Here is a 57671-nt window from a genome sequence, read left to right as displayed (position 1 = left end):
AGATTATCCGTAATACGAGACTCGCATATTACAACCTGGTTTTCAGTATGAATACCTTAAAAGTATTGCAAACTCAGGATAGCATTTACCGTAATTTCATTACTAAATCCGAACTTAGGTATAAAGTTGGCGAAACATCTAATCTGGAGCTGATTACTGCTAGAAATAAATATCAGGAAGTACAGGCTTTAAAAAAGGCTGCAGAAACAGAGTTAGCTATCCAACAGCTCAATCTGCAACAACTTCTGAATTTGAAAACAAATATCATCCCAGAAGAAAAAACACTTCCAATTCTACCTTTAACTGAAACAGGTACTGAAAATAGTCCTTTGATGGATGTTTATCAGCAGCAAATTGCAGTATCAAAAGCTAAAATTGACCTGGAGCGCTCCAGAGCCATGCCAGATCTGACCTTGGGTTATGCACAGCAGTTTGTAATTAAATCCTTTGATCCCGCAAACATTGGCCGTACCTATACGCCAGGAACGCGGATTGCAGGTCTTCAGTTAGGTATTGCTGTACCTATTTTTAATGGAGCAGGAAGAGCAAGAGTAAATAACGAAAAGCTTGCTGTTCAAATTGCTGAAACTGATTACCAGCGTATGCAAAATCAATTAAATATACAGTACCAACAAGAACTACAAAACTATGCACAGCATAAAAGCATGACAGATTATTTTACGTCTGCCGGGCTTAAACAGGCTGATGAGCAATTGCGTATTGCACAAGTATCGTATGATCTGGGAGAAATAGGATATATTGAATTTATTCAAAATATGGCTTTAGCTGTTCAGAGCAAGCTGGATTACCTGCAAAATGTTAATCAGCTCAACCAATCCGTTATTCAATTACAATTTTTAAAAGGAAAATAATATAATGAAGGCAACATCATATATCAAAAGAAACCTAGCTGTTCTGATCTGTTCAGCTTTTATCATAACAGTTATTAGTTCATGTGGCAATACATCCAAGAAAACTGAGGCTAATACTGAAGCTACAGATGACCATGCTGGCCACAATCATGGTGCAGAAGGCCATGAGGAACATAGCGAGGCACTTGAATTGAGTCAGGAACAAATGAATGCTGTAGGAATTGAAATCGGGAAGATCGAACAAAAAAATCTTACCGATGTGATTAAAGCAAGTGGTCAATTAGCTGTACCGCCTCAAAATGCAGCACAAATTAATGTGTTGACGGGTGGCATCATCAGAAAGATAAATGTAATTGAAGGTCAACGGGTAAATAAAGGCCAGGTATTGGTTACCATAGAAAATCAGGATTTAATTAGACTTCAGCAAGACTATCTTACTGCAAAAGGTGGTTTCAGTTATATAGAATCCGAGTATAATCGTCAGCAGCAACTTAAAGCAGCCAATGCTGGAACTGGTAAAGCTCATCAGCTAGCTGAAGCTAATTATAATGCTGAACGTGCTAGAATAAAGGCTTTAGAACGTCAACTTCAACAATATGGCATTTCAGTGAGTCGCATTGCATCTGGTAACATTACTTCCCAGGTACCTGTTACTGCTCCTATCAGTGGAACAATTGGAAAGATTACTGCAGAAACTGGTTCATACGCTCAACCTGGGGTATCAATTATGGATATTGTCGATAATTCAAAAATCCATGCAGACCTGATTGTATTTGAGAAAGATCTTGCAAAGATTAAAGTCGGACAAAATGTAGAGTTCCAGCTCACTAACCAAAAGAACGAACGTATTGACGGACATATTTACGGTATTAACAAATCCTTTGAAAATGACAGCAAAGGTGTTATTGTCCATGCAATAATTAAGAAGCCAGGTGCTAATCTTATTCCAGGAATGTATGTAACAGGGCTGATTGGTGTAGGCTCCGAAACAACCACTGCCGTTCCTATTGATGCAGTAGTACGTGCAGACGGAAAAGCTTATATTTTCATTGTTGACCCAAAAGCGAAGGTAGCACACGAAGAGGAACATGGACATAAACATGAAGGTGAAGCATCAGAAAAACATAAAGAAGAGGATGCAAAAGATGCGAATTCTGTACATTTTAAAAAGGTTGAAGTAATTACTGGTGTATCAGAATTGGGTTATATTAAAATCAATCCTTTAGAAAAATTACCAACAGATGTTCAAGTGGTTACTAAAGGGGCCTTTTATTTGCAGTCTAAAGCTGCAGGGCCTGCTGAACACAGTCACTAAAGGCTTTTCATTAAACATTTAGCATTAAGTACATGACACGGGATATTGAAAATACACTTAAAAGTAAGCAGGTTAACCCTACTGCCATGCGATTACTGGTATTGGATTTTTTAACAAAACAAACTGCAGCTATCAGTTTAAATGATCTTGAAAAAGGAATGGCTCCCTCCGACCGAATTACGCTATACAGAACTTTAAAAACTTTTGAGGAAAAAGGACTTGTACATAGCATTGAAGATGGTACAGGTGCTACCAAATATGCATTATGCGAACAAGATTGTGATGGTGAAAACCATCATGATCTTCATGTTCACTTTTACTGTAATACCTGTAAGGAAACTTTTTGTCTGCCAAACACTCGCATTCCTGAAATGTCACTACCAAATGGGTTTAAGCAACAAGAAATGAATCTTATTGTTAAAGGCATTTGCCAACACTGCGGTTAGGTTTGCAATAGCATTGCATCAGTTCATACCTTAACTTTGTTATATAATTTAAGGCTAATGAAAGTATCAAATATACATAAAGACTGCTGCGCGATCGATGAGACACATAACCACACTCATCAAGTACATAGTGATGATGATGGACATAACCATGGTTCGGAAGAACCTTCAAATTGGTTAAGTCATTGGCCCTTGCTTACATCATTAGCTGTTGTAGTGGTAATGATGGTGTTGGAATATGGTTTTCATATCACTTTCAACACACTAACACAACTGATTATTTTCATTCCAGCTTATCTCCTTGCGGGTTATAATGTACTTAACCTCGCATTTAGAAAGGCTTTAAGGCTTGACTTTTTTAACGAGTTCTTTTTAATGAGTGTTGCCACCCTTGGTGCTTTTGCTATTGGTTCTTTTAGTGAGGGTGTAGCCGTAATGGTCTTTTATTCTATTGGTGAATGGTTCCAGGATTCGGCTGTGAACAATGCAAAAAGAAGTATTAAAGCCTTATTAGATATCAGACCCGATGCTGTTGATGTAATCAGGGATGGAAAGGTGCTTACATTAGCTCCTGCTGATGTAGCAATTGACGAAACAATACAAATCAAACCTGGGGAAAAAGTCGCTCTAGATGGGATTTTATTATCTGATAAAGCCACTTTTAATACCGCTGCACTTACAGGCGAGAGTAAACCAGATAATAAGACTAAGGGTGAAAATGTTTTGGCTGGCATGATTAATCTGAATCAGGTCACTGAGGTTCAGGTAAAGGCCGCTTTTAAAGACAGCAAGCTGAGTAAGATCCTGGAAATGGTACAAGATGCTACAGCCCGTAAATCACAAACGCAATTATTCATTTCAAGATTTGCTAAAGTATATACTCCAATAGTATTTTTACTGGCAGTATTACTGGTCGCTTTACCTTGGTTCTTTGTATCTGATTATGTATTCAGAGATTGGTTGTACAGAGGCCTGGTATTTTTAGTAATCAGTTGCCCTTGTGCGCTTGTCGTTTCAATTCCTTTAGGCTACTTCGGTGGAATTGGTCTGGCTTCTAAAAAGGGTATATTATTTAAAGGGTCAAATTTCCTTGACGTGATGACCAAGGTTAATACCATTGTAATGGATAAAACCGGCACATTGACAAAGGGCGTTTTTGAGGTCCAAAAAGTAGTAACCAATAATTTTGATGAAAAGGAATTTGTTCTTCTGGCAGCTGCTATCGAGAGCAAATCGACCCACCCTATTGGTCTTGCTGTTGTAAATTACGCTGGTGGTGATTTCCATAATGCTACTATTACCAATGTTGAAGAAGTGGCTGGTCATGGCCTCACGGGGATAGTAAATGGCAAACTTGTACTTGCGGGAAATACTAAATTGCTTAAAAAATTTAATATAGATTATGATAAGGCCATTGATAGCGAAGCTGATACTATTGTCGTACTTGCCGTAGACAGCAAATATGCTGGTTACATTACTATTGCCGATGAGATTAAGGAGGATGCAAAACAAGCTATTTCAGATATGCATAAACTAAATATCAAGACTGTTATGCTGAGTGGTGATAAGCAAAGTGTGGTAGTCAAAGTTGCTGGTATTTTAGGCATTGATCATGCTTATGGGGACCTTTTACCAGAACATAAAGTGGAAAAAGTTGAACAACTTAAAAAAGAGGGTAAACATATTGCTTTTGTAGGCGATGGTGTAAATGATGCACCAGTGGTTGCTCTTGCAGATGCAGGTATAGCTATGGGTGGCCTGGGCAGTGATGCTACTATTGAAACAGCTGATATCGTGATTCAAAATGACCAACCTTCTAAGATTGTTACAGCCATAAAAATTGGTAAACTAACTAAAAATATTGTATGGCAGAATATTGGTTTAGCGATGGGTGTTAAAATTATTGTTTTACTACTTGGTGCTGGTGGAGTGGCAACTTTATGGGAGGCTGTTATTGCCGATGTAGGTGTTGCATTATTAGCTATTTTAAATGCAGTTAGAATTCAAAGAATGAACGTTTAACACTTATTTTCAATAGTTTATTGCCAATTGAATTGATAAGAGTGCTAATTATATTTATTAAATATTGGGTTTTTATTACGCTATTGCAGTAACAATATTTAATCAAATGAAAACCAAATCAATCTTAACTATCTGTATCATCCTGACAGGCTTAATAACTTTGTCTTTCATTAATAAGAAATTATGGACATCTAAGTTTCTTGTCGTAAATAAAAATGGTACCATCACCTATTTCCCGGATGAACAAGGTAACACTATTCCTGATTTTAGTCTCGTAGGTTATCATCATGGTTTAAAAGAAATTCCATTAGTAAAAGTTGTAAAAACGATTTCACCTGTTAAGGGAGATGCTGGAAGTGCTATTCAGGATGCTATTGATCAGGTTTCTGCTTTACCGATTGGACATGATGGTTTCAGAGGAGCTATTCTTTTAAAGAAAGGGGATTATCTTATTGCTGGTTCTTTAGATATTAAAGCTGATGGAATAGTGCTGAAAGGTGAAGGGAACTCTGCTCAGGGCACCCGCCTTATTGCTGCCGGTAAAGGATTACGCTCACTCCTTAAAATCAGTGGTAAAGGGAAGATTACCGAAGCAGGAAGCAGGGTAAAAATTACTGATAATTATGTACCTGCAGGAGCAAAATCATTTAATGTTACATCCGCAAAAGATTTTAAAACTGGTGATAAGATCATTGTTTACAGACCAGGAACTGATAACTGGATTCATGATATTCAAATGGACAATATTGTTGAGCGACAAGGTACAAAGCAATGGAAGGGTTCTGAGTATGATCTTAGTTACGAAAGGGAAATTGTAGCCATTAATGGTAACAAAATCACAATAGATAATCCTATAGTGATGTCAATGGAACAAAAGTATGGTGGTGGAGAGATTTATAAATATGAATACAAAGGTCGATTAAAAGAAGTTGGTATTGAAAATATATTGTTTGAGTCTGAATTCGCTAGTGATACAGATGAAGATCATGGTTGGATTGCTGTCGACTTTAACCATATTGAGAATGGCTGGGTTACTGATGTTACTTCTCGTTTTTTCGGCTATTCATGTGTAAGTTTAAGTTATGGCGCCAAGAATATTACAGTTAAAAATTCCAAATGTTTAGATGCAAAATCAGTGATTACCGGGGGCAAGAGATATTCATTTAATAATAATGGTCAGCAGAATCTTTTTATGAACCTTGAAACTACTGAAGGTAGACATGATTATGTGACTGGTGCAAAAGTATGTGGTCCCAACGTGTTTTACAATTGTAAATCCAGAAATACGCATGCTGATATCGGGCCTCATCATCGCTGGGCTTCTGGAACTTTATACGACAATATAGATACTGATGGTGAGATTAATGTTCAGGATCGTGGCAATTGGGGTAGCGGACATGGCTGGGCCGGTGTGACACAGGTTCTATGGAATTGTAAGGTTAGAGGTGCTGCTGTGCAGAATCCATGGACCTCAGGAAAAAATTACGCGGTTGGCGTTCAGGGTAAAAAGTTAAAAGGTCGTTTAGATGGTAAGCCTGATGGCGAGTGGGATGGGTTGAATAAGGATGGAATACAGCCGGCTTCATTGTACGAGGCGCAAGTTGCTGCGAGGAAAGCTAAGTAAAGGTTAACATAAAAAAGTGTGATTTACAGAGTGTTGATAAATAGCAAAATAGAGATTCTCTTCTGAGTCTGCATTTCTTTGACGCTGAAAAAGCGCAAAGAACGCGAAGGCCTCATAAGAGAATCCCTATTTTGCTCAAAAACCACTGGCTTGTTTTATCGGTTAGCTAAAGCTGCATTATACGAGATTAAACTACGCTAATGCTTTTCTTACAGCAGGTGCTACCTTATTACCAAATATTTCAATAGACTTCATCATTTCTGCATGAGATGGATCACCAATATCCATATGTGCGATGAAACGAGTAATACCAAATAATTCATGCATATAAAGGATTTTATCTGTTACTTCAGCTGCTTCGCCAATAAATAACGCTCCCTCTTTTGAACGACCACCATCATATTGTTCTTTAGTATATGGTGCCCAGCCTCTTGAAGCTCCAATCCTATCCATTTGAGCAGCATATTTACTGAAATAACCATCAGCACCAGCTTCATTATCACTTACAAATGAATGCGAATGTATACCTATCTGCATTTTATTGATATCGTGACCGTACTTTACGTATTGTTCTTTATAGTATTCAATTAATGGCTGAAACTGCCTGGGCATTCCTCCAATAATAGCAACTACCAATGGCAGTCCCAATACCGCAGCACGTAATACAGATTGTGGTGTTCCACCAACAGCAATCCAGATAGGTAGTTGTCCGTTGTTAGTAGCCCTTGGCAATACCATTTGATTAACAAGTGGTGCACGAAGTTCCCCAGTCCAATTTACAACTTCATTAGTATTGATGTTGAGAAGTAAATCCAGTTTCTCTTCAAATAGCTTATCATAGTTTTTAAGGTCATATCCAAAAAGAGGGAATGATTCGATAAAACTTCCTCGTCCAACTCCAATTTCAGCGCGTCCGTTCGAGATCAGATCAATAGTGGAAAAGTCCTGGTACACTTTAACAGGCTCAGAAGAACTCAACACAGTTACTGTACTCATTAATTTTATGTTCTTTGTAATACTTGCAGCGGCAGCCAATACAATTTCAGGTGATGAAACTGCGTAATCCGGACGATGGTGTTCCCCCATTCCGAATACATCTAAACCTACCTCATCAGCCAGTTTAATCTGTTCCAAAATCTCTTGAAGTTTTAATTTCGCAGATCTCGGTTTTCCTGTCTGCGGGTCGATTGCTAAATCGCCAAACATGCCTATACCTAATTCCATATCTTTATAATTTTATAATAATTATCTATTTTTATACAACAAAGTTACCTGGTTAAATAAATATAGACATTGATATAGGATAAGTAATAGCAATAATCTGCCAGCTACCTCGATAAAATCTCGTCAATCATTCCAAATTCCTTAGCCTCTGCGGATGACATCCAGTAATCCCGGCTTGCTGCCTCATTTATTCGATCATAAGTCTGTCCGCTATGTCGGGCAATAACCTGGTAAAGTTCTTTTTGCACTTGCAATACCTGCTTAATTGATATGTCCATATCAGTTGCAGTTCCCTGCGTTCCACCAGAAGTTTGATGAATCATTATCCGTGAATGTTGCAAGGCAGACCGTTTTCCGGCGGCGCCGGCACAAAGTAACACAGAGCCCATAGAAAGCGCTATTCCCGTACATATCGTGGCCACATCCGGTGCGACAAACTGCATAGTATCATATATGCCCAAACCAGCATACACTGATCCTCCAGGTGAATTGACATATAGCTGAATATCTTTTTCCGCGTTGGTCGACTGCAAAAAGAGCAATTGTGCCTGTATAACATTGGCATTCCTCTCATCTATAGCCTCTCCCATAAAGATGATACGATCCATCATTAAGCGGGAAAAAACATCCATCTGCGCAACGTTCAATTGCCGCTCTTCTGTAATATAAGGTGTCATAGCTACCGGACCTGCCATAGCTGAAGTTCTGGAAATGTATTTGTCTACATACAAACTATTGATGCGGTGATGTTTTACAGCATAGCTGCGAAATTCCTTGTTGTTCATATTCTGTTTTTTTAGATTAAATCGGGCATAGCATTACCCTTGCCCATTATCTGGACATTAAATTTGTAATTAGATTAAGATGATTTACTTACTGAAGAATCGCTTAATACGTTCGCTGAAGGAGAAATGCTCTGGTGTTGTAAACAGTTTTTGATGTACCTGTCTGATTTCTTTACGTAGTTGTTCCCTACCGTAGGTTTCAACAAACAGATAGGTTTTTTGCTGCCAGTACACACTTTCCTTAAGACCTGGCTGTAGTATCTGCTGGGCCTGCATCAATACCTTATCTTCTGCATTGGTATTTACCAAAAGAAAATCTTCAATTAACTGTAGTTCATTCAAGGACGTCTTCATAGCTTATTGATTTTTCTCTTACTGTTTCTTTGACTTTTTCCAAGCATTTGAATTTCTGAACTGTAGCGGAGTGTGGACCAGAAAAGCCAAAGCGTTCTGCGATATTTTCCATCTTCAGTTTTTCATAATAAAATGCACTAAGCAGTTGCATACATCTTTGCCCTGCAGTTTGCAATAGCTGGAACAATCGGGATGTAGATATCTCCTGATCATCTGTGTTGAACAAACCTGCTTGTTCATCAAAATCATTCCCGAGTTCATCAATAGATATCTGCTTTTCACCTTCTTTGAATCGCTTATTCCATAGGTGACGGGCTATGCCGAAGAGGTAGGATTTATCGCTATATTCCAGGTTCAACTCAGCACGCACTATTTTCTCATAATAAATAATCAGGGCATCCTGAAAAATATCCCGGGCTTCATCCAATGAACCGCCCATCCTACTGATATATTTTGCTACCAGTGGAAAGGTACTCTTATACAATGTCGTAAGCCATGCTTCACGATCATTGAGTGATGTATTTTCCTTTAATTGTGTGGCCATAATTACTATGTTTTAATAGTATGTGGACATTTAAACTCAAATATCACCAAAATTTAATACTTTTTTTATCTGGCTTTTAGAATAAAGTCGACTATAGCCTGTGGATTAGGAAAACCAGGTTATTTTCTCCCCTTTAACCTCAGCTCCAATTGCGCTTCAAACAATGACTTAGGCAACACTGATTCACCTTTCATTTCCACTATTCCAGCATTCTCAAATGTCACTTTCCTGTCCGACTGAAAACCCACCAATACCGGTGCTGCAATTGTATAATTCCTTCTCCTGCTCATGTCCCAAAAATTATATTGCTGATCTTTTGCTGATTTATGATAAAAATTCCAAAGCACTAAATCTTTCCCATGATGTGGATGTCCTGGTTCAGGTCCACCTAAATTATAAAAAACACCACCGTCAATATCATCATAAAGCGTAGCGTAAGGCTGTCCGGAATGAATATCAAAATTCTGATCAGTACCTAATGAACACTGAGTAACGACAGTACCGACCGCACTATATCCAGTTCCAGCGCCATGGTGCTGGGCACCATTGAACGTACATTTCTTAACCAATACACCATATCCAGTTCTTGCGTGAACGGAAGCATGTCCTTTTTTACCTCTAAAATGAGTGTTCTCTATTGTGATCTGGTAACCAGACCTTAGGTAAATACCCTCATTCCAGTCATGAAACTCACAATTCCGAACCCAACTGTTTTTGAGATACTCCATACCTATCGCCTCATAAGCATAGTCATGGATTTCATTTTTATGGTGTATGAACTCTTCAGGATAATTTTTCCAATTGCTGGTAAACAAAATATCCTCTACGCCACATTGATCAATAGAATTATAAGATTCTATAGTCCAATTGGCGGACTTAACCATTTTAATATCGATGTGAATAGGATTCTTAAGGCTCACCTTATCCCCCTCAATTTTAGTGATCGTGTGGATTTCATAGATCAACATTCCTCCTTTATCACCAAACAACCTTGACCATTGTGGTTTCAACTCTAAAGGAGAAAAATAAAGCTTTGTGAATTCTTCACTTCTGTGACGAATAACTACATCCTGACCAACTTTAAGTTTTGAGACATCTTTTACGACAACCGAAAAAGTTTCGCGTTCTGCGTCCTTTACTATAGTTGTTAATCTTTCAACTTTATTATCTTCTGGTTTAAACAAAAATTGTCTACCATTGATTCTCATATTGGCCTGATAGATTTCTGTTCCGCCCTTTCCGCTTCCATTACCTTTTAAAACGATGTTACTTTTAGTTATTCTGATTTGCCTGGTCGCATCTTCATCTGGTGCTATTAAGTATTTCCCTGAAGAGAAGAATACTATGCCACCTCCAGGATTTGATTCCGCTGCATTTATAGCCATTTGGATAGCCTCATCATCAAACTGATTATCATTTGGCTTTGCTCCAAAATCATCTACCTTAAAAATCTTTTTCCCAATTAACGAAGGAATTGGGATTTCAGAAAAGCCATATCCGGCATATGAAAAATCAGGAAGTACTGGTGTACCTCCTGATTTTTTAGCTTTTACAAAATCCTCCCATAATGGTGCTGTTTTTTGCGCCTGAACGCTCAGGTTGATCAAACAAATATTAAAACAAATCAGGATGCAATTAAATCTCCTCATAATTATAATTCAAATAGGTCCTGGTGATTAGTCGAGTGCACCTGTTTTCATTTCCTTTTTAGGCTTAACATTCAACTGAGGTTCTACTTTACCTTCAAATTCAACCTTAATAACGCTAGCAACTTTATCAGGGGCTTCCGACGGTATTGCAATCGTTAGCTCATTACCTTTCATTTCAGTTTTCAATTTACCTTTTGTCGCCAATAAAGTAGCTGATAAAACCTTATTCTTTATACCTGGAACAATTAACTTACCATCTGATGGCCAATTGAATACAGTAAAATAAAGTATCGTACCTTTAGGAGCATCTTTTCGTGTACACCTGCCCCAGGTTAAAGTTTCAAGCGGATTAGACCTTGTGCCGTAGATAGATTCACTATTTACCTTCATCCATGTTCCAATAGCTTTCAAACGATCTATACTTTCCTGAGGGAAAGTACCATCAGGTTTAGGGCCGACATTTAAAAGATAGTTGCCTCCTTTTGATGCAATATCAGCAAGGTTTCGGATTAGTGTTTCTGAGGATTTCCATTTCTGGTCTGAAGTTCTAAAACCCCATGTACCATTCATGGTCATACATGTTTCCCAATCCATACCATCCAATTCTGCCTGACTAGGTATTTTCTGTTCAGGTGTTTTCGTGTCACCAGGAAAGTTCGGACGTTTCAAACGGTCATTTGTAATGATATGTGGTTGCGATTTCAATGCATTCTGCAACTTAACCGCAGCTTCGTCAGTCATATTTGTTGGGGTATCCCACCAAAGAACAGCAATATCGCCATAATTGGTCATCAATTCTTTAACCTGTGGTACAGCCACATCGTCAATATACTGATCAAATGATTTGGTCATCTGTGCTGGATCCCAATGGCCTTTATTAGCTAAAGTATAAGCATCAACTTTTGCAGAATCAGGATTTAACCATCCCTCGTTCATCACTTTTCTGGCAGCAGAACCACCCGGATTATTCCAATCCTGTGCCTGAGAATAATAGAACCCTAATTTTATTCCATACTTTTTACATGCCTCTGCTAATGGCTTTAACAAATCCTTACCGTAAGGAGTAGCATCTGTAATGTCCCATTTGCTTGCTTTAGAATTAAACAAAGCAAAGCCATCATGGTGTTTAGCGGTAATGATCAAATATTTCATTCCCGCATCCTTTGCCATCCTTACCCAGTCGTCCGGATTATATTTCACTGGATTAAAGCTTTTTGCCATTTCCTGATATTCCGAAACGGGGATTTTCGATCTGTTCATGATCCACTCCGCACCACCCCTACGTTGTTCATGGCCTTTATATACCCCACCAAACTGTGCATATACCCCCCAGTGAATAAACATGCCAAATTTAGCATCTCTCCACCAAGCCATGCGCTCATCTTTAGTTAATGTTTTCTGACTAAAGACAGGTTGTGCCAATATTAAAATGGCTGTTATTGCTAAAAGTATTTTCCGTTTAAACATAATTTAGTTCTATTTGGTAGATGGCTAATTTAAAGAATTAGAAAGAGCCAATTGTCAGTAAATTTGGCTCTTTCCTATACGATATTGTTTACCTTTTCAATGCTTTGTATCTCAATAGCGCTTCAAGGTAATAATAATCAGCATAGGACAGTGGCACATCTACTTCACTTTCTGATGGTTTGGAACCAGTGCTGCTTAGCAATATAAAACCCTTATTTTTTCCAACTGGAGATGCATATTTTGTAGCCATGCTATTTAACATGATATCTGCTTTTTGATAAAATATGTTCTTCTTTTTGCTATAGCCTCCTAATTCATATAATGCAGATGCAGTTACAGCAGCAGCAGATACGTCTCTAGGTTCGTTAGGAATATTTGGAGCATCAAAATCATAATATGGAACTAAGTCTGTCGGCATATTCTTGTGATTGAGCATAAAAGCAGCAATGTGTTCTGCTTGATTTAAATAAGACGGATCTTTGGTAAAACGGTAACACATTGTATAGCCATAAAGTGCCCATGCCTGCCCTCTTGACCATGCAGACTCATGGCTATATCCCTGATGAGTTTGCTTTTTTAACACTGCACCGGTATTCGGATCGTAATCAACTACATGATAAGAACTATAGTCAGGACGGAAATGGTTCTTCATCGTTGTATTGGCATGACTTACTGCAATTTTATAAAATGAAGAATCACCTGTAAGTGCTGTAGCTTCAAATAACAATTCAAGGTTCATCATATTATCAATGATTACTGGATTTACCCATTTATCCCTACTATGATCCCAGGAAAGAATTACTCCTGTCTTAGGATTAAACCGGGTAGCAAGTGTTTTAGCTGATTGTATAATTACATCGCGATAATGCTTGTCTTTTGTAATACGGTATCCAGTTCCAACACTACAATAGACTTTAAAGCCCATATCATGAGTTTTACCATTAAACTGTTCCGGTTCAATAAGTTTAGTAAATGCTTTTGCCTGATCAAGCCAGATCTGTTTACCGGTATATTGATATAAAAACCAAAGTTCACCTGGAAAAAAACCACTTGTCCAATCTTTTGAGGCAACCATTTTCAGATGACCATTTTCTAAAGTCCGCGGAGTTACCAGATCCTTTTTTGTAGCAGAGGTTTTAGTTTTTTCTATTTCTTTCAGCATGACCAAGGTCTGTTGATCAGCATGTTTAAATGCCTTTTTAATATCTACTTTCTGACTAAAAGATGATCCTGCAGCAAGTAATAATGTACATATTGTTAAAGAGAATGATTTCATAAATTCTTTTATTATTGTTTTCAATTATTTTATTGGTATCAACTGTATTTCCAGTAACTTCATTAACTCCGAGCCCTTAATATCAATCACTTTAACACTTAATTGTTGTAAGCCTTTACTTAACTCAGCTACACCAATTTCCTGAGCAACAACAGCTCCTTTTTTTGACTGCATTACCTGTATTTTTTTAGAGAACCCTCCAATTTTAACTTCATATGATGAACCACCTTCCTCAGCAATATATTTTGCTATTATTTTATACTTATCGGGTACAAGAGTTTTTAGGTCCCAGGTTAGATAACTGTCTTTCGATTTCCAATTCGTCACGAAATAGCGATCGGTTTTACCATCTCCATAGCCAAGCTTTTGTCCGTGTTGGATAGCATCAAATACCAATAACCGGTTTTTATCAATATTAGATTCCAATAGCCTTACTGGATCTATATCAATCTTCCCTTTTAGTTCAAGTGTAATCACCACAACAGGTTCTCCTGTAGATTTGATAGGAATACTAACATTTATAGCTGATGGATCCAGACGTTTAATTTCCAGCTTCTTTTTGTTTTTATCTGCTAAAAACCAGGCTGCTTTAACCTCATTTTTTAACCCACCTACAACAAGATTTCCATCACTTGGCCAGTTAAATACATGCAAATAAACATATTGCCCTTTCTGAGTAGTTACACCCCATGCAGGGATGGGTAATTTCCCCTTTTCGGTTCCATAAATAGCTGCTCCATTTTTACTTAACCAGGCACCCACACTATCTAAGATGTTCTTATCTTTCTGATCAAAGGTTCCATCTCCTTTAGGTCCTAAATTCATTAAGAGGTTTGCGCCTCTGGATGCTGAATTAGCGAGAAGTTTTATAAAAAAACTGGCTGATTTATGACTGTTATCGTGTTTAGAATATCCATAAGATTCGTTGGTAGTTGGAATTGCCTCTGCATCTCCCTCTACCGTCATTAATTCTGCTGGTCTATCCGCAGTATTCATATAATCACCAAAGTTTCCGCCCGCACTTCTAACCAAACGTCCGTTGACTACAATATTTGGATCCGTTTCACGAATAGCCTTCAGTATTCTCATATTTTCTGATAATGGTAATTTATGAGGTGTATCGAACCATAGGATATCAGGATGATACTTATTGATCAATTCTTTAATTTGAGGTATAGCTTTTTCATCTACATACTTAGCTGCTTTTGGTAGCCATTCAGGATGGTTATCATACCAGTTTGCACCACCAAGTAATTTATCGCCTCCTGGATTGTTGTATTCCCAGTCATTCCCAGGAGCATCAGGATGCTCCCAATCAAAAGCATGAGAATAGTAAAAACCAAATTTCATCCCATACTTTTTTGCTGCTGCAGCAAGCTCGGCCATTGGATCACGCTTAAATGGAGTCTGTTTCAAAACATTAAAATCTGAAACTGAAGAATTATACATAGCAAATCCATCGTGGTGTTTCGCCGTAATGATAAAATACCTCATGCCTGACTTCTTTGCTTCCAGAATCCATTCTTCTGCATTGAATTTTAGGGGATTAAATTCATGAGCTAGATCAAGGTACTCAGCTCTACTGATCTTTTCTTTTCGCATCAGGTGCTCGGAATAACCCTTCACCAATTTCCCTTTCCACTCCCCGGCAGGTAAAGAGTAAAGTCCCCAATGTATAAACATGCCGAAACGTGCGTCCCTCCACCATTTTATCCGCTCATCGTGCGTCTTCATAGAGGTTTTCCACCAGCCAGTTCTTGCTTCTTCTATTGCCTTTTGGTCACGCTGCTGTGCCCTGTTAAACATCTCTTTATCCTCATCTCCTGAAACCTGACTGTAACCGTAGCTACTCAGCAAAAGAAGTGAAGAAAACAAAAGTACTGTCCCTTTGTTCGTTATACGTTTCATTATTTGGTTTTGTGTGTGTTTGGATATTTTATATAATATTCTGCTAATTCAACCATATCAAAGGGTTTCTGATCGGTAAGTTCCTTACCACTTCTTCTACCTGGGGATCATGCTCCAATTTTATCCAGGTCTTTAACCAATTTTGATTACCGTAAGCATTAGCACCGAATACGAGCAATGGCTGCGCAACGGGCCAATTCTCCCAATACATTACATCAGGCTTTAAAGTCCACTTGCTTTTATCAGCAACAAATGGATATAAATATTCAATTCCCTTTTTAATAGATTTTTCATCACTGGTCTTATAGTCCCATAGGTTATCTGCTTTTGTAGAAAGAATCTGACAAAGCATTGTCATAGCATCAAGGTTAAATATCGAATATCCATATGGTTTTGTACGGGAAAGTTCTCTGGGGAAACTACCATCAACAGCCATCTGATTAGGCAATAAGACTGTTTTATATCTATTGCTACAAAACTCCATAAGCTGATCATTGTTACATAGTTTGGCAAAAGATGCGACTTGCATTACAAAACAGGTTCCATGATTATTTAATGCATTCATTTCTGCTTTTCCATACTCATGACTCATTAACCAATCCAGGTATGCTGCAAACCATTTTCTGGTACCTGTAAGTACTTCTGCATCCATTGCCTTCTGCAACACTATCACTCCTTGAGCCACTTCCATAAAATGTATGGTATCAATAATTCCTATACCACGTCCTGTAAAGCGACCTTGAATAGCCTGGGCATATTGTAAATTAGGGTTCATCAATGTAGTTTCATTTATAAACCATGCCCGTAAATGTTTCACTGCCTGTTTTACATATTTCTGATCACCTGTAAGTTTATAAGCAGAAGCTAATGCGCCTATGATTTTACTAAAACGAATCATTGCCAGTCGATGGGCTACAAAGTTCTCAGGATTTGTTAATCCATCTTTCTGAATATAAGGTCCCTTAGGATCTTTAGGATCAGGCCACCAATAATCTCCTTCTGAATAAAAGTCGTGCTTCCCCCCTGCACTTCGTGAAGACTGCTCGTCTGTAACAGTAACAGTTTTTTGCTGCATGGCCCATTCGGCATTTTTCAGAATGGTAACTTTTAATGTCTTTATAACTTCTTTTTCAATGTTATTTGCATTAGCTGCACTATGAAAAACCATTATATTCAACAATAGCAACCCTAATATCAATACTTTCTTCATAAATCAATTATTTAGTCATTGCTTTAAAACTCACTTTACTTATTGTATTAGGTTTTCCTTTCTGAGCCGTTGAGATGGAAGCCTCCAGTTTACCATCTGCTTTTTTTACAATATTGATTTCCCTGAAACTATATGCGCCTTTTTCATAGTTAAAAGTCTCGCCATCATCATCGTACAGCATATATTTACCTGGTTTACTTCCATAATACCTGATTTCCAGATCTAGTTTTTCATTAACTTTAGGAGCATGTAACAATGCTGGTCCCATTGGAATAATACCACCATCTTTAACATAAACAGGAATTTTATCTAATCCTGGAGTTATTGTAATGACTTGACCATCCCCAGCAAATTCGCCAGTATAAAAGTCAAACCACTTTCCTTTTGGCAAAATCACAGTCCTGGTTTTCTTTCCAGCGAACATTGGGGCTACCAGCAAATATTCGCCAGCCATATATTGATCTTTTACCTCTTTGTTTACGGCCTCTATATATGGGTTCTCTTCAAGATTTGTTGTTTTAACTTCAGTCTTGACATCTGCCTGATAACCATCTTCAAGATTCATTGCACGGAATGGTGGTGTACCTTCAAAATGATATTTAGCAAATTCGCTGTACCAGTAAGGCATCATTTTCATACGCAGTAATGCTACATCTTTTACCTGCTGTTCTACGTTTGGATAGCTCCATGGTTTGGTTCCTGAAGACCATGCATTGATCATTGCCATTGGGGAGAATACGACAGACTGCATTCTTCTTAACCATTCTTCTTCTGATTTTGAGGCCCGGGCTTCCGGCGTCCAAAGCACACCTGCAAAACCACTGTTAATCAAAGCAGTAATAAAATCTTCATGATTATAATAATCATTATAAATCACATATGGGAATGATGAAGACCCACCATTAGATCCCCTTACCAGTCCGAATGTACGTTGGTTACGTTCATGATACATTTCCGCACTGTAACGTTGTATCAGCAAACCATAAGTCTGACGCATCTGTTCCGCACTTTTACCCGAAGGAAAGAGCGTTACATCCGGCCATAAATAATGATCATAACCGTCTACTTCATCAAATTTATAACCACTAACACCAATATCCAGCTGACTCTTTTTCAACTGTGAGAACAATATATCCCGTGCCTGAGGCATGGTCAAATCAGGAATTGCGCCTAACCAAACGGTATGATCGGCTGTGAAAGGCTTAATATTATTATAGATAGATGCCTTTGGTGATACATATGGGTTTGTCCACAGGTTTACCCTTACCCTTTTATCAAGTAATGATTTTACGAATGCAGATGGTTGTGGGAAACGCCCCTTATCCCATTCAAAAGTACATGGATAAGCTTTGCTCTGCCATCCCGGCTCCAAGCCTATAAAATCAAGAGGAAATCCTTTATCTTCAAAGGCTTTCACTTCAGCTTCTACCTCATCAGAAGTATATAAGGTTCTTACCCTTTGCGTAAAACCCAGTCCCCAGCGTGGAGGCAGTACACCACCTCCATTAAAGAGATTATACCTGCGTATAGCATCCAATGGTTTAGGTCCTGCAAACACGTAAAACTCCACACCTTCTGATGGCACCAAAATCTCTACACCATCAGAATATGGTCTAGATGACCAGCTTTTATCTGTATTTCTGTCTTTCGCTTCAGGTACATTTTCCCCATCACGCAATACCGCCGAACCAGCATAAATATCAAGATAACGAGCAGAGTTGATAAATACGCCATAACCATTTGAAGATACATAAAAAGGAGTTGGAGCATGCGTACGGCCATTATCTTTACCTCCAAAATGATCTACATGTAGCTTCAGGATTTTACCGCGCTGGTGTACTGTTTGAAAGTTTAAACCAAATCCATAAATCTGTTCCTTTTTATCCAGTGGAAAACGCAAATAAACCTTACCATCATTAAGCTTCGCAGTAATTTCTTGCTGAACTAACGGAAAAGAAGTTTCCTTCATGCCTTTCAATCTATCCATAGCAGGCTTAGCTCCGGAAGCAATTAGCAAATTATAGCTCTCAGGTTTACCAATACTTCCTTTCCAGATACCTGGCGCGATGATTTCCCATTTAATATCCTGTGCAGCTAACTTCCCAAATGTTAACAAGAGTACTAAGCAAAATGAATATTTGAATATCCGGTTCATAAATGATATTTATCTGGTCGTTATTTTATAAGTTTTTCCCTTTTCTGTTTGAAAATCTATCACATATCTTTTTTCAAGCAGCAATTCCTGGAGTTCTGCTTTTTCATTTTTAAAGTATGCTGGTTTTTCTATTGATTCATGTAAGCTATTGCTATCTGATATAGGTTTAGCAATGGCTCCAGTCACTTTTACCGGTACTGAAGTCATCAATCTGCAATTGCCACCAGATCCAGAATAGATCTCCGCAGCCAATAGTTTCCCATTATTCCATTCCATATTTACAGTAAAATTACCTCTGCCTTTAATCCCTTTAATATTACCTGTGTACCAATCGTCCGGTAAAGCAGGTAATAGATTTAGTGCCCCCTCATTACTTTGCAACAACATTTCTGTTATTCCAGCTGTAGCACCGAAATTTCCATCAATCTGGAATGGAGGATGTGCATCCAGTAAGTTAGCGTAGGTTCCACCACCGCTCATCTGGTCTTTACCTGGCTCAATTAATGTTAAGCCTGTTTTTAAAATCTTTAAAGCATGATTTCCATCCTTAAGCCTGGCCCACCAGTTTATTTTCCAGGCCATAGACCAACCGGTGCTGTGATCGCCACGATGAATGAGCGATTGCTTTGCAGCCGCAGCTAATTCTGGAGCATTCTCTGTTGTGATCTGGTTTCCAGGATAAAGCCCAAAAAGGTGTGATAAATGTCTATGACTGTCTTTAGGATCATCCAGATCATCGTACCATTCCTGTAGCTGTCCATATTTTCCAATATGATACGGATATAATTTTTCCTTTGCTTCTACCAATCTCGAACGAAATGCCTCGTCAATTCCTAATGTTTCTGAAGAAGCAATACAAGCAGTAAACAACTCTCTTATGATTCCCATATCCATTGTAGTCGCCATACTGATTTCATATTCCTTACCATTATTTTTAAAAACATTTTCAGGTGAGGTAGATGGATTCGTAACCAGATAACCTTTTTTATCTTTAACCAGCCAGTTCAACATAAATTCGGCAGCACCTTTCATCAGAGGATATCCCTTTTCTTTCAAAAAGCGCTTATCACCAGTAAACAAATAATGTTCGTATAGATGTGTACTTAACCATGCACCTCCCATTGGCCATGCCGACCACCTTGGTGATCCTTTTGGATCCCAATCAAAGCCACCTGTTGGTGAAGTTTTAGACCATATATCTGTATTATGATGAACAACCCAACCTTGCTGGATGCCATAGTTAACCTTTGCTGTTACTGCTCCATTAACTGCCAACGTTTTAATAAAATCGAATAAAGACTGGTGTAATTCTGAAAGATTTGTATTCTCTGCCAACCAATAGTTCATCTCCGTATTCACATTTACGGTATAATTACTACCCCATGGTGGTTGTACATGATCATTCCATATTCCCTGTAAGTTTGTTGCCTGCGAACCGGCTCTTGAGCTCGATATCAACAGGTACCTGCCAAACTGATAATACAAGACTTGTAAGCCCTGATCATTTCCTGTTGCACCTTGCCTGGACAACCTTATATCTGTAGGTAATTTTGATAAAGAAGAATCTGTAGATAAACTAAATGAAACGCGACTAAAAAATCTTTGATAATCAGATATATGCGCCGATTTCATCATTGCAAATGACTTTGAATAAACTTTAGCCAGATTTGAAGTGGCTTCAATAGCAGGGTCTTTTCCTTGTAATCCGGGCGACTTATCAAAGCCATTGAAACTCGTTCCATTAGTCATGTAAATGGTTACCGCATTGGCTTGGTTAACTATTAATTTATCTCCAACAGCTTTTGTTGTTCCACCTTCGGCTTTGATCTTTACATGTACTTCAAACGTCATCCCTTCCTTTTCGTCGTAAACCACCTGTTGTACTTCGCTAGCTCTATGTGCAACATGTTTTGGGGCTTTGCCTTTTAAGACCAGATAATTTTGCTCAGGCGTTACTACTTTATATCTCAGCTTACTGTTGATCTCCGTTGTAAAGTTTAGCGCATTTGGTTTATCAGCCGTTATTCGTATAGCCATTGCCTGATCAGGATAGCTAATTAGGGTTTCCCGCTTGTACTTTATACCCCCTACGGTATAAGTTACTGTACTTAAAGCATTATTTATATCAAGTTCACGCTGATAAGCTGTTGTGATTGAATCTTTAAACTTAAAATCAAGGAACAGATCGGCCATTGTTAAATAACGAGCAGAATATGGTCCCTGCATATTCTTCTTCCATAACTCTGCTGCTTTACCATAATCACCATTAAATACCGCTTCCCTTAAGATTGGCAGACTGGCCTTTGCTTTAGGATTATTTCCAGGTTCAGGAGCCCCAGACCAAAGTGTGTTATTATTAAGCTGGAAACGTTCTCTGCTTACCCTGCCAAAAACCATTGCTCCAGTTTTTCCATTGCCTAATGGTAAAGCTTCTTCCCATACTTTTGCAGACTGTTTATACCATAGTTTCAGCGCAGATTCTTTTTTTTGCTGCGCAAACCCTGTAATTCCACTGAAAAATATCCCAACAAAAAGAATTCTATATTTCAGCATATTAATTCAAATTAAAAACATATTCCTTACCAGCATCTGTGTCCACATCATATTCTATTATGGGTTTTATCCCTACAGCTTTTAACTTGGCTTGAAAAGAAATTATCGGTTTTTTCACCTCTGGTGTTTCGTAAAACGGATTGGTATTTAAGCCTTTTGCTAATACGAGATCCCGACTTTTAAGTTCCATATCCTTGTTGATACGCAACCTGCATTTACCTCCTATTTTCGATCTGACTTTAAGTCTGATCAGTTTATTGCTTTTCCAGGCCATATCAAGAACAAATCCACCACGAGCTACCAGACCTGTTATTTCACCTGTAGGCCAGTTATCTGGTATTGCAGGCAACAAGTGTATCGCGCCATCATGCGATTGCAGCATCATTTCAGCAATTCCTGCTGTACAACCAAAATTACCGTCTATCTGAAATGGCGGATGCGCATCAAGCATATTAGGATAAGTACCTCCGCCTTTTGTATCTACACCTTCTATACGACCACCAACCAGTTTTAACTGATCGGTAATGAGTTTATAAGCATGATTACCGTCTAAAAATCTAGCCCAAAAATTAACTTTCCAACCCATAGACCAACCCGTAGCAGGATCACCCCTATAAATCAAAGAAGTTCTGGCGGCATCAAATAACTCTGGTGTTCTTATTGGAGATATCTGATTACCTGGATACAAGCCATATAAATGAGAAACATGACGGTGTTTATCATCCGTACGGTCTGAATCATGCATCCATTCCTGTAGCTGACTATACTTTCCAATTTGCATTGGCGCCAAACGCGCTAATGTATTTTTTAAAATCTTTCTGAATTCTGAATCAAGACCTAAAATTCCGGCTGCTTTTTCTGTTTTGGTAAACAAGTCAAACAGAAGCTGATTATCCATAGTTGTACCAGCTGCAATAGAAATGCGTTTACCAGGAACATAAGTATTTTCAGGTGAATTAGAAGGTGAAACCACTAACCATTTATGCGTTGGTTCCTCCTGTAAAACATCTAAATAGAAATCACAGGCTCCTTTCAACACGGGGTAATATTCTTTTAAGAAATTCTGATCACCAGTAAACATATAATGATCCCACAAATGCTGGCTTAACCAATTTCCACCCATTGGCCATAAGCCAGCATAAGGCCTATCTACCGGACCAGTAATTCGCCAAAGATCAGTATTGTGATGCGTGACCCACCCTCTCGCACCATACATTACCTTAGCGGTTTCCTGTCCCGTAACAGAAAGATCTTTCAACATTTTAAATAAAGGGTCATGCAATTCTGAAAGATTGGTAACCTCGGCAGGCCAATAGTTCATTTCTGTATTGATATTGATGGTATACTTACTATCCCATGGCGCCAGCATTTTATCATTCCAGATACCTTGTAAAGTAGGTGGCTGGTTACCTGGTTGCGAGCTTGAGATGAGTAAATACCTGCCAAACTGAAAATAAAGTGCAGTAAGATGTGGATCATTTGTTTTTGCAAATTCCGCTATCCGTTGATCTGTAGGTTTATCAACGGCACTATTTGCTCCAATATCAAACTTCACTCTGTTAAAGTATTGCTGATAAAATTTAATATGATTGGCCAAAGCCTCAGGATACCTTCTTTTAATCGCTGCAGTTAAAAAAGCTCTAGCCTTTAAAGCTGCATTTCCACTCAGATCGTTATACTTTTTAAAATTTGTAGCAATAGAAACATATACTGTAGCTGTATTGGCATTTACAACCGTCCATATATTATCTTTTAAAGATGCTTTACCTCCCTCTACAATTGTCTTTACCTGCGACTCGAATTGAATCTGCCCTTTTTCTCCTTCATGATCTGCTGTCAGCCCAGCATAAACAAGGTTCCCATTTTCCATTTTTAATCCACCTTTTTGAGGAGAATCCATTGTTGCAGTAAAGGATATTTTTCCTGGTTTGCTTGCTGTTAAACGTATAATCATTACCTGATCAGTAAAAGAAGATAATATTTCTCTCTTATACTTTACACCATCCAATTCGTAAGTAACTGTAGCTACGGCCTTTTCAATATTTAAATCACGATAGTAGTTTTTAGCCTTTTCATGTCCATCGAAATTCAGAAAAAGATTTCCAACGGGCTGATATATCATTCCACTGTTTCTCTTTGGAAACATTTCTACATCTGCTAAAGCCTGTGCTTCTTCAAATTTTCCTTCAAAAATCAATTTCCTTAAGGCCGGAATAGCAGCCCCTGATTCAGCAGTAATATTGCTATTTGGACCGCCAGACCATACTGTTTCTTCATTGAGCTGTAATTGTTCCTTAGCAGGTCCACCAAAAACCATTGCTCCTAAACGACCATTCCCAATAGGTAGGGCTTCATTCCAATTATCAGCGGGCCTATTGTACCATAATTTCAATGTTTTGTCAATGTTAGGTTGACTAAATGCACTTGAACTGCTTATTAATATAAACCCAACAAAGAGGATTAAGTTTTTGATCATCATGTTTTACGTTTAATTAAGCGGAAGAAAGCTAACCTGTATTCCATCAGCTTTTACACTTGCCACGCTTTTACCTTTATTCAGGTTCACACTGATCACTGCCCTTCCATTGTAAAGTTGAACCTTACGTGAACCATCAGAAGTACCCTGATCGTCAATAAGTGTTCCTTCACCCGTTAAACCGAATGTCACGTAATTACGGGCATCTAAACACAATATATTATTTTCATCATATAATCTCGCTTGTATTACTGCAATATTATCTTTCTCAGCTATCTTCTCAAGGAGCAGCTTTGCGGGCTTAGTCCATTTTGCCGTTTGGTATTCCTGTGTAATCTCATCGATTATTTCTTTACCTTCTTTGGTCTTAGCAATAACCTTTATTTTATTCTCCCCCTCCTTGTATTTTATCATCCACCTTAGTCCAGCGGCTGGATAGTTCTGACTGTTACGCCTCTTTTTACCCATGCTTTTGCCATTTACAAAAAGCTCAGCTTCTGTACAGTTAGAATATACTTTAACCATTTTCTCTTCTCCAACATCACCCCATCTAACAGGCCATGAATGTCCGTAGATACGTACCATAGGAGCCTTTGTCCAATACGACTGGAAAACATAGTAAGACTCCTTCTTAGTAAAATCTCGTTCAACTACTCCTTTTTGATTCATGTAAGGTACAGGGTTATCAGGACGAACAGGTGTAGAGAAGTCTTTAAATGGCCAATAGGCTGCTCCAGTTAACCAAGGCATCTTTTCCTGTTCTTTTAAATGCCAGTCTATCAGATTAACAATATAGCTCTCACTCCAGTCTCCATCTTTGGATACCCTTGCACTTCCCCCAAATAATGACGCATCTCCGTCTCTTTCATCTGCTCCTCCACCAGTTTTCACTAAACTAAGGGCCTTATCAGGGCTTTCAGAATGTCGCCCGGCATGACTGTCGCCTCCCCATTCCACATGTAAAAAATGATCTACTCTTTCAAATTCCTTTTTAGATGTTTCTTTGTATTCTGTATATATCCCTCTGTACCATCCAGCCCAAATAGATGGAGAATATACATCAACAATATCTTTACAGAAATCACATCTTCTTATGGCAGTTTTTCTTGAGGGGTCTAACTTATGTGAAAGAGCATTTAGTTCTTTCATAAAAGTTCTAATTTTTTGTTCATCAAATTCGTTGAAATCATTGGGCCAATCATTTTCATTTCCCAATCCCCAGATGATTATCGAAGCATGATTATAATGTTGTTCAATCATATTGGTCAACATTCTACGAGCCTGTTCTTTGTAAACTTCACCACCAAGTCCGCCACGACACCAAGGTATTTCTTCCCAAACCAAAATCCCCAGACTATCACACAAGTCTAATACAATCCTGGATTGTTGATAATGTCCCAGACGAATAAAATTTACCCCCATGTCTTTCATCATCAATAATTCCTCCCGAATCATATCTTCAGTCATAGCCGCAGCTACCCCCGCATGATCTTCATGCCTATGCGTTCCTCTCAATAGTAAACGTTTTCCATTGAGCTTGAAAGGCCCTTTTTTAACAAATTCAAAATTTCGGAATCCTATTTTCTCCTGATGAATATGTGTATCTCCTTTTGCTGTGATGCTTGTTTGTACAGTATAAAGGTTTGGAGATTCCGGCGACCATAATTTCGGATTCTTAAAACTCATTTCCCATAAGTCCTTATCACCAAAAAAAGCCTTTATTTCATTTCCCCAAGTAGCGATTATCTTTCCTTGTGGATCTTTAACTTCAATTTTTACAGAAACAGTGTCTATTCCCATAGGATTTAACAACCTGCCAGAGATACTTAGATTTCCTATGGCACCTTTTTCGTCCACACTTGCTGCTGCAAAAATCTTATCAAAAGATACTTTAGGCACATACACAAGATTCAAATAGCGATATATACCACCATAGACATTAAAGTCAGACAAATCTGAGGGAATCATTTCTAAATCTCTGGTATTATCACACCTGATTTGCAGTGGTACTTTACCTTTAAAGCGGGTTTTATAAGCCTCTGTTTTTTTAAATGCACTTACTGCATCAGTAATATCAACAGTCCATTCATCATAGCCACCTACATGTTCTGCTACTTTAGTATCATAAATATAAACCTGGGTTTTCTGACCTGCCCCTTCAAAATGCAATAATGTTCTGCCATCTATATAAGGATTTTTCAATTCCAACTGCGTACGATACCAACCTGGTCCCTGATAATAGTTTTCATCAGGATCAACGGAATTAAGCGCATTAAAACAATGTGGTAAACTTACATTCTGCCATAAAGGAACCGTTTCCGGACTACCTTCTTTTGCAGGTCTAATTGCCTCCCAGATTCCACCTAAATCACCCTTTAAATATTCCCAATTGTTAATCAATCTTTGATTATTCTGCGCGGAAAGGTACTGACTGCATAATAACAGTCCTAAAAAAAACAACAGCTTAACTCTCTTCACTTCGTATGGTATCTAAATAATTTATATTTGGTTTGCGCATTATTAGTCATTGCTAAATTGCTGATAAGCCTTAGCATTTTGTTTGACCCTTTTAGCTTATTCATCAGCTATCTTGGCATAATATCCCCTATCCCGCAAGCAGGTTAATCAAAAAGTATGTTTTTAATTAATTAAGCGCAGGCGCTCACAAATTCTTTCTGATAAGATAAAGGACTCTTTCCGGTAATTTTCTTAAAGCATTTATGAAAGCTTGCAAAGTTGTTAAACCCACTGTTATAACAAACTTGCTTAAGATTCAGGCTGTCTTCTATTAGTAACTTACACGCCTGCCCCACTTTAACTTCTATTAAAAATTGAGAATAAGTTTTACGGGTACGCGATTTAAAATAGCGGCAGAATGAATTAGGACTAATCCTGGCAACTTCTGCTATTTCATCCAGATAGATCTTGTTTTTAAAATTGGCATAAGTATAGTCGTAAATATCATTAATCCTATCTTTCTCGATCATTTCCAGGTCGTAGTGAAAGCCTACAGAAGAAAGAACTTCCAATTGACTCGATTTAGCAATTTCTACCAATGCCTGCATTAATATAATAATACGTTCTGTACCTTCTGCTTTAAGCATCTGTGTAATCAGTTCTGCGACTTTGGCTTTATTCTTACCTGTTACTTTGACCCCTCTTTTTGCTTTTTCAAGAATGTCTTTTAACAATTTATTTTCTGGAAGATTTATAAAGCTATCACCGAATAAGTTTTCACTAAAATGAGCTACACGTACATCGGCCTGTGCCGGCTTGGTATCAGTGGCAAAATAAGCCTCATCAAACCTCCAATAGTGTGGTAAGTTTGCACCTAATAACACGATGTCTCCCGACTTAAATTTTTTAATGCTATCACCTATAAATTGAGTACCGTCTCCTTTATTAAAATAGATTAACTCTATTTCCTGATGATAATGCCATTTATTGTTGATACATGGTTCCAGATCTTGCCTTACACTAAATGAATGGGCTGGCTCCATTGATACTTTCAGTAGTTGTGCTTTCATAATCAGTTTATTTATATTTGGTAAGAGCTAATTTATGACAGCAACAATTGAGAAAGGGGCTAAAATCTTAAAAGAAAAGGGTGAAATTCTTAAATTCCACCCTTAAAAGGCCTTATTTAACAGGTTCAACTAAAACTGCCTTCAACTTAAATAGTTCTTTTCCATTTTGCAAAGGATGAATGGATATGGTATAGTTTCCTCTTTTTGCAAAGGTTGTTGTAGCTACATTATGATCAATAAAAGGCAGTGGTGCTTTTCTGTCAAATTCTGAAGTACGTAAGGTACGGAACAAAAACTCCTCGCCATTTACTTTCATAATCCCTTCTTGTTTAGCACTTTCTGGAGCACAGGAATATTGTAATGTTATTTTATAATCACCAGGTTCTACAACACGAATATCAAACTCAATTTGATCAGAAATATCCTTCATGTCAGTTACACAAGTAGTATGCTTCCAATCACCATAGTAATGGCTATAGGTCAGGCTCCTGGTTTTGGTATTTCCCTTTGTTTTAGCAAAAATAGCCTCGACTTCATTCTTTTTGAATTGACTCGACACAGTAACCGGAACAGTTAAATCATAATCCTTAATGTTACCAGTATACTCCATTACAAAAACGGTATTTGCTGCATCCTGATCAAATTGTGTTAAGCTAACCCAAACATCATCACCTTCATTTTTCCATGTCAAAGCTTGTTTACTCCCAAGAGGATAAACCCTTATTACTTTTCCTTTAAAATCAGGAATCAATAGCATACCATTTGCAGGTCTATTTAAAACATGTAAATATTGTTTACCTGGTTTCGATGTACTCACGCCCCATGGTTGTGCAGGAATCAAACCGGCAGTAGAGGCATAAATACTTTCCCCGTTTTTATCAAGCCACTTACCAGTTTCACGTAGAAATTTTGCGGAGTACTCAGGGATATTTCCTTCACCATCCGGACCTACATTCAACATTAGGTTACCTCCTTTTGAAGCGACATTGGCCAAAAGCCTAATGATTTCATGAGGAGTTTTAAAGTTCATATCATGTTTGATATATCCCCAGGAGTCATTATGGGTATAAATAGATTCCCAGGGTCCTTTTATTGGTGTTGAAGGCACTTCTGAATCACCAAAATCTCTATAATCACCCAAACCATGACCAACCCGGCTACTGAATAAACTTTTGGGTTGTAATACACGTAAATCGTTGACAAAAGTTTGGGTTTGTTCTTTCGTCATCCCTCCCGGAGTATCAAACCATACGATACCCAATGGCCCATAATTGGTTAAGAGTTCTTTTAATTGAGGTATGGCTTTTTCCTTATAGTATTTTTGATAATCTTTTTTTGATTCATCAAAATCCCAGGTGTTTTTACCTCCATCTGGCTCATACCAATCCTGAAACTGTGAATAATAGAAACCAAATTGGATACCACGCTTTTCATTAGCTGCAGCCAATGCTTTCATTGGATCTTTTTTGTAAGGAGTTGCATCAACAATATCAAAGTCGGTTACTTTAGAGTCGTACATTGAAAATCCTTCATGGTGTTTTGCAGTGATCACCATGTATTTGATCCCTGCATCTTTAGCCAGGTCTGCCCATTCATCTGCATTAAATTTTACAGGATTAAAACTTTCAGCAACTTTTCTATAGTCTTTAACCGAAATTCTGGCTTGATTCATAATCCATTCGCCACTTCCATAATAACGTTTTCCATTCCACTCACCCGCTAGTTTAGCGTACAAACCCCAATGGATAAACATCCCAAACTTGGCTTCTTTAAACCATTGTATATTTGGATGTTGTTTTTCTGAGGCTCTGTTATCCCACATTTCATCCATGGTTTGTGCATAAAGTGGAATAGTAATACTACAAAGCAATGTAACTGTCAGTATTGTCGTGATAGGTTTTCTTCTATGTTCAAGCATCTTGGATTTTACATTAATTTACATTTTGTTTAAACTGTTCAGGAGTTTTACCTTGGGCGACTAGCACTAAACGATCATCTTTCTTGGTGTTCAATACAATCAGGTCATTACGTTTTGCTGTTTCTCGTTTTCCATTCCGGTAAATAACTGCTGTTTTTCCGGGCCAGGGATTTCTGATCCTGCAGGTAGCACCAGATTGCGATAACAACTCTACAAATTCTATCTGCCCTTGTTTAATAGAAGAAGTGACCAGGAAATTACCACGGGCAAGCATAGTATATTTGGCATCCCAATTATCCGGCCATGCCGGGAATACACGCATAATTAAATCAGCGCCCGGACTTGGAGGTGCGGTTTGATTTAAACCCAACTGTATGGCGTCTGCAGCTCTTCCTAAACGTTGAATATTGGTGGTATAATATCCTTCACTCACATCCATTCTATTTGCCATCACTTCATGTTTAGGATCTCTTCTGATCTGATTAGGAACCAGATATTTGATTGCCTCTTTACGGCCCAGCATTGCTCCCGCAGCCGGAATTTTAGAAAGGACATAGGGATAAACAGTCTTGTTGATTCCATTCGGAAAATAACCATCGTAAGTATTTTGTGCAATTTTAAGCATGGCAGGGTCAGACTCCAGGTTACACAAATCAAAAAACCATACAGGCATGGTATTACCATCAGGCTTACGTTGCCCGTTTCCTTTTATCCATGGTGGTAAAGAACCAACCCAGTATTCCTTTTGACCTACTAAATCCGGATAACTTTTACTGGTCGCTAATGGCGAAAGGTTAGTTATAAACTCCTTCCAGACAGGGCGCATTTCTTTGTCCAGTCCAAGGATCTCTGAAGCTTTGATCAGGGTTGGAAATATCCCCATCATAGATGAAATTTCCTCGACAGTATTGTGTCCTCCCCAAATCGATTCATTATCATTTACATGACGGATATGGTATTTACCATCGGCTTCTTTCTTCACATTCGGAAAATTGCGATAAAACTCGGCCATTCCCTTTAGCATTGGATAGGCCCGGTCCTTTAACCAATTTAAATCTTGTGTATACTCGTATTGTTGCCAGTATTGATAAGCCAATTTAGCGCCTCTTGAAAAGATATGATTTACCGGACTATATGCCCCTTCACCTCTATTGGCAACTGGCCATCTGCCGGCAACCCAGGTCGTATCTTTACGCCAGTTCCAGCGACTAAAAAATGGTTGTTTCGTTTCGGCATAATCTATAAACTTTTGCGTCCTTTCCTGCCAAGGCTTTTGCTTCAGATATAGTTCACGCATCTCTACAGCAATATCATCCGGGAGTTCCTCTACCCCATCAAAAGAAACTGTTTCTGGTATATATATACCTTTACTTCCCCATTGCTGAGCAGCACTTTTTTCAAACGATGAAAAGGCTTTGGTATATAGATTAAACATAGGATCCAACAGCTCTAAGTGATTGGTCGGAAATAAAGCATTATACAGACAACTTTGGTTGGCACCCCAATAAGCACTTCCCCACTTTCGCGGATCGCCACCGGTTGTCCACAGCATTCCATTAAATTTAGTCGGATAGTCGCCTCTTGAGCTAGCAGCCATCACATATAGATAGTATGTGTAGTTTTGCTCGACAAAATTGGCCTCTCCATCTGAACTCTTCATACTGATGAAAGATTTAGACCAGAAATCCGCCCACCACTGCTGATTTGATTTGTACAATCCTTCGAAACCAAGACTTTTTGCAGCTTCAAGCTTTTTAATAGCGGTGGCTGTTAAATCTACTGATGGATCAAAGCTGGCAGCACTGGCTGTATAGACGGTAAAATCTTTCTGTCCTGATCCACTGAGCAGCCTTACTGTGGTTTCATTTGCCAATTCAGCAGTTACTGCTGTTCCTTGTATGCCCATTACTACTGCAGAACCGCAATAATAATCATCTTCTTTAAATGCTTGTGTAAGTACAATGTATTCACCATGAACACTTATTTTTGATATCGCAGTATGATTGCCTCGGTTCGTAACAGGGTTTCTGAACATTCTCAAACTCGCTGTAAATGCTGCATTCAATTGTCTTTTATCACTGATATTCACTGCCATCACATCTTCCTTATTCCAGATCAATGTTTTGGTTTTTATATCCTTTCCCTCAGTGCTTACAAGACCGTCGTAACAGTACAAATGTTGTTTAAAATCGGGCTTATTAAATACCGGAATCCCAAAATCAAGGTCAACAAAAGCTGCTCCTCCTCCATATTCTGTATTGCGCTGAAAAAAATTATTAGTGGCCGAATTTGAGCCAAAAATATCTACCCTGTTCAGCTGCATTTTTAACTGAGCAGGTGTAGTCCACAATAGCGTCCCTATGGTACCATTACCAACAGGCATTCCTGCTTCACTAGTTTTAACAGGTTCAACATAATCCAGATCCGCTCTTGATACCAGACTTTTATAGTCAATGTTGATCAACGTAGATCCTTTGTTTTTTGATGCGGTGCCGGGCGACTGGCCCTGCACGGGTAAATTTGCAAGCAAACTGCAAATCCCTAATGCTAATACTTTTTTGATCATTTCGAGTTTAATTCAGGTGATATTTCTACAGTGTTTTGATTCCAGTTTACCGTAACAGTGGTCCCGTCCGAAAACGTACTGCGTTCTATTTTGTAATTCTTATCCAAAAATTCGTGTTTAGTCATTTCCAGCAATGCTACACGCTTACTCAATTCACTCATTTTATCAATAAGTTTTATGGTTTCTTCATCAATTGCTTTTCTAAAAGATACCTGCGGAGTACCACCGTAAAGCAGTCCGCGCAAATCATCTGGATGATATGGAGTTAAAATCGCATCATGATAAACCAAATCCCACAAGGGCAGTGTAATTCCATTTTTAGCACTCAATGGCGAAGAAAAATCAACATAAGGTATAGTCCAGTCGCAGGCCGTTTCTGTTCCTACAAACCCAAGGTTATTTCTAGACCAGTTATAACTTTTAATCCTGTCATTCAGTCCATCAGTACGTGTTGATGGGTGCTGAGGATTAAAATCTTCATCTGGTGGCACATAACCGAACACATCCAGGTAATTGCCTTGAGGATGTATGCCGTGTTTAAACAGCCACTGGTAATTTTTGTTCAAATGTCCATTCATGAAACGGCCACTCAGATAAGCCATTTTTCCACCATCCCAGTAATCCATAAAAGGGATTTTCCCTTCTTTACTATCTCCGAAACGAGTCCCGGGAAACATATTTGGCTGACTACTTTCATCTTCTGCATGAATCGCAAACTGTTTATTGTAAGATGGAGCATCGAGGTAATAGTCGCGATATTGGTCGTGCAAACTAAATAAGTATCCCAGTTCCTTACACGTCTCTGCCAGCCTTTTCATTCCTTCCCATCCCCCTGCTGTTGGGGCTGGAGGTATTGCATCAGGATGTTGGCGGTCGTAGCCCAAATTTGGCCAGCCGGTCAGTACTACACATAGACTTTTTAATCCCATTGCTTTGTACTTGCGAAACTCTTCAGCACGCTCATCAAAGCTAACTAGTTTATACCGGGTATCAGGATCTCTTTTCCATCTTGCACTTTCAGGTTTATAATTGGTAAGGATACTTGAGCGGATAATAGGTGTTCCGATGAGTTCTTTCACGATGGGCTTCCTGGCAATTTTATCTTTCAAGGAAACAAAAAGACCTGTGTTCATTACGTAACTACGGTATCGCTTGGCCATATCCACGTAATTGCCTTCCTGAAAAAAGCACATTCTTGCTGTTCTAGGATAGCCCAATTTACCCAATTGCGGGCGCCAGCGGGGTCCGATTACTGTTGGACCACCGGCGGGGTGACTAAATTGATAGGCCGCATCATCTGGTGTCTCCACAATAACCATCATTGCAGATTTACCTTTTTGAAATCCCCACCAGGACATACTCCAGTCTTCGATTACATTGCTCTGTAATTCGCTTCTGTCGCTTTTGGTAATCACCCCATCCGGATCTGAAGTCCGGATGGGGTGGTAAGCTTTTGGCCAGTTTCTAGGCAACAATACTCCTCTTACATTACTTAGCAGGGTACAATCTATATTCCTTGCATCCAGGGCTGTTGGCCAGTTCAATTCTCTGACTACTGCAATATGTTCTTCAGCAGCTACATCAAATACCAAATCCTCGTTGTCACCCTCTAAACAAATCGTCAGGTACAATTTAAGATCTATATCCGACCAGCCTTGAAGGGTTAACTGCACACCAGTTTTATATCCAGTATCGTAAAGACTAATCTGTTTACTTTTTGCATCTGCCAACCGCAATTTATAAGTCTTTCCCTGGACTTTAACCTCCATATCGTCAGAAGATGAAGGAATCATTGACCAGGTTTCTGTTCCGGCTTTAACTTTAAGTTGAAGATCTGCTTCCCGTAGCGTTACCTGCTGTTTTTTACCAGTAAGGAGCCACTGCCCATTGTCCTGTGTTACTTTAACCGCTGTGGCTCCCCAATCTGCCCTCGACATTTGTTGAGTTCCAGATGTGACTTGTGCGATCGCTGTATTTCCAACAACAAAAAAAGGGAAACACATCAATAAAAAGATATAATAATCAAGTATTATAGGACGTATTTTCATCTATTTAATTTTGTTTAATGATTATCCATTCGTCTTCATATTTCAATTAGTAATTTAAATCACCTTACCGATAAGCGGGATTTTGGAAATCAATCCCCATTTTGTCAACTTCCGACTGTGGAACCGGCCAGTAATAATGTTTATCTTCAAATACACGCGTTACATTCCCTGGGTCTTTAAAACCATTGATCACATCTTTAGCAATTTCCCAACGCTTAATGTCGAAGTATCTTAATCCTTCGAAAGCCAGTTCTACCCTTCGTTCATTACGCACCAAATCTCGCGTAAGTGTGGTTTTAGGTGGCATATTAATCCCTGGTCTGTTACGCACATCATTCAATGCTTTTAAGGCTGTAGCATCCGTAGTTGTTCCTCCGGCAATTTCTGTCATCGCTTCAGCATACATGAGTAAGACATCTGCAAAACGCAATTTAACCACTGCCTGCTCACTACCAGTAGCGCCAGAGTTTCCATTATCTACATTGATATTGATGTATTTGCGTACTCCAAGATTATTCACAGAAGGCGATTCAGCTTTACCTTTATCGATATTATTAAAACCAATGGTTTTGTTATAGGCCCATGTTGCTCCTGGGGTATAAATAGTTAGTTTTAAACGAGGATCTCTGTTCTGGTAAAAATCATTTCGCATCCTGTTATTTGGGTCGTATGACGATGGGACAATAGGTGCAACAGGTTTAGTACCGTCACTCATTTCATAAGCATCTGCTAAACTATGCAAAGGAACCATTGCAAACCTAGAGCCATAAAGCAAGTCCATATTGTGTACTGCATTAGGGCTTAAAGCCCTGATAGAAAATATGATCTCAGGATTATTGTTCTGAGCACCATAAAATATGCCTTCGTAACTGTTGGCTAATGAAAACTTCTTTTCATCTATGACCAGTTTGGCAGCAGCAGCAGCTTCAGGCCACATTTTATTGTATAAACAGATACGGGCTTTTAAAGCCAGGGCTGAGCCTCTTACAGGGTGACCATTGGTATAGGCCGTGTTCGGCAGGCCGACTGCAGCCAGGTCAAGATCTTTAATGATCTTGGCCACCACATCTGCTTTAGGTGACTTCTTAATTTTAAACACATCTGGTCCGAAACCCAGTTCCTCTGTAACCAAAGGCACATCACCATAAATCATGGTCAATTCATTATAAAAGAAAGCTCTCAGGAAATAAGCTTCTCCTAACATCAGGTCTTTCTCAGTCTGTGTTAATGCAGGAACCCTATCCAGATTCCCAATAAACCAATTGCAACGGGCAATACCTTTATAGGCATCTGTCCACATGCGGGATACGATTCCGCCTGTTCCGGAAGTAAGTACACCTCTGGAAATATCCGTGTAATTATCCAGTGTAGAGTTGCTATAGGCATTGTCTGTCAAACTTTCAAACTGCATAGAAGAATAAGAGCTCAGATCAATGGCAAATGCAGGAGTACGCAAAGTACTGTAGCAACCGATCAAAGCCAATTCTGCATCTTTTTTTGATGTCCAGAATGCTTCATTTGTTAATTTATCAGTAGGCTGCTTGTCGAGAAAATCATCTTTACACCCCATAAAACCCATTACTGAAACCATCAGCAATGCATATTTTATATATTTTACTTTCATCGTCCTAATTTTAAAATGTTGTCTTAATTCCGAAGGTATATACATTGGCTTGCGGATAAATGGCAAAACGACCACTGGTATTGTCTAGAATTACGCGCTCCGGATCACCAATAAAATCACTCACTGTAAACAGGTTATCACCTGAGAAATAAACCCTTAGATTTTGCATTCCGATCTTTTTTATGAAGTCATTTTTAAAGGTATAACCAACAACCAGGTTTTTAAGTCTCAGGTATGAAGCGTCCTGAAGCCAAAAAGAAGAAGCAGTAGTGATGGGCGAGTAGTTATCTACATACATGCCGGGTAATTTATTGGTCGGGTTATCCGGGGTCCAGCGATCACGCCAGAATGTTGGCGGTGGCGACCATTGTCTGAAGGCCCCATAGCCCCAATCTGTGGTATATACTTTACGTCCGGCTACACCAAGAAAAAAGGCTGAGAGATCAAATCCTTTATATTCCAGTCCTAAATTAAAACCATAGTTAAAGTCAGGATGTTGTCCGTCGATAACAACCCTGTCAAACGGATCAATTTTCCCATCAGGCACACCATTGGGTCCACTATGATCAGCAAACATCAAATCTCCAGGCTTTGGACTGTTCTGATGTTTTGGTGCAGCATTGATCTGGTCTTGGTTCTGAAAAACACCTATCCAATCTAGCATATACCAGGAATTCCATGGTAAGCCTTCACGACGGATTTTATTGCCTTGAATCTCTTCCGGGCCAAACTTGGTCACCGTATTTTTATAAGTATAGAAATTGGCTCCAATTTCATACCCTACATTTCCTATTTTATTCTTGTGGGCAATAGTGAACTCAAATCCAGTATTTTTCATCGCCCCTGAGTTGACTGTTGGCGGGGCCATTCCCACAAAATCTGGCAATTGGGCTACACGTAAAATATCCTTTGTGTTTTTGTTGAAATAATCTAAAGTACCAGTAAGCTTACCTTTAAAGAAATCGAAATCAAGTCCTACACCAGCTGCAGTAGTTGTTTCCCAGGTAATATTAGGGTCGGATAATTTCTGTGATACAACACCAGTGTTCAGGATGTCATAAATATAGCTACCATAATCCAACAGATTTTGATAAGGATAATTGGCAATATTCTGATTACCCAATTGTCCCCATGATCCACGTAGTTTTAAATTACTAAGCCAATCATTATCTTTCAGGAAAGCTTCCTGTGAAATTCTCCATCCCGCAGATAATGCTGGAAAAACGCCCCAGCGTTTGCCTTTTCTAAATCGTGAAGAACCGTCATAACGAACAGTGGCCTCAAATAGATAACGTTCATCATAAGCGTAGTTTACTCTTCCAAATACGGATTGCAATGCCCATTGGTAGGCATAACCATTAGCCGTTTGTGCATCGCTTCCTCCTGCATCCAGACTTGGCAGATTTGCTGAAGGAAAATCTCTTCTAAAACCTGCCAGCTGTTCATAGTTAAAGCTCTCCTGATTGTATCCACCTACAGCTGAGAAATGGTGTACATTGTTAAAAGTCTCATCATAAGACAAGGTAGCATAAGCGGTATAGTTGATAGACTCTTGCTGAGTTTTACGTAAAGTAATAAATTGGCCTAAATAGTTTTGCTGTGGCTTATATACACCTTGGTTATCTGGTTGAAATAAAAATGTAGGTAATGGAATACGTTGTGCGGTTTGTTTATCTGTATTGTATCGTACAGCTCCTCTGATTTCTCCAACCAATCCTTTTGCCAGATTTAAGTTCATATATCCAATTCCTGAAATACCATATTCTTTATTCAGATCTGAACTCGTTTGCTGCACTGCGTAAGCATTCTGGTTAGTGGTTTCAAAATCATAAGCTTTACTCACTACCCTTCCACTTCCATCAGGTAAATACGGACTCCATAAAGGGTGTTGCGCATAAATACTCAATACCAGGTTTTCGGCATTATCTACCGGATCTCTTCTATCCCCTTGCATGAAATTGATATTGCTACCAAATGTTACAATCTTATTCATTTTAGTTTTGAAGTTCAGAGAAGCGTTATATTTTTTATAACCAGTATTGATAAGAATCCCTTTCTGATCCAGATAGCCTAATCCAAAATTATAAGTAGTTTTACCTTCACCGCCATTTACACTTAAAAAGTGCTGTTGCATACTGGCATTCTTAAACATGAGGTCTGTCCAGTTTGTGTTCGGGAACTGTGCTGAACCATTTCCATTTCTATAGGCATCAATTTGTTCCTGGGTATAAAGTTTACCCATATTCTGTCCCGTCCGGTTGATGCCTTCATTACTCAACTCCATAAACTCGGCAGAGTTCCAGATCAGGTCAGGTACACCAGCAGGTTTTTGTATGCCATAATTATAAGAATACTCGATGTTCATACGACCTTGAGCACCCATTTTTGTGGTGACCAATATTACTCCATTAGCCCCTTGAACCCCATAAATAGCTGCTGATGCAGCATCCTTTAATACAGAAATATTCTCGATCATATTGGGATTGATGTTACTCAATGAGCCGGGTACACCATCGATCAACACAAGTGGATTGTTACCACTGGCACCAAAAGTACCTACCCCATGGATTTGTATGGAAGGATCTTCTTTACCAGGCTGAGCAGAATTTTGGATGATCTGTAAACCGGGCACTTTACCCTGTAATAATACAGAAGCATTGGGTGCAGGTCTTTTAACCAGTTCTTGTGCTGCTACAGTAGCAACAGATCCGGTTAGGTTAACTTTTTTCTGAGTTCCATAACCTACTACCACCACCTCAGTAAGACTTTCATTTTCTTCCAGAAGCACTACATTTAAGGTCTTCAGACCTCCCGTAGCCAATTCCTGAGTGATATAGCCAATATAACTAAATATAAGAGTAGCATTATTTTGGGAAAGGGTGATTGAGTAATTTCCATTTTGGTCTGTCACTGTACCACCATTACTTCCTTTTACTTTGATACTCACCCCAGGCAAAGCACCGCCCTTAGCATCACTTACCTTACCCTTGATTACGTTTTGCTGAGTTTGCAGATTTTCATTTTGTCTGCTTTTTGTTTCCTGTTCTCTGATGATAACAGTTTTGTCTTTTATTACATAGGTAAAAGGCTGGTTTTCAAAACAGCGAATCAGTACCCTTTCCAGTGTCTCATCAGCCACAGCTATATCTATTTTTTTTGCTTTTTTGATATCTTCAAAGTCAAAGAAAAAGTCGTACCCGCTTTGTTTACGTATCTCCTTGAACAATTGTTCAAGTGTTGCATTCTTTTGTTTTAAAGTAATTCGTTGGGCTTTTGATGCCTGAGCGATTTGCAAAAAAGCTGTGATCAATAAAATTGAAGTGAATTTCATTATCAACAGGATTTTATGTACATAGCCTGGAGGCCTACATACAAATTGTTTGTAAAAGTTCATACATTTGATAAGTTGGGTTAAACGAAAAATTAAAGTTTGAGGGTAATCCCAGCCATTTTTACCGGGAGTGGTTGCAAGCACTTCCGGTTTTTTGACCATTACTACATAATGCATGCAGTAATTTATAGGGTTTATACTGCCTACGAAGAGTTTTGCTTAATGATTTTCTTGTTCATATTTGTTTAATTTAGTTTGGTAAAGATTATTTATTTGTCAGCTTTGAGTACCGTAATTCTTTTGCCCTCAATTTTAAAGTGTATTTTCCCTGTAGACTCCATAATGCCTAGTACGGATGAAATATTTTTACTTCTTGAAATGTAACCGCCAAATCTCAAATCATCAAAATCACCTTTATATATCACTTTAACATCGTACCATCGCGCGATCTTTCTCATAATGCCACTAAGCTCCTCCCCATTAAAAATAAAATCTCCTTTTTTCCAAGCTATTACATTTTCGACATCTACATTCTTGACATCGATATTCTCTCCTGTTTTTTCACTTTGCTGTCCGGGCTTTAGTAATCTTGACTGCTCCTTATTTTTTTCTGCATTAAATGACACACGTACAGAACCTTCTAGTAAAGTAGTTTTAACAGATGCTTCATCTTTATAAGCATTAATATTAAAGTGTGTTCCTAACACTTCTACCTGCTGCATATCATTTTTGACGATAAATTTCTGATGTTTACTTTTTGCCACCTCGAAATACCCCTCACCATCAAGCTCTACAATTCTCTTACTACCAATAAATTGTGTTGGATACTTAAGAGAGGAAGCTGCATTTAACCAAACCTTTGTACCGTCTGGAAGATTAACCTGATACTGTCCTCCCTTAGGCGTTTCAATCGTATTATAAAGTGTTTCTTCTTGATTACTTTGTTGAGACAATTTTGACACTTCATATACAAGTGTTCCATCTGCAGTTTTACGAATGGTTAAGCCTGTCTGCTGTTGGATTGTCCCATTTGCAGCATCCGTAAGTGAAATCTTCTGCCCATTTGCCAGAGTTAAATAAGCTTTATTCCCTCCTGGAAGAATTTTTTGTGATTTAACAGTTTTATTCTCTTTCTGGAAAAGAGTTACCGGCGAACGGAAATAAAGTATGGTAGAAAGTGCTAGTATTGCTAAAACAGCTGCAACACGAATAAAAGTATTAAATCGCGTTCTTATCCGTTGCTTCTTTCTATGACTCATCAACGCTTCCCATACTTCCTTTTTAGTATTATCAATACGTTGTTCTTCGGGCACGTGCTGAGTAGATAGTTGCAAATACCAAGTTTCAACAATTGCTTTTTCTTCTTCAGAACAGTTGCCTGCCTTATATTTTTCCAATAGTTGTAATGGATCTTGTTGCATACGTTATATTTGGTTTTTGGCTTTATTAATATTATGACAGGAAAGCACGGGGGTATAGGGTACTTTTTATTTAAAAAAAATAAAAAAAGTATAAATACCTCGTGTAGATTAACTAAACAAGTTATAATAACCTGTCCGGTTTTATAATTGATGATAAATCAAGAACAAATAAGAAATGATGTTTAGTTTTGGCCGTAATATTCTCAGCGCTTTTTTAACGTGTGTCCTAACAGTTTGCTCACTGATGTCGAGCTTTGAGGCAATTTGCTTATAAGAAAGATACTCTCTCCTACTCATTTTAAATATTTCCTTCATTTTTTTAGGAAGAGCAGCAATTTCCTGTTCAATAATCCTCTGCATTTCAAGCTCACGAACATGATAATCTGCCAGTTTAGTATCTCTATCCATAAAGTCACTTAAAGATTCTATATACTTATTTTCCACCTTTTTATGGGAAATAACATTAATAATACGGTTCCTTATCGATGCATACAGGTAGGATGACAAGCTTTGTTCAAAAGAGATATTTTCACGTCGCAACCATAGTACTTCAAAAAGCTCTTGCACCACATCTTTGGCCTCATCCTCATTGCCAAGCATTTTACAAGCGTGTATAAACAGCAAACCGTAAAAACGATCGAAAATTATAGTGTATGCCTTATGATCTCCTTCTTTCAGGAGATCTGCCAGTTCTTCATCGTTAAATTGACTATATGGCAACATACTTCATTTAGATTAAATTTTTATTGAACTACAGACCACTGTAGGTCGGCAGATACTTGTAATCCTCTTTTATCTACTACCGACAAATACCATATAGTAGCAGATGCAGGCACTGTTGTGGTGATCCATTTATTATTCTTAATTGTAACTTCATTCTGCTTCCAACACCTGTCTTTTAATGACTTCAGCGTATCTGTAGTATAATTTATATAGACATTAGCAATTGGTAATTGAGAGTTTACTCTTGCAATAGCATGACCTTTTTTGGTTTGTATATTATCAATTGATGGTAATGGAACTGTATGATTCAGATAGCTGTTAATGAAACTATAAATTTCATTGTTGCCCCAACCATAAGCATGATTATGTTTCAATCCGATTTTAACAGAGAGCTTTTTATTTCTGACTAAATCATAAGACTTAGCATAACTATCTAAAAAGAAATTCCCGTCATTTGTGCCATTAATAAACAACATCGGCATCTTAGCTTTTGAAAGATAATTGGAAGGGTCATATTGTTTTATCCATGTATCCCTGCTACGTTCATCCAATTTATCCAGTTCTTTCTTCATAGCACTATTTTGAAATAGATATCCACAGCCATATACCGGTACTACAGCCTTAAATCGATTATCTATTCCAGCCAATGTGCTGCTGATAATTCCTCCCCAGCTTATTCCAGTCAATGCAGTTCTATTGCTATCTACTCCATTAAAGCTTCTAATTAAATTATGGGCAAGTATCACATCAGCTACTGCCTGATACATCCATTGTTCATTTAACTGCTCTGTGATTGTAAAATATGGGGTTAAACCATTAGGCTCATCAAAGCCACCTTCTATGTGTTTTTTTGTTTCATCATTTCCTCTTAAATCCATTGCAATAGCAAAATAGCCTTTTTTAGCCCAAAGCAATACCCATTTTTTGAAAGCAGTACCACCACCACCGTGTACCAAAACCACAGCAGGTATTTTTTTATCCTCCGATTTATTTCCAGTTAAGATCCCAGGACTTGAGTAATATGCAAAAACGTTTTTAGCATGCCCTTTGTAATTCAATCCTTCATAAACAATACCTATTGCAGAATCTTTCGATAGCACCTTATAATTAGGCACTTTATAAATATCTTTTGAATCCCATATCGTTCCCTTTATTTGAGAATATCCTTCAGGTATTATCCCAAAAATAAAGATTATGGTTATTATAAGATAATATTTGGTTAGCATGGATATCAAATATAACAGATTTTACAGGCTTCATATTGTTAAATATTGGCATTATATTCAAGTATTTTAACAGAATCACACTTCTTCAGTATATTCACTTGGTGTTCTGCCAAACTGTTTTGCAAACTCTTTACTAAAGTATTTGCTATCACTAAAACCTACCATATAGGCCACTTCATAAACCGTGTAAACTTTTTGCTGTAAAAGCTGTGCAGCTCTTTTTAAGCGTACTGATTTGATGAAATTATTAACCGTAAGCCCTGTTAATGCTTTAATCTTCTTGTATAAAATTGGTGTACTCATACCGACTTCCGATGCTAATATATTTACATTAAAATCATCTGTAACAAAGTTCTGTTCAATGATTGTCATAATCTTATTCAGAAACTCTTCGTCAGTGGATTCTATCAATACATTGGAAGGTTGTAAAGTAATTTGCTGACTAAACTTTCTGCGCATACTATTTTGCAGATTTAACAGATTACTAATATTCAATTGTAATACATCAATACTAAAAGGCTTGGTAATATAAGCCTCAGCACCTGTTTTAAGTCCACTTACCTCATGTATGTTCCCTGATCTTGCAGTTAACAAAATAATAGGAATATGACTAGTTCGTAAATCTGTTTTAAGAATACGGCACATTTCAAGTCCATCTCTAACAGGCATCATTACATCACTCACTATAATATCAGGTATTTTTTCAAAGGCGATTTCAGTTCCCTCCTCACCATTCTCGGCTTCAATAACTTGATAATTTTGTCTTATAGATTGTTTGATAAAATCACGTATTTCACGGTTATCTTCAACAATTAGAATGGTAATTTGATCATCAATAACCTTTTCATCAATTTCATCCTGTTCAGGTAATTCTAGTGGTTCTTGTGATAATTGATACAACAAAGGACTTTCTACATCCACAAATTGTTCAACAAGATCTTCCTTCTTAAAATGACTATTTCCGGTTTTTAATTTTAATTGAAAACAAGTTTGGACCTGTTCTTTACTAAAAGAATCATCAGGCATGAGTAAGAGATCACCATGATGCAACATTGCAATCCTTTTAGATAAAGCCAAGCCAATTCCGGTCCCACTATTTCTGGAAAGCGGATCTTTCACCTGATAAAAGTTCGTAAATAATTTATCTCTGCTCTCTTCTGGGATTCCCTTTCCATTATCACAAACCGTAATCTCCACATATTCCTTATCAGATCTTTTAACAGTCAGTATAATACTTCCATAATCAGGAGTGAACTTAAATGCATTGGACAACAGGTTAAAAAAGACCTTTTCTAGTTGCCCCGAATCAAAGTAAACCTCGATATGCTCTTCATTGTTATTAAATTGATAATCAATATGATGCTTTATTGCCAGGTACTGAAAAGACAAATAGATTTCTTTTGCAAATGAAACAATGTTTTCAGGAGTTACATTCAAAGTCATTTTACCGGCCTCCTGTTTTCTGAAGTCCATCAACTCAGTTACTAATCTGGTTAATCGTCCAGTATTCTTTCTAACGGTCAACAGTCTGCGGTTAATCCCCGGATATTCTTTAGTATCGTTAATCAAACGCTCAAGTGGACCAACAATAAGCGTTAAAGGCGTTCTAATTTCATGAGAAACATTTGTAAAGAAGTCCATTTTCATTTGATAAACTTCGTGTTCCTTTCTTAACAGGGCTCGAATCCATAAAAACCTGAATACCAAAAACAGTATTGCAGAAATAGCTAATACATAGAATAGATATGCCCACCATGTTTTCCAAAAAGGTGGGGTAATACGTATGGTCATTTGCTGAGGATGGGATGTCCATAAGCCATCATTATTTGAACCTTTGATTAACAATTTATAAGTTCCTGGTGGTAAGTTATAAAATGTTGCTATGGGCGATTTGACATAATTCCATTCTTTGTCTAGTCCCTCCAGCTTATAAGCATATTGGTTTTTCTCTGCCTTTATATAATTCAGCACGGCAAACTCAATGCTAAAAATATTCTGTGCATGTGAAAAGGTAATTTCATCTGTTAAGCTGATGTTTTTCTTTAACAATTTGCTCTCATCTCCAATTGCAACAGTCTTATTAAAAAGTCTTAGTCTGGTAAAAATAACCTTAGGAACCCTCTTATTTTCTTTAATCTGTTCTGGAAAGAAACTCAGCAAACCACTATATCCACCAAAAAAAAGTTCACCTTTGGAATCTTTATAAAAAGAATTATAATTAAATACGTTCCCTGGCAAACCATCTTCAACGGTATAGTTTTTAAAACCTTTTCGATCAAACTTGGCCAGGCCATTATCGGTACTAATCCATAGATTCCTCTCTTTGTCTTCTAAAACACCAAGGATTACATTACTGGGTAAACCGTCTTTCATCGTATAAAACCTGACTGTATTTTTTGTTGGATCATATCGAACTAATCCACAATCATAGCTTCCAAGCCATATTATTCCTTGAGAATCTTCCTTTATAATATTGATATCATCGAATTTACAGCTTCCATCATTAACTGTAAATGCACGGACTTTATTAGAAACAGGATTAAGGATATATGTCCCTGAATTAGTCGCAATCCAAATATTTTTCCTGATATCTTCATAAAAGTATCTCAGAAACTTTAGATCATGCTGTCGGGCAGGGTTGATATAGGGGTCAAAATTATCATCTTTTTCATTGTAGATAAAAATTCCCTGAGCTCTGGTTCCTATCCATAATCTATTCTGACTATCGTGTAATAAACATATAATCCGATTAGAATTTAAGGCTTTAGGATCTGCATAATTGGATTTATAGCGCCTGAAATTATTAGTTTTGGGTTGATAAACATCTAATCCCCCCTCATAGGTACCAATCCAGACTTCGCCGTTACGTGCTATTGATATGGTCTTGACAAGATTAGAACTTAAGGAAGTTGGATTATCTACATCATGCTTATAACTGGTAAACTTACCAGAGGCTCTGTTATAATAGTTAAGTCCTTCAGCTTCTGTTCCAATCCATAAATTATGAGCGTTATCCTCTACTATTGAACTGACTACATTACTGCTGATTGTATTTTTACCTAAGCTGGTTGTATATTTCTTAAACGGTGTTGCATTAACATGATAAGAATTAACACCACCAAAATAGGTCCCAACCCACATTGAGCCTGTTGCATCCTGTAAAATATCATATATAGAATTATGATTAAGACTTTCCGGATCTTCAGGATTGTGGTTCAAGACAGAGAATTTAAAACTCTCCAGATCAAGGATATTTATACCATGAAGCGTTGAAATCCATAATTTACCATCTGCGGCCATTTTAATCTTTCTGATAACATTGCTACTGATGCTATTTGGATCATCTTTTTTAGATATAAAATGTCTGAAACTGCCTTTTTCCCGATCGAACAGCTCCAAACCATTATTATGTGTACCTATCCATAGATTACGTTTTGAATCCTCATAAACTACACTCAAATCATTATCAATCAAACTATTTGGATCACCTTTCTTATGATAATAAGATTGAAAAACATACTTTCCATTAATGAGTTCCATACTTGTTAAACCATTCATGGTAGCAACCCACATCAGCCCTTTATAATCCTGATAAATGGATTTTACAAGCTGATGAGCTAAGCCCGGAGTATTTGCATCACCCTTTTGAAAGCGACTGAACGTGTCATCTTTATTTAACTTGTTCAATCCGCTATCAGTTCCAACCCATATTTGTCCTGATTTATCTTCAAAGAGACTTCTGATTATATTATGGCTAATCGTGTTTGTTTTTTTTTGATTAGTGACAAAACGCTTGAAAGAATTACTTTCCGGCAGGTATTTATTAAGTCCCTTCTGCGTTCCTACCCATAAATTCCCTTTACTATCAGTCAATAAAGCATTAATATTCTGAGCACTGGTCAATGATGATCGCTTCCCTCTTTCACGCTTATAGATTTCGAAATTTCTGGTATTGTATTTATTTAAGCCATCTTTTGTTCCAAACCACATGAACCCCATACTATCTTGTGCTATAGACAATACACTGCTTTGAGAAAGTCCATCCTCTACAGTTAAATGCTTAAAACTTTTTTTCTCCTTTTGAGCAATTGCAGTACCATATCCATAGACAAGTATGAATAACAAGAATACTTTACAATGGAAATGAGGAGACATCTATAGTATCATTTGGTTTGTGGTAAAAATATGCTTTTACTTTCATATTTATGAAAAGTCTATATAAAAGCAATTGCCAGTAAGTATCTGTTATTTGATAACGAATACTTACTGGCAATCTCATTTTAACAGTATAATAAAGAATCTATTATTTCTGTACGCTAAACTTATAAATAGTAACAGTTTTATACTCCTGTCCCGGTTTTAATAAAGTTGTTGGAAAAGCAGGTTGATTTGGTGAATCAGGAAAATGCTGAGTTTCCAAACAGAAAGCCGAGCGATATGGATAACTGATCTGACCTTTACCATCCTTATCTTCACCTGTTAAAAAGTTTCCACTATAAAACTGTAATCCTGGTTCTTCTGTAATTACATCCATTACAATTCCGGTTTTAGGACTGCTTACAGTAGCTACTTTTTGCAAGCCAGCTGATTTTTTCAATACATAATTATGGTCATAACCTTTACCATATTTTAATTGTTGGTCATCATTATTAATCCTTTTGCCAATTAAGGTGGCCGTATTAAAATCAAATGGTGTACCTGCAACCTTTTCTATCTTTCCAGTTGGAATTAAGGTAGAATCAACTGGTGTATATCCATCAGCATCAATTTGCAATAAATGATCAGTTATTGTAGCATCTCCTGCACCGTTCAAATTAAAATAAGCGTGATTAGTTAGGTTTACCACAGTATTTTTATCAGTAGTTGCATAATAACTTATTTTAAGCTCATTATTATCCGTCCACTCATAAGTTACCTTAACAGTTAAATTACCTGGATATCCCGCTTCTCCATCTTTAGATAAATAAGTAAGCTCCAGTGTACGATCATTTACCTTTTTAGCATCCCAAACTTTAGCCCAAAAGCCATTAAAGCCTCCATGAAGTGTATTTACACCATCATTTAGTTCGAGATCATAAGTCCTTCCATCTAATGTAAATTTCCCTTTAGCAATCCTGTTTCCATAACGACCAATTAATGCTCCAAAAAAAGCTTCACCTTTTTTCTGATACGATTTAAGGTTATCATATCCCAAAACAACATCCTTAAATTGATTATTTTTATCGGGCACCAATAGGGATACTACCCTACCGCCATAATTAGTTATAGCTACCTGTGCACCATTTTTATTTTTTAGAATATACAGGTTTACTAAATTGCCTTCTATATTGGCATTAAAATGCGCTGAATCAGGAAGGTTAGCTACTAAAACAGCTGTGCTATCATTACCAGACGAAGCATTGTTGGTTGCATTTCCGCAGCTACTTAATGTCCAGGCCGCAATAAAAAGTAAACAGATAGATTTGAAATTGTTGTTCATATAGTGTTTTTTTATATTTGATCAATTCACTAATGTATTAAAAGATATTAAACGTCACAATAACAATTAATATTAAGTATTATAATATATTTACATTTGAAATGTAATAGCCTTAAAAGTAATGAAATCATCACTGCAACTAAACTGAAAACAATATAAGTAATTTTCTGCACAGCATATGACAGTTTCATCACTGATAACAACCAAACAAACACATATGAAAAAATATAATGATCAAACCCGTTTCTTAATTGCTGTAGATTGCATCGTATTTGGGTTTGATGGAGAACATCTTAAAATATTATTAATAAAGAGAGGTTTTGAGCCAGAAAAAGATAAATGGAGTTTAATGGGTGGTTTTGTAAGTCCTAAGGAGAGTCTGGACGGCGCAGCTAACCGGGTATTAACACAATTAACAGGATTAAAAGATGTTTACCTGGAACAAATTCATGCTTATGGTAATCCGCTTAGAGATCCCATTGAAAGAACATTATCTGTAACTTATTTTGCTTTAATTGATATCCATAAATATGAAACACAAATAAATGACCAATATCATGCAGAATGGTTCCCTTTAAAAGATACTCCAACGCTGATATTTGATCATGAAGAAATGGTAGAAGAAGCTAAGAAAAAAATAAGATACAAAGCTGCACTCCACCCTATTCTATTTGAACTTTTACCTAAGAAATTTACGGTTCCACAACTACAGAATTTATATGAAGACGTATATAACACACAGATAGACAACCGTAACTTTATCAGGAAACTATCCGCAACAAAGTTACTTATCAAACTAGATGAAAAAGACAAATCCGGTTCTAAAAAAGGAGCATTCTATTTTAAACTTGATAAGAAAAAGTATCAGGCAAACTTCCAGGCCTTCTTAAATATTATTCCAAACCCCGATAAATTAATAACTGGATAAGAACATCTTAGCTCATAATGAAGGAATATTGAAAAAAATTCTTTTATTAAAAATAATAAACGTTAATTAGACATTTATTTAACTAAATATGAGCAAAGATCAATATGTTATAGGGGTCGATTATGGGTCTGATTCTGTACGATCGGTAATTATTAATACAAATAACGGGGCAGAACTTGCTTCATCTGTTTTTTACTATCCCCGCTGGCAGAAAGGTTTATACTGTAATCCTGCAAAAAACCAATTCAGACAACATCCTCTTGATTATATAGAGGGGTTAGAACAAAGTATAAAAGATTGTATCCAAAAAGCTGGTGGTTTAACTATTGCAAATGGTATCAAAGCAATTGCTGTAGATACAACTGGCTCCACTCCTGTTGCAGTTAACCAACAAGGTGTACCACTTGCCTTATTGCCGGAATTTGAACTTAATCCTAATGCCATGTTTGTGCTTTGGAAAGACCATACTTCGGTAAAAGAAGCCATGCAAATTAATCAACATGCTGCATTGCAAGACATCAACTATCTAAAGTATTGCGGTGGAATTTATTCTTCAGAATGGTTTTGGGCCAAACTACTACATATTTTACGTGTAGATAAAGAGGTCAAAAACGCTTGCTATTCATGGGTTGAGCATTGCGACTGGATTCCTTTCTTACTTACAGGTGGTAATGACATTTCGGAAATGAAAAGAAGTCGTTGTGCAGCCGGACATAAAGCACTTTGGGCAGAAGAGTTTAATGGCCTACCACCAAATGAATTCTTCAAAAGCCTTGATCCGTTACTAGATGGTTTTACTGAATGCTTATTTAAGGACACTTATACTTCTGACGAATCTGCCGGTGTAATCAGTCAGGAATGGGCTTTGCGATTAGGCTTAAATGCCGACGTCGTAATTGGTGTAGGTGCTTTTGATGCACATATGGGGGCTGTTGGTGGACAAATTGAACCTTATTATTTAAGTAAAGTAATGGGTACATCAACTTGCGATATCCTAGCAGTACCTCAAAAAGACATTGAAGGTTTATTAATAAAAGGTATTTGCGGACAGGTCAATGGTTCAGTGATTCCTGGTATGCTAGGACTTGAAGCTGGTCAATCTGCTTTTGGTGATATTTATGCCTGGTTTAAAGAAATCTTATCATGGCCAATAAAAAACCTACTTCGCAATTCTACATTATTAGATTCACGTACATTGGCTGCGTTAGAACAGGAATTACTAGATCAGATTATTCCTGAGTTAAGTAAGCAGGCTGCCACTTTAGCTAAAACTGATGATGATGAACTAGCTTTAGATTGGTTGAATGGCAGAAGAACACCTGATGCCAACCAGGAATTAAAAGGTGCAATCAGTAAACTTGATTTGGGAACTGATGCTCCTCGTATCTTCAGAGCCTTAGTTGAAGCCTCTTGTTTTGGTGCTAAAAATATTGTAGATCGCTTTACTGAAGAAGGCATTCCTGTTAAGGGGATCATTGGCATTGGCGGTGTAGCTAAAAAATCTCCATTTGTAATGCAAACTATGGCAGATGTGTTAAATATGCCGATCAGAATACATCAGTTTGAACATACTTGTGCCTTAGGGGCGGCCATGTTTGCAGCAGTTGTGGCCGGCATTTATCCTAATGTTGAGGCTGCTATGGAAGGAATGGGTAGCGGCTTTGATCAGGAATACATCCCCCAACCAGAAAATGTATCCTATTATGAAGATCGCTTTTTGAAATATAAAGCATTAGGTACTTTTATAGAGGAAAGCACAAAGGCTAGCACTAAATAAAATACAAATGAGTAATTATCAAGATATAAAAGAAAAAGCTTATCTGGCCAATATGCAGCTACCAAAACTGGGGCTGGTATTATTCACATTTGGAAATGCCAGTGCTGCAGATCGTACAAAAGGCGTATTTGCCATTAAACCTAGCGGTGTGGCTTATGATGAACTGAGTCCTGAGAAAATGGTTATTGTCGACTTTGATGGCAATACCGTAGAAGGTACACTTCGACCTTCATCAGATACTAAAACACATGCAGTACTGTACAAGTACTGGGAAGAAATTGGTGGAATTGTTCATACACATTCAACTTATGGAACAGCATGGGCACAATCTCAAAGGCCAATTCCAATTTACGGTACCACACATGCAGATCACCTTACCGTTGATATCCCATGCGCTGCTCCTATGCATGATGACATGATTAAAGGTAATTACGAATATGAAACTGGTTTTCAGATCATGAATCATTTTAAGGAGGCTGGTCTGAGCTACAAAGAAGTAGAAATGATTCTGGTTGGTAATCATGCTCCTTTTACCTGGGGAAAAACTGCTGAAAAGGCAGTATACAATAGCGCTGTACTTGAAGAAGTAGGTCGAATGGCATTGCTAACTGAACAAATACGTAAAGATGTACCAAAATTAAAGGATGCATTGATTAAAAAGCATTATGAACGTAAACATGGTGCAGATTCTTATTACGGACAATAACAAAATAGATATTAAATAATGATCAATTTAAAAGATTTAGAGGTATGGTTCATTACCGGTACCCAACACCTTTACGGTGAAGAAACATTAAAACAAGTAGCCTCACATGCACAGCAGGTAGCATCATCATTAGATTCAGCTCAGCCTATCCAAGTTCGGGTGGTATACAAACCAATTGTAAAAACTGCTGATGAGATCTTTCAAACACTTCAGCAGGCAAATTCAAGTACTAACTGTATAGGGGTAATTACATGGATGCATACTTTCTCCCCTGCCAAAATGTGGATCAGAGGTTTAAATATTCTTCAGAAACCTTTGCTGCATTTGCACACACAGTTTAACAGAGACATCCCTTGGGATACGATTGACATGGATTTCATGAACCTTAATCAGAGTGCTCATGGTGACCGTGAATTTGGTTTTATGGTAACCAGAATGCGTAAGGACCGTAAAGTTGTGGTTGGCCACTGGCAGGATCCGGAAGTTATTAGTGAGATTGATACCTGGACGCGTGCCGCAGCTGGATGGCATGACTGGCAGGGTGCTAAATTTGCTCGCTTTGGCGACAATATGCGCTACGTAGCAGTTACTGATGGTGATAAAGTTGAAGCTGAACTCAAATTCGGATTTGAGGTAAATACTTATGGAATCGGTGATCTTGTAGCCGTAATTAACAGTATTCCTGAAGCTGCTATTCAGGAATTACTTGCAGAATATGAGGCTACTTATATTATGACAGAAGACCTTCTTCGTGGTGGAGCAAGACATACCTCTGTATATGAAGCTGCTAAAATAGAACTTGGTTTAAAGAAATTCCTGGAAGATGGTGGTTTTAAAGGCTTCAGTGATACTTTTGAAGACTTACATGGTATGATCCAATTACCTGGCATTGCAGCTCAACGTCTAATGGCTGCAGGCTATGGTTTCGCTGGTGAAGGTGATTGGAAAACTGCTGCATTGGTAAGAGCATGTAAAGTAATGGGTGCTGGATTGCCCGGTGCAAATGCATTTATGGAAGACTACACCTACCATTTCGATCCAGCAAATTCAATGGTATTAGGTTCTCATATGCTTGAAGTTGATGCTTCATTGGCTAATGGAAAAGCACGCCTGGAAGTTCATCCGTTAGGAATTGGAGGTAAGGCTGACCCTGCCAGACTAATCTTTAATGTAGCTGGAGGCAATGCACTAAATGCTTCTATAATTGACATGGGAAATCGTTTCCGTTTATTAGTCAATGAAGTTGAAGCAGTTGAACCTGAACATGAACTACCTAACCTTCCGGTAGCTCAGGTATTATGGAAACCACTTCCCGATATGAAAACCGGATGTGCTGCATGGATTTATGCAGGCGGTGCCCATCATACTGCATACAGCCAGAATTTGACTACTTCACACCTATTGGACTTTGCCAATATTGCAGGTATCGAATACGTTAACATCGGCGCAGATACTAAAATCAATCAGTTCAGAAATGAATTGCAATGGAACGAAGTTTTTTATAAATAATCGAATATACCTGCAATGAACAATAATTTAACCACTACAGATTATGTAGTTTTCATCATCTACTTTTTAGTCGTATCTGGCTATGGGTATTATATTTACCGCCAGCGTAAAAAAGACGAACATGATGCCAAGGCCTTTTTCCTGGCCGAGGGTACCTTGACCTGGTGGGCAATTGGCGCTTCTCTAATAGCCTCGAACATTTCGGCCGAGCAGTTTATTGGAATGAGTGGGGAAGGATTTTTCCTTGGTATTGCAGTAGCTGCTTATGAATGGATTGCTGCAATTGCCTTAATTATTGTTGCGGTATGGTTTATCCCGGTTTATCTTAAAAATAAGATTTACACTATGCCTCAGTTCTTAAAAACCAGGTATAATGAATCTGTTGCTTTAATTATGGCTGTTTTCTGGCTGTTTTTATATGTTTTCGTAAACCTTACCTCTATACTTTATTTAGGCGCAGTGGCAATTAACGGATTGATGGGAGGCGAATATCTGCATTTAATCATGATTGGATTAGCTGTTTTTGCCCTTGTTATTTCACTAGGCGGAATGAAAGTGGTTGCCTATACCGATGTAATCCAGGTTGGTGTTTTAATTTTTGGAGGATTAGTAACTACCTATATCGCTCTAACTGTTGTAGGACAAAAATTTGGCGTTGGTCCTAATGCGCTTGCTGGTTTTAACGTACTGATGGAGCAAGCTCCTGAGCATTTTAAAATGATTATACCAGAGCCAACTGCGGAGTCAAGTCAAAATGAAATCAACAAATACTTAACTTTTCCTGGACTCATGTCTTACGCTGCAGGTATATGGATTATCAATCTGAACTACTGGGGTTGTAACCAATACATCACACAACGTGCTTTAGGTGCTGATCTGCATACTGCAAGGACAGGTATTTTGTTCGCAGGATTTTTAAAACTCTTAATGCCTTTAATTGTAATGCTACCAGGTATTGCAGCATATGTTTTATATGAAGGTGGACATTTGCCACAACTTATTGGCGGCAAAGATGGAGCTTATTCTGCAGTACTTACTTTCTTGCCTACCGGACTTAAAGGTTTATCAGTAGCTGCACTAACAGCTGCTATTGTGGCTTCATTAGCCGGTAAGGTTAACAGTATTTCGACTATTTTCACCTTAGACATATACTCGAAATACTTCGCGAAAAGTTCGGGCGAAAAAAACCTGGTTTTTGTAGGAAGAGCAGCTGTATTTGTAGGAATGATTCTAGCTGTCCTATTTACATGGGATGATCTTTTAGGTATCGGAAGTGCAGGTGGCTTTACATTTATCCAAAAATACACGGGCTTTATTAGTCCAGGCGTTTTTGCCATGTTCATTCTGGGAATGTTCTGGAAAAGAACTACTGGGAGTGCTGCCGTTGCTGGTGTACTTGCAGGTTTCTTACTATCGGTATTCTTCAATGAAATGGCTCCAGGGATATTAGGAAATGAAACTTTCCTTTACACGGCCTATCCTAATGGTTCTGGCAGTTATGAGATTCCATTCCATATTTGTATGGGATTGTCTTTTGCATTTACCATGTTGATTATGATTGGGGTGAGTATGGCAGGTCCTAAAATTAATCCGAAAGCGTTTGAGTTAGATAAAGAAATGTTTAAAGTAGCACCATCTACTATGGCATTAATCGTAGTAACTATATTGATCATTGCTGCATTATATGTAAAGTTCTGGTAGTAACTTGAACATTGTAATAAGTCGATAAAAGAAGCTGTATCATAAGTCATGATACAGCTTCTTTTTTTAGCATATCCTCCTCTTTAATAATGATAAAATGATACATTAACTAGGTAACATTATACAATAAAATATAAAATTTGCTAATAGCTTTGAGTAACCAAATATTAAACGTGAAAATGACTGTTATTCCTAAAGCCCGCACTTCATTTTCTTTGATTCTATATCCGTATTCATGTTTTTTTTGGTTTTTTTCATAGAACTACTAACCAAAATTCAATATAAATGAAGCAAATTTTACAAACCAACCATTCATTTAACTTAAAGAAGGTCTGGACACCTTTACTAATGTCTATGATCTTGTCGGGCACCGGTTATAGCGCCGAAATATTAAATCCGTCAGTTAAAGGCTTAAATCTCTATCGCAAGCAGCATGCGCAGATTGTAATTACCGGAGTTGTTAAAGATGAAAAACAGCAGGCTATACCGGGCGTAAGCGTAAAATTAAAAGGAACAAATCTGGGAACAAGTACAGATATCAATGGTAATTACCGTTTAAACCTTCCTCTGGGCACTGAAGTGCTGGTATTCAGTTCAATTGGGTTTGAAACTCAGGAAATTGCAGCATCTGGCAGGACAACGCTAAATGTTGTGCTCAAGGAAGGTACAGCTGGCCTGGATGAAGTGGTTGTAATTGGCTATGGTACAGTCAAAAAACGTGACCTCACAGGATCTGTGGTTTCGGTAAAATCAGAGGAAATCACAGCCAGACCAGGTCCGAACCCCATGGAATCGTTACAGGGAAGGGTAGCCGGTTTGGATATCAGTCGCTCATCCGGACAAGCCGGAGAAGGTGTTAATCTGCAGTTGCGCGGAAACAGGTCGATTAAGGCCAATAGTACACCTCTATTTATCATCAATGGCTTGCCAGGTGATTACGCTACTTTAAACCCCAACGATATCGAAACTATTGATATTTTAAAAGATGCGGCTTCAACTGCAGTGTATGGTGCGTCTGGAGCAAATGGCGTAATCATCATTACCACGAAAAGTGGAAAGTCAGGGAAATTAAACATCGATTTCAACTCTTATTACGGCTATAATGGCTGGTCAGTTATTCCTGATGCCTTGACTAAAGATCAGTATCTGGATGCAAAAAGAGAGGCCTACAAATATAACTTCGATGGTGCAACCAGGAAATGGGTGACCACTGCAGTTGCAGCGGCAAATGGATTTCCTGCAACTGGTCCACCGCAATGGAAGTCACCTGCAGATGATAAAGCAATTTTTGGCGACGCCAGATATGCGCTGTTTAACGATGGCAATTTTGTGAATTGGGCAGATATTTTTATGAGAGATAATGCTGCTTTACAAAACTACAGTTTAGCTGCTTCCGGTGGTACAGATGCTACAAAAGCTTACGTTTCATTTAACTTAAATAATGAGAAAGGTCAGTATATTGGAGATGATTATAAACTCTACTCTACAAGCATGCGTCTGGATCACAAGATTAGAAACTGGCTTTCTATAGGTGCTAATCTTCAAGCCTCATATGTAAATAGAAATAAAGCTCAGGACAAACTGGAAAATGCTATTGTTACTGATCCTCTGGTACAACCTTATAAAGCTGATGGATCTATAAATCCGGATCTGGGAAGCAATGTGTACAATCTCCTACTCGACTATCAGCCAGGAGTTTATGGAAACTTAGATAACAATACAAAAGTATTTTTTAATCCATATATAGAAATCAGACCAATAAAGGGACTAACTATTTTAAGTCGTGGTGGCGTACGTATGGATTATTTAAACAACTATCGTTTTGATGGGGTGGGTTCTGTAAATTATACTTATGTAAATTCGAATATTGCAAGAGCAAAGATTACTCAGAACCGTTATCAGGAGTATCAGTGGGAGAATGTATTGACCTATAACTACCTGCTTGGAGACGATCATGATTTTACCTTTACCGGTGTTAGTTCTTTTTTCCATAAGCAGACTACAAGAACTGATATGAGCCAGGCCGTGGCCAATAACAAATTTAAATGGTACAGGTTTACAGGTGATGTAAACTCTACATCCACATCAACTTATGAAATGCAAAAGACGTTTGGTTTGATGGGGCGTATAAATTATGCTTTTAAAGGAAAGTACCTGTTTTCTGCTTCAGTACGCAGAGATGCATCTTCGGTATTATATGAAACCAATCAGTGGGATAATTTTCCGGCTATGTCTGCCGGCTGGAGAGTTTCTGATGAAAACTTTATGGCAGGTCTAAAAAAATACATCAATAACCTTAAGGTTCGTGCTACTTGGGGTATTGCTGGAACTGCCTACATTCCACCTAATTCTTCTTCTGAGTTTGTTGAACAAGCTAATATGTCATTAGGTGGTGAGCTGATTCCTATTTACCGCAATTCCCCATATATTACGAATCCAGATCTGAGATGGGAGAAATCTAAAACTTTAAACCTTGGTATGGATCTGGGTTTGTTTAATAATCGTATTGATATGGCCATAGATTATTACAATACAAATACTGATGGGGTAATCTATGATATCAGCTCGCCAATTATTTATGGATCATACAGATCTGGTAATACACCTTACAAAACCTATCTCAATATAGCAAAGACCAACAACAAGGGATTCGAACTCACCATGAATACACGTAATATCGTGAACAAGAATTTTGAATGGAGTTCTTCTATTGCTTTTTCCCGTAATTATGAGAAAATTTTAAAGTTAACAGGCGGTGTTGCCAATAACATTACAAACAATGTAACTGGAGGAGATAACCGTATAGCCGGAAATTATTCCTTGACAATAGGTGAACCGATTGCTTCATTTAGAAATTACAAAATTGACGGAATCTGGCAAATTGGTGAGGAAGCAGATGCAGGGGCATTCGGCAGACGCCCAGGAGATTTAAAGGTAAATACTCCTGGTATTGTTAAACTGGCTGACGGGGTATTTATGAAAGAAGGTACGAACCAGTATTATTATATTAACCTCGCCGATGCGCAAAAATTTAATTCAGGATTAACTGCTCCAACTTCTCTCTACAATTATAGCAACAATGACTTTCAAATTGTAGGGCACAATACACCTGATTTTTCACTGGGTTTCCAAAACAGTTTTAAATACAAAAATTTTGATCTGGGAATTTACTCTTATATGCGTTGGGGGCAAACCATCAACTACGTGATGATGGGATGGTATAACCCAAGTGCATTAGCAACTGTTGCCAGTCCGCCAAGAACTTTCCTTTCTCACTTTAATTACTGGACACCAGAAAATCCATCTA

Annotated in this window: 35 protein-coding genes (2 of these 35 only partly in view); 11 read left to right on the top strand and 24 right to left on the bottom strand. The window is 37.9% G+C overall.

What is annotated here, in order from left to right; all coding sequences use genetic code 11:
* From WC623_RS20595 to WC623_RS20575, 5 genes are all read left to right on the top strand, one after another.
* A protein-coding gene (locus WC623_RS20595; protein ID WP_372854647.1) for a CusA/CzcA family heavy metal efflux RND transporter crosses the window boundary here: on the top strand, positions 1-872 show its 3' end. 3487 nt of this gene lie to the left of the window's left edge; only the last 872 of its 4359 coding nucleotides appear in the window; the start codon falls outside the window, past its left edge; its stop codon occupies positions 870-872.
* A gap of 4 nt (positions 873-876) precedes the next feature.
* Complete coding sequence (locus WC623_RS20590) at positions 877-2187, top strand: efflux RND transporter periplasmic adaptor subunit (RefSeq protein WP_372854645.1); 1311 nt, start codon at positions 877-879, stop codon at positions 2185-2187.
* Positions 2188-2219: 32 nt separating this feature from the next.
* Positions 2220-2633, top strand: a complete 414-nt coding sequence (locus WC623_RS20585; RefSeq protein WP_372854643.1) for a Fur family transcriptional regulator — start codon at positions 2220-2222, stop codon at positions 2631-2633.
* A 57-nt stretch (positions 2634-2690) separates the two neighbouring features.
* Entirely contained in the window at positions 2691-4655 is a 1965-nt protein-coding gene (locus tag WC623_RS20580; RefSeq protein WP_372854641.1) for a heavy metal translocating P-type ATPase, read from the top strand.
* Positions 4656-4761: 106 nt separating this feature from the next.
* Complete coding sequence (locus WC623_RS20575) at positions 4762-6279, top strand: hypothetical protein (protein ID WP_372854639.1); 1518 nt, start codon at positions 4762-4764, stop codon at positions 6277-6279.
* A gap of 192 nt (positions 6280-6471) precedes the next feature.
* On the opposite strand, the gene WC623_RS20570 is transcribed toward WC623_RS20575, so the two are convergent.
* The 24 genes from WC623_RS20570 to WC623_RS20455 all read right to left on the bottom strand — a co-directional run bounded on the left by WC623_RS20570 (position 6472) and on the right by WC623_RS20455 (position 47743).
* Entirely contained in the window at positions 6472-7503 is a 1032-nt protein-coding gene (locus WC623_RS20570; protein ID WP_372854637.1) for an LLM class flavin-dependent oxidoreductase, read from the bottom strand.
* 104 nt (positions 7504-7607) lie between these two features.
* Positions 7608-8288 carry an ATP-dependent Clp protease proteolytic subunit gene (locus WC623_RS20565; RefSeq protein ID WP_372854635.1) on the bottom strand — a complete coding sequence of 227 codons (681 nt, stop codon included), beginning with the start codon at positions 8286-8288 and terminating at the stop codon, positions 7608-7610.
* Positions 8289-8372: 84 nt separating this feature from the next.
* On the bottom strand, positions 8373-8642 hold the full coding sequence (locus WC623_RS20560; RefSeq protein ID WP_372854633.1) for a hypothetical protein: 270 nt from the start codon (positions 8640-8642) through the stop codon (positions 8373-8375).
* On the bottom strand, positions 8623-9186 hold the full coding sequence (locus WC623_RS20555) for an RNA polymerase sigma factor (RefSeq protein ID WP_372854631.1): 564 nt from the start codon (positions 9184-9186) through the stop codon (positions 8623-8625). The genes WC623_RS20560 and WC623_RS20555 overlap by 20 nt, the downstream gene beginning before the upstream one ends.
* A gap of 119 nt (positions 9187-9305) precedes the next feature.
* The gene (locus tag WC623_RS20550) at positions 9306-10835 is read right to left on the bottom strand and encodes a DUF4955 domain-containing protein (RefSeq protein WP_372854629.1); all 1530 of its coding nucleotides are present in this window, start codon (positions 10833-10835) and stop codon (positions 9306-9308) included.
* 27 nt (positions 10836-10862) lie between these two features.
* Positions 10863-12302 (bottom strand): alpha-L-fucosidase, encoded by a 1440-nt coding sequence (locus tag WC623_RS20545; RefSeq protein ID WP_372854627.1) that lies wholly within the window; start codon positions 12300-12302, stop codon positions 10863-10865.
* Positions 12303-12390: 88 nt separating this feature from the next.
* The gene (locus WC623_RS20540; RefSeq protein WP_372854625.1) at positions 12391-13578 is read right to left on the bottom strand and encodes a glycoside hydrolase family 88 protein; all 1188 of its coding nucleotides are present in this window, start codon (positions 13576-13578) and stop codon (positions 12391-12393) included.
* A 24-nt stretch (positions 13579-13602) separates the two neighbouring features.
* Positions 13603-15486 (bottom strand): alpha-L-fucosidase, encoded by a 1884-nt coding sequence (locus tag WC623_RS20535; RefSeq protein ID WP_372854623.1) that lies wholly within the window; start codon positions 15484-15486, stop codon positions 13603-13605.
* 43 nt (positions 15487-15529) lie between these two features.
* Entirely contained in the window at positions 15530-16696 is a 1167-nt protein-coding gene (locus WC623_RS20530; protein ID WP_372854621.1) for an alginate lyase family protein, read from the bottom strand.
* Between the two features lie 7 nt (positions 16697-16703).
* A complete protein-coding gene (locus WC623_RS20525; RefSeq protein ID WP_372854619.1) occupies positions 16704-18851 on the bottom strand; it encodes a TIM-barrel domain-containing protein in 2148 nt (715 codons plus the stop codon).
* Between the two features lie 9 nt (positions 18852-18860).
* On the bottom strand, positions 18861-21404 hold the full coding sequence (locus WC623_RS20520) for a glycoside hydrolase N-terminal domain-containing protein (RefSeq protein ID WP_372854617.1): 2544 nt from the start codon (positions 21402-21404) through the stop codon (positions 18861-18863).
* A 1-nt stretch (position 21405) separates the two neighbouring features.
* Positions 21406-23883: a glycoside hydrolase N-terminal domain-containing protein gene (locus WC623_RS20515; protein ID WP_372854615.1), complete on the bottom strand. Its 2478-nt coding sequence runs from the start codon at positions 23881-23883 to the stop codon at positions 21406-21408.
* A 9-nt stretch (positions 23884-23892) separates the two neighbouring features.
* Complete coding sequence (locus WC623_RS20510; protein ID WP_372854613.1) at positions 23893-26358, bottom strand: glycoside hydrolase family 2 TIM barrel-domain containing protein; 2466 nt, start codon at positions 26356-26358, stop codon at positions 23893-23895.
* 170 nt (positions 26359-26528) lie between these two features.
* A complete protein-coding gene (locus WC623_RS20505) occupies positions 26529-27407 on the bottom strand; it encodes an AraC family transcriptional regulator (protein WP_372854611.1) in 879 nt (292 codons plus the stop codon).
* 112 nt (positions 27408-27519) lie between these two features.
* A complete protein-coding gene (locus tag WC623_RS20500; protein WP_372854609.1) occupies positions 27520-29325 on the bottom strand; it encodes an alpha-L-fucosidase in 1806 nt (601 codons plus the stop codon).
* A 13-nt stretch (positions 29326-29338) separates the two neighbouring features.
* Positions 29339-31891 (bottom strand): DUF5703 domain-containing protein, encoded by a 2553-nt coding sequence (locus WC623_RS20495; RefSeq protein WP_372854607.1) that lies wholly within the window; start codon positions 31889-31891, stop codon positions 29339-29341.
* Positions 31888-33939 carry a DUF5696 domain-containing protein gene (locus WC623_RS20490; protein WP_372854605.1) on the bottom strand — a complete coding sequence of 684 codons (2052 nt, stop codon included), beginning with the start codon at positions 33937-33939 and terminating at the stop codon, positions 31888-31890. Before WC623_RS20490 ends, WC623_RS20495 begins: the two co-directional genes overlap by 4 nt.
* Before the next feature lie 64 nt (positions 33940-34003).
* Positions 34004-35563: a RagB/SusD family nutrient uptake outer membrane protein gene (locus WC623_RS20485; protein WP_349785074.1), complete on the bottom strand. Its 1560-nt coding sequence runs from the start codon at positions 35561-35563 to the stop codon at positions 34004-34006.
* A gap of 10 nt (positions 35564-35573) precedes the next feature.
* On the bottom strand, positions 35574-38894 hold the full coding sequence (locus WC623_RS20480; RefSeq protein ID WP_372854603.1) for a TonB-dependent receptor: 3321 nt from the start codon (positions 38892-38894) through the stop codon (positions 35574-35576).
* A 269-nt stretch (positions 38895-39163) separates the two neighbouring features.
* Positions 39164-40315 (bottom strand): FecR family protein, encoded by a 1152-nt coding sequence (locus WC623_RS20475; protein WP_372854601.1) that lies wholly within the window; start codon positions 40313-40315, stop codon positions 39164-39166.
* Between the two features lie 141 nt (positions 40316-40456).
* Positions 40457-41038, bottom strand: a complete 582-nt coding sequence (locus tag WC623_RS20470; RefSeq protein WP_372854599.1) for an RNA polymerase sigma-70 factor — start codon at positions 41036-41038, stop codon at positions 40457-40459.
* 20 nt (positions 41039-41058) lie between these two features.
* Positions 41059-42264 carry an alpha/beta hydrolase family protein gene (locus tag WC623_RS20465; RefSeq protein WP_372854597.1) on the bottom strand — a complete coding sequence of 402 codons (1206 nt, stop codon included), beginning with the start codon at positions 42262-42264 and terminating at the stop codon, positions 41059-41061.
* 75 nt (positions 42265-42339) lie between these two features.
* A complete protein-coding gene (locus tag WC623_RS20460; protein ID WP_372854595.1) occupies positions 42340-46419 on the bottom strand; it encodes a two-component regulator propeller domain-containing protein in 4080 nt (1359 codons plus the stop codon).
* Between the two features lie 148 nt (positions 46420-46567).
* Entirely contained in the window at positions 46568-47743 is a 1176-nt protein-coding gene (locus WC623_RS20455) for an aldose epimerase family protein (protein ID WP_372854593.1), read from the bottom strand.
* A gap of 217 nt (positions 47744-47960) precedes the next feature.
* Here WC623_RS20455 and WC623_RS20450 point away from each other — a divergent pair, with 217 nt between their 5' ends.
* From WC623_RS20450 to WC623_RS20425, 6 genes are all read left to right on the top strand, one after another.
* Positions 47961-48671, top strand: a complete 711-nt coding sequence (locus tag WC623_RS20450) for an NUDIX domain-containing protein (protein WP_372854591.1) — start codon at positions 47961-47963, stop codon at positions 48669-48671.
* An 88-nt stretch (positions 48672-48759) separates the two neighbouring features.
* Positions 48760-50448 (top strand): ribulokinase, encoded by a 1689-nt coding sequence (locus WC623_RS20445; protein WP_372854589.1) that lies wholly within the window; start codon positions 48760-48762, stop codon positions 50446-50448.
* Between the two features lie 7 nt (positions 50449-50455).
* Positions 50456-51154 carry an L-ribulose-5-phosphate 4-epimerase gene (locus WC623_RS20440; RefSeq protein WP_372854587.1) on the top strand — a complete coding sequence of 233 codons (699 nt, stop codon included), beginning with the start codon at positions 50456-50458 and terminating at the stop codon, positions 51152-51154.
* An 18-nt stretch (positions 51155-51172) separates the two neighbouring features.
* Positions 51173-52663 carry an L-arabinose isomerase gene (gene araA, locus WC623_RS20435; protein ID WP_372854585.1) on the top strand — a complete coding sequence of 497 codons (1491 nt, stop codon included), beginning with the start codon at positions 51173-51175 and terminating at the stop codon, positions 52661-52663.
* 15 nt (positions 52664-52678) lie between these two features.
* Entirely contained in the window at positions 52679-54364 is a 1686-nt protein-coding gene (locus tag WC623_RS20430; protein ID WP_372854583.1) for a sodium/sugar symporter, read from the top strand.
* A gap of 285 nt (positions 54365-54649) precedes the next feature.
* A protein-coding gene (locus WC623_RS20425) for a SusC/RagA family TonB-linked outer membrane protein (RefSeq protein ID WP_372854581.1) crosses the window boundary here: on the top strand, positions 54650-57671 show its 5' portion. 296 nt of this gene lie beyond the right edge of the window; the window shows 3022 of its 3318 coding nt (coding positions 1-3022); the start codon lies at positions 54650-54652; its stop codon lies off the right edge, out of view.

The organism is Pedobacter sp. (assembly GCF_041645105.1).
Taxonomy (GTDB): domain Bacteria; phylum Bacteroidota; class Bacteroidia; order Sphingobacteriales; family Sphingobacteriaceae; genus Pedobacter.
This window is presented reverse-complemented; position numbering and strand designations above follow the sequence as displayed.

Excerpts from the sequence above, each read along its gene's own strand:
- WC623_RS20465 (WP_372854597.1), bottom strand. The coding sequence starts at position 42,264 with ATGCTAACCAAATATTATCTTATAATAACCATAATCTTTATTTTTGGG.
- WC623_RS20490 (WP_372854605.1), bottom strand. The coding sequence starts at position 33,939 with ATGAAAATACGTCCTATAATACTTGATTATTATATCTTTTTATTGATG.
- WC623_RS20550 (WP_372854629.1), bottom strand. The coding sequence starts at position 10,835 with ATGAGGAGATTTAATTGCATCCTGATTTGTTTTAATATTTGTTTGATC.
- WC623_RS20475 (WP_372854601.1), bottom strand. The coding sequence starts at position 40,315 with ATGCAACAAGATCCATTACAACTATTGGAAAAATATAAGGCAGGCAAC.
- WC623_RS20485 (WP_349785074.1), bottom strand. The coding sequence starts at position 35,563 with ATGAAAGTAAAATATATAAAATATGCATTGCTGATGGTTTCAGTAATG.
- WC623_RS20535 (WP_372854623.1), bottom strand. The coding sequence starts at position 15,486 with ATGAAACGTATAACGAACAAAGGGACAGTACTTTTGTTTTCTTCACTT.
- WC623_RS20440 (WP_372854587.1), top strand. The coding sequence starts at position 50,456 with ATGAGTAATTATCAAGATATAAAAGAAAAAGCTTATCTGGCCAATATG.
- WC623_RS20525 (WP_372854619.1), bottom strand. The coding sequence starts at position 18,851 with ATGAACCGGATATTCAAATATTCATTTTGCTTAGTACTCTTGTTAACA.
- WC623_RS20530 (WP_372854621.1), bottom strand. The coding sequence starts at position 16,696 with ATGAAGAAAGTATTGATATTAGGGTTGCTATTGTTGAATATAATGGTT.
- WC623_RS20560 (WP_372854633.1), bottom strand. The coding sequence starts at position 8,642 with ATGAAGACGTCCTTGAATGAACTACAGTTAATTGAAGATTTTCTTTTG.
- WC623_RS20500 (WP_372854609.1), bottom strand. The coding sequence starts at position 29,325 with ATGCTTGAACATAGAAGAAAACCTATCACGACAATACTGACAGTTACA.
- WC623_RS20470 (WP_372854599.1), bottom strand. The coding sequence starts at position 41,038 with ATGTTGCCATATAGTCAATTTAACGATGAAGAACTGGCAGATCTCCTG.
- WC623_RS20450 (WP_372854591.1), top strand. The coding sequence starts at position 47,961 with ATGAAAAAATATAATGATCAAACCCGTTTCTTAATTGCTGTAGATTGC.
- WC623_RS20515 (WP_372854615.1), bottom strand. The coding sequence starts at position 23,883 with ATGATGATCAAAAACTTAATCCTCTTTGTTGGGTTTATATTAATAAGC.
- WC623_RS20585 (WP_372854643.1), top strand. The coding sequence starts at position 2,220 with ATGACACGGGATATTGAAAATACACTTAAAAGTAAGCAGGTTAACCCT.
- WC623_RS20460 (WP_372854595.1), bottom strand. The coding sequence starts at position 46,419 with ATGTCTCCTCATTTCCATTGTAAAGTATTCTTGTTATTCATACTTGTC.
- WC623_RS20505 (WP_372854611.1), bottom strand. The coding sequence starts at position 27,407 with ATGAAAGCACAACTACTGAAAGTATCAATGGAGCCAGCCCATTCATTT.
- WC623_RS20565 (WP_372854635.1), bottom strand. The coding sequence starts at position 8,288 with ATGAACAACAAGGAATTTCGCAGCTATGCTGTAAAACATCACCGCATC.
- WC623_RS20430 (WP_372854583.1), top strand. The coding sequence starts at position 52,679 with ATGAACAATAATTTAACCACTACAGATTATGTAGTTTTCATCATCTAC.
- WC623_RS20575 (WP_372854639.1), top strand. The coding sequence starts at position 4,762 with ATGAAAACCAAATCAATCTTAACTATCTGTATCATCCTGACAGGCTTA.
- WC623_RS20555 (WP_372854631.1), bottom strand. The coding sequence starts at position 9,186 with ATGGCCACACAATTAAAGGAAAATACATCACTCAATGATCGTGAAGCA.
- WC623_RS20580 (WP_372854641.1), top strand. The coding sequence starts at position 2,691 with ATGAAAGTATCAAATATACATAAAGACTGCTGCGCGATCGATGAGACA.
- WC623_RS20495 (WP_372854607.1), bottom strand. The coding sequence starts at position 31,891 with ATGATCAAAAAAGTATTAGCATTAGGGATTTGCAGTTTGCTTGCAAAT.
- WC623_RS20545 (WP_372854627.1), bottom strand. The coding sequence starts at position 12,302 with ATGTTTAAACGGAAAATACTTTTAGCAATAACAGCCATTTTAATATTG.
- WC623_RS20590 (WP_372854645.1), top strand. The coding sequence starts at position 877 with ATGAAGGCAACATCATATATCAAAAGAAACCTAGCTGTTCTGATCTGT.
- WC623_RS20445 (WP_372854589.1), top strand. The coding sequence starts at position 48,760 with ATGAGCAAAGATCAATATGTTATAGGGGTCGATTATGGGTCTGATTCT.
- WC623_RS20540 (WP_372854625.1), bottom strand. The coding sequence starts at position 13,578 with ATGAAATCATTCTCTTTAACAATATGTACATTATTACTTGCTGCAGGA.
- araA (WP_372854585.1), top strand. The coding sequence starts at position 51,173 with ATGATCAATTTAAAAGATTTAGAGGTATGGTTCATTACCGGTACCCAA.
- WC623_RS20455 (WP_372854593.1), bottom strand. The coding sequence starts at position 47,743 with ATGAACAACAATTTCAAATCTATCTGTTTACTTTTTATTGCGGCCTGG.
- WC623_RS20520 (WP_372854617.1), bottom strand. The coding sequence starts at position 21,404 with ATGCTGAAATATAGAATTCTTTTTGTTGGGATATTTTTCAGTGGAATT.
- WC623_RS20570 (WP_372854637.1), bottom strand. The coding sequence starts at position 7,503 with ATGGAATTAGGTATAGGCATGTTTGGCGATTTAGCAATCGACCCGCAG.
- WC623_RS20480 (WP_372854603.1), bottom strand. The coding sequence starts at position 38,894 with ATGAAATTCACTTCAATTTTATTGATCACAGCTTTTTTGCAAATCGCT.